Source organism: Geomesophilobacter sediminis (assembly GCF_016458275.1).
GTDB lineage: Bacteria > Desulfobacterota > Desulfuromonadia > Geobacterales > Geobacteraceae > Geomesophilobacter > Geomesophilobacter sediminis.
The window spans coordinates 173,015-228,530 of sequence record NZ_JAEMHM010000009.1 but is presented as its reverse complement, the minus strand read 5'-3'; the positions used below and the strand labels follow the sequence as shown (position 1 = coordinate 228,530).

The following is a 55,516-nucleotide window of genomic DNA, read 5'->3' as shown; positions in this document are numbered from 1 at the left end:
CGATTCGGGCGTCGATGAGGGTTACCTCGTGGCCGTCCAGCTTCGCCCCAGCCCCCAGGTATTCCAACGCCAGGGGTTCGAAGAGGTAGACCTGGTCCATGAGCGGGGAAGAACTGTAGGGTTGGATCAGAAGAATTTTCATCGCGTCCTCCAAATTAGAGTATATGCTCTAAATATCCCTTCTTCTCCCTGATGTCAATGACAAACGGAGTGGGTGTCAACCTTGCACCGTACCCGTCCTTCCGGGTGCCCCCGCCATTCCACAAGTACGATCTCCTTTCACAGGCAGCCCTCACACTGTCAGAGCGGCGTATTCTCTTGTATTTAAGGTGGTTCGACTTCATTCACCGCGTTTATCAAGTAGAATGTGACAGTGCGAAGCTGGCATGACCGTGATTGAAGATTTCGGATCGGAGAACGTATGCCCGTTAAACCGTTCGTGAAGAACCTGGTTGTCGGCGTGGTCCTGCTCAACTTCCTGTTTGCCGGAGGGATGTGCTATGCCCTCTGGAGGAGTTACCAGGCCTATGAGAGAAGGGCTGCCATTTCTACCGAAAACCTGGCCCAGGTGCTGGACGAAAGCATTTCCCGAAGCATCGCCAAGGCGGACCTGGCGCTGCAGGGGGTAGTGGACGAGGCCGAACGGGAACTCGCGGCAGGCGGCATCCAACCGGAGAGCCTGAATGCCTTCATCGTCCGACAGCATGCGCGGCTTCCGGAACTGGTCGCCCTGCGGGCCACCGACTCCGGTGGCAAGGCCATTTACGGCAAACAAAACATGGCGGTCAAAACGACCACGAGCCTGGCGCACCGCGACTATTTCAAGCGCCTCAAGGAACACCGCGCCGCAGAGCTGGTGATTTCCAAGCCAGTGGTCGGCGGCATTTCTGGCAAATGGATGGTGGTGCTCGCGCGACGGATCAATGACCGGGCCGGAGGCTTCGCCGGACTTGCGTACGGCGGGCTGGAAATCGATTTTCTCGTGCGGAGCTTCGCCCGGATCAATACCGGCGACGACGGGGTCATCACGCTGATGGATGGGGATTTCGACCTGGTAGCGCGTTATCCAGACGCAAGGAGCGTGGGCGCGAGCATCGGATCGAAGACCGGTTCGCCGCAACTGCACCGGCTGATCGGAGCGGGACGGGTCTCCGGGACCTACCGGGGGAGGAGCATCCTCGACCAAGTGCAGAGGGTTCTTTCCTTCCGGAAGCTGGCGGTTTCTCAGCCCTTTTATATCGTGGTCGGACGTGCGGAGCAGGCGTTCCTGACCCCCTGGCGTGAGGAGGCAAAAACCTTCGCCTGCCTGATCGCGCTCTTTGTGGTGGTTTCCACCTGGGCGGCCTGGGCGATGCGGAGGGAATGGCTGAGAACGGAGCAGGAGGTTCACAAGCGGCAAAAGGCGCAGAAGCTGCTGGTCGCAAAAAACCATTCGCTGAAACAGACCATCGCCCGGACCCGACGCCTGGAGGGGATCATCTCCATCTGCATGAACTGCAAGAAGATACACAACAAGGAGGATGCCTGGGAGCAGTTGGAAACCTACCTCACCATGAACACCGACGCTCAGTTCAGCCACGGCTTCTGTCCGGACTGCGGCAAGGAGTACCAGAAGCGGATGATGGAAGAGTTAAAGGAGCTGAAGGAGCAGGGAGGGGAGGGGTGATGCCCGCGGGTTATTGACCTGAGGATCGGAAGTGACGGGCGCCGCATGCCGCGCCCCTACGGGTTGAAAGCGGGCACTCCTGCAGGAGGGGGCCCCGTCGCGAAAAAAGAAAGGCCATGTCATGAGACCTGGCCTTTCTTGCCTCGCGGGCAGTGGATGGTTGAGATCACCCCTTGGTGCCGAAGCGCTCCAGGTGCTCCTTGAAGTCGGGGACGTTGCGGACGTATTCGGCTGCCATCAAGGGCGAGGTGATCATGAAGTCGGCGGTGGCCCAGTTGCAGGCTACCGGTATGTTCCACACCGCGGCGATCCGCAAGAGCGCCTTTACGTCGGGATCGTGCGGCTGCGGCTCCAGCGGGTCCCAGAAGAAGACGATGCAGTCGATCGCTCCCTCGGCAATCTTCGCCCCGATCTGCTGGTCTCCGCCAAGCGGGCCGCTTTGAAACCGAGTGACCGGCAGCCCCAAGGCGTCACCCAGAAGGTGGCCGGTGGTCCCGGTTGCATAAAGAACATGCATGGTCAGTGCCTCACGGTTGAGCTTGACCCAATCCAGCAGATCCTTCTTCTTGTTGTCGTGGGCGACCAGGGCGATGTGTTTCTGGGCCGGGTTCTTCAGCTGCATCGTAGCTGCCTCCTTAGCGGTTCGTAGCGTCTCCACCTACCATAGAGCACCCACATCCCCAGACAAAGAGAAAAATGCATCGCCTCCGGCGGACCTGCTTGCGGTTAGGTGTGGGGCTCCGGGGGATATGTCGGATAATCATCTCGAGTTATCGATCCGATAAGATTTATCTATTTCCCTTATGGCTTTGCCGATGATACCGTGGCGGACAGCTTCACCGGAAAGCGATAATTGCGATGAAATGCGCTCTCCGCATAACGGAGGGCCGGCGTTTTTTACTGGGGGAGCGCCTCCGCCCTGAAGAAAGAGCTTTTACTTCCGAGTTTCATACAGGACGTGCCGTAACATGCCTCGCCAATTGATCGATTTCGACATCCGTCTCGCCGCATTGCTGGTCGGCATCACCCTGTCCACCCTGGACGCGAGCGCGCTGCAGCTGGCGCTTCCCTCCATTGCCGCCGGCTTCCATACTAACGCGGCGGCCGTGCAGGGGGCCGCTTCTCTCTATCTCGTCGGCTCCGCGCTGACCTTCATCCCCCTCTCCGCCCTGGCCGGGCGGGTCGGCACGGTTAAGGTGTACCGGGTATCGCTGCTTGCCTTCAGCGTGGTTTCCCTCTGGCTGGCCATGTCCCCCAACCTGGCGACGCTGCTCACCCTGCGCTTTGTGCAGGGGATCGCCGGCGCCGGGGTGATTGGCCTGGTGCCCGGGCTGGCTGCGGCCACCTTCAAGGAGCGAAAAGGGTGGGCGCTCGGCATGGTATCCGCCTCCGTCGCCGCGGGGACCCTGACCGGTCCCCCCATCGGGGGCTTCATGGTGGACGCCTTCGGCTGGCGGAGCATTTTCTACATCAACCTGCCGCTCGGGGTACTGGCGCTCCTTTTGTCGGGAAACCTGGGCGAGCTCCCCGGAGTGGGGCTGCGGGAAAGTCTGCGGCGGGTCTTGGGGGCGCCGGCGTTCCTGCTGGCCCTTTTGGCCACGGTGCTTTTCTACGCGCAGTCCTTCGGCACCAACATCATCTGGCCCTTCTACCTCGAAGCCACCGGGCTTACTCCAAGCAAGGTCGGCCTGTTCATGTCGGTCCCCCCGATTCTGCTCCTCTTTACCGGCCCCTGGGCCGGGAAACTCTCGGACCGGAAAGGGTTCGACCGGGTCAGCTGGCTGGGGAGCGTGACGCTGGCGCTATCTTCCCTGGTGCAGGGGGTGACCGGCCGGGTGGCGCTCGGGCTGGTGGGGGTCGGTTTGGGGCGGGGGCTCTTTCAGGCGGCCAACAACGCCGCCGTCCTCGGGCAGGCTCCCGAGGAGACCGAAGCGATCGCCTCCGGGTTCCTGTCGGTGGCGCGGGTTACCGGCCAGGCGCTCGGGAGCGTCATCGCCGGCGGGATGTGGGGGAGTCTCGAACACCTCGGTGCCAGGCACGCCTTCTTGGTTTCCAACCTGGTGCTGGGCTGTCTCGCGGCCCTGGCCGGGGTGATGATCAAGAGCCGGAAGAAGGTGCCGCCGGTCCCGGTTGATACCGTTCCCGAGGCGGGTTGAGGCAAGCGGCACCCGCCCCCTGACGGTTGCCTGAAGCAGCAAAAGCCCCCGGCGCGCCAGTGCCGGGGGCTTTTGCGTATCCGCTCAGGAGATGAGGGGCGGTCGGGAGGGAGTGACCGGACCCCCGCCAGGGCGGACCAGGTTACTGCCAGTAGTAACGCAGGCTGGTGAACACCATGTTGTCGGTCGCCTTGGGAGCCCCGCCGTTGACCACGCTAAAGTAGTCGTCCTCGGTGTGGGAGAACTGCAGGCCGGCCTGCATCTTGCCCATGCGTCCCTGGTAGAACTTCCACCAGGTTCCCACCGTCTCCTGCGCTACCTTCCTGATGTTCCCCTGAGCCTTCCCGCCGAAGGTGCCGGCGCCGGAGTTGTCGTAGAGCTCGCTGCCGTAACCGTACCCTTTGCCATTCTGGTCGTAGCTTTGACGGTCAACCTGTTCCTGGCCGTAGTAGGCGTAGAAGTTCCACTCCTTGGTCGGGTCGTAGGTGGCGCCGGCCAGAAGTTGCGACCCGGTCAGCGGCATGTTTTCGCCGGCAGCGTTCTGGGTCACGTCCGGAAGCTGGGACGAGCCGTAGCGCCCGATCCCTTTGCCGTAGATGCCGCTGACCTGGAGGCTCAGCTGCTTGGGAATGATCGGCAGGATCATCCCGCCCCCCACGGCGCTGGTGGCGCGGAAGGTGTTGTTAACCTTGCCGTTGCTGCTCAGGCTGGTCTCGAAAACGCGGATCAGGTCGTAGACCTCGAAGTGGCCCCAGCCGGGATCGGCCGCTGCCTTGACGACGAAATCGGGGTAGGGGTTGACCGAAGTGGTCACGTTGGTGAGGGCACCGCCGCCAGCCTGGTTGTCGGCCAAGTTGTTGCCGACGGCGTTGGGCTGGCCACCCTGCACCAAGGTCTGCCCGTTTTCGACGGAAAGACCCAGCCAGTACTTCTTATCCCAATCCTTCACGATGCGGAACTGCGGCTGGCGCGCCCAGGTGAAACCCGGAACGTACTGGGCATCGATCCCTAACGGTGTGATCTCCTTGCGCGGGATGATCCCCTCACCGTTCATGGTGACCAAAGACCAGGTCTGGCCGGCCAAAAGGTGCAGCCCGGCGCGGTCCCAGTCGACGGTGGTGTAGAGATGACGGATGCGCGGGTTGTACGAGTTGCTCTCGTTGGAGTTGGCGGTGCTGGCGGCACCGAGGAAGTCCATTTCGTAGTAGCCGGCGAGGTGGGTGTTTTCGTTGACGTCGCCGGTTGCCAGCAGGGAGAGGCGAGATTGCCGGGCGCTGAATCGGGTCTCATCCTGGTAGTACCCGGCGGAATTGGCCAGGGGAAGCTTTTGAAACGGGGACGGAAGGTCCGAGTTGAGGTTCCGGCTGCGGTACATCCCGGCGGCCTCGATGAACCCTCCCAGGTTCACACTGATCCCCTTCATGTTGAAGTTGATCCCTCCTTCGGTCGCAGTCGGGCTTTTCGTTGCCTGCATCGGCGCGGCACCCGTCTCAACGGCGGTGTCCGCGAAAACCGGCGCCGCGATCAGCAACGAGGTGGTTGCGGCCAATAACATCCTTTTCTTCATCATCATCCTCCATGGGTTTGGGCGGTAACCGATCTACCGCTCTGGATCCGGTCGCCGAGGCGTTCCTCACGACGTCCTTATGTCGACGCGAATGTAGACCGTCTCCGTGACGATCACGTTACAAGCGAGGACCGGTTGCGTTAAAAATGACGGGGCTGAGGTGAAAAAGTTAAATAATAACAGTATATTATGTAAGGCTTATATTCCGGCTAGCACAGCATAGCAAAGGGGGCTTAAGTCAACCTTAAGACGCCCCCGGCCGGGCGCCCTGTCGAAACAGGTTGGTAGGGAGGAGCCTGCGAGGGGATTTTGCAGCGTGCAACATAGAGATAGGGACCAAGGGCAAAGTCACCCGTTCGGTATCAAAAAAAAGGGGGAGCCGCAGTTGCGCTCCCCCTTTTCCTTTTGGGTGTCAGCCTTCAGTTTTGCTCATCAACGGCTCAAAGAAACTCTAGGCCTTCGGAGTGAACCGGGCGAGGTCATGGATGTTCAACTTCGTCTCGATCCCGGCGATTTGTGTCAGTACCCCTTCGAACCCGTTATCACCGAGCTGGGCATGTTCCCGCTCCTCGAACCGGTCCCCCAGACGGTCGTACTCCTTGGCCGGGACTACCTTCTTGAATTCCGGGAATACGACGGTATCCTCCCGGGCCGCATGGGGCCGATACATGGTGACGAACTCGGAGAGCTCCGTTGCCAGCGCCCGAAGTTCGGCCGGGCGATGGAAGTGTGGCGCGCTGCACCGGGCGATGATGCCCGCGGTCAGCTTGCGCCCCGCGCGGTGCTGGGCCAAAAGCGTTGCGACCGTGCCGGTCAGCTTACCGGCTTGGGACAGTTTCGGGAAGACGTACTCTTCCTCGAGTTTCTCGTGGTAGCTTTCGATGAAGTTCCGCACCAGGGTCGCCGCCTGTTTCACCAGGTCCGGTTCGATTACCACCTGGGCCCGGATTCTTCGGATGGCCTCCTCGTAAATCAGCAAGATGCGGTGCAGCGCACCGTGCTCGCGCATCAGGTCTTCCACCGCGGAAACCTCGGGTTCCGGTTGGGACGCTGCGGCCAATGCCGTCGGGGTCAGGCGCGCCACCAACGCCGTCGAGCCGATCACAGCCAGAGAGCCGAGAAATCCCCTGCGGTTACATCCGGTTTTGCTGTTCATGACGAGCCTCCTGTTATGCGTGAGCATCGTGAACCGGCCGGGATGCGGCAACCGGGCGATTATACCACGCTGCCCCGGTCCGCTCCGCCCGGGGTGGAGCTGCAACGACCCGCCGGGTGACGGAGCCTCCGGCGGGTGATGCGGTATCGCGACCGACGGGCCCCGCCGGATCGTTTCCGGTTCGGGTAACCACCTGGTGCGGGAGCTCCAGTGACGGGGAAGTAAATCGCCACTCAGCGGTGCGCCGGAAGGCGCTTTTTTGACCTGGATCAAAGAATTCCTCCCGGGCATGTGGTTTAGATGACCACTCATTTTCACCACATGCACGGGAGGGAAGTAATGATTCATGGTTTGAAGAAGCTGGGGGGGGCATTGGCCCTGGTCCTCCTCATCTCCGGCACCGCGCTGGCGAAGAGCAACTGCATTTCCTGCCACGAGAAGGTAACCCCGAACATCGTCAAGGATTTCCTGGCGGGGGAGATGGGGAAAAGCGGCAGCGTTGACTGCTCCAGCTGCCACGGCACCGCGCACCAGAGCGCGGCCGACGTGGAAAAAGTGGCCATGCCGACGGAGCAGACCTGCAAGCAGTGTCACACCAAGCAGCACGACCAGTACGCCTCCGGCAAGCACGCCGCCGCCTGGGTGGCGATGGACGCCATGCCGACCAACCGGATCCAGCCCCACGCCTACATCCAGGGGATGAAAGGGTGCGGCGGCTGCCACAAAGTCGGGGTCCGCGACGAGAAGTCCCGCGCCGATGCCCAGTACGGCACCCCCTGCAACTCCTGCCACACCCGCCACCGGTTCAGCAAGGCGGAGGCGAAGAAGCCGCAGGCCTGCATGACCTGCCACATGGGCTTTGACCACCCGCAGTGGGAAATGTGGTCCAACTCCAAGCACGGCGCCATCTACCAGATGGAAGGCGACACCGGCCGCGCGCCGACCTGCCAGACCTGCCACATGGGGGACGGCGACCACAATGTGATGACCTCCTGGGGCTTCCTCGCCCTGAGGCTCCCGGAAGACGACGCCCAGTGGATGGGGTACCGCGTGACCATCCTGAAGGGACTCGGGGTTCTCGACCCGGCCGGCAAGCCAACCGCGCGTCTCGACCTGGTCAAGGCGGGCAAGGTGGCGCGTCTTTCCAAGGAAGAGTGGCAGGCTTCGCGCGACAAGATGATCAGCATCTGCGCCAAGTGCCACAGCACCAATTACGCGAAGACCCAGCTGGGCAACGCCGACCAGATGATCAAGGAGGCCGACAAGCTGATGGCCGAGGCGATCACCATCGTGGCCGGCCTCTACGAGAAGGGGATTCTCAAGCCGCAGAAGGGGCAGCCGGCCTATCCGGACCTCCTCACCTTCTACGATTCCCGGACCCCGATCGAGCAGACCCTCTACGTGATGTTCCTGGAGCACCGCATGCGTGCCTTCCAGGGGGCGTTCCACATGAACCCCGACTACGTCACCTGGTACGGCCTGGCCGAGCTGCAGAAGGACCTGGTGGAAATCAGGACCGAAGCCGCCAACCTGACCCGCGAAAGCGGCCACAAGAAGTAGAGGTACCGGGGGTGCCGGCGGTAGGGCACCAACGGGCAGGAAACGAAAGAGCCCCCGGAACGATCCGGGGGCTCTTTTATATTTGGAATTATTCCTGAGAAGAGGGGCCGGCCTTGATCCCCCCCATTAGCAACGGGGGGGCGGGGGGGATTTGCCTTTCCCAAGATCAGGAAGACCCATCCCCTGGGCCGCTACCGCCCCGTTTTCGGGGTGGTTTTTATGATCTGCCGGATCTCTTCCTGCTGACTGCCGGAGAGCTGCTCGAATTCCACGCCGATGCCGGGCACCAGGCGGCTGGTCCCGCCCCATTCCACGGTCCGGCAGACCCGGGCCTGGATCGGCGCCGGATCGGAAAGATCCTTGACCACGAACCAGGCGGCATCGCCCAGGGCGTACCGCTCGATGGTATGGATGAAGGCCCCCGATTCGGAGAGGTTTACCGTGAAGGTTTTGGTCGCCCCGGCTTCGGCGTAGGCGTTTTTTCCGGACAGAAGCACGTTGAGGCAGACCGGAACCCGCTCGTGCCGGCGCATGGACCGCGGGGGGAAGATCGCGCACCGCCCATTGATGAACGACGCCAGTTCCGCTTCGGGATCGCTGGCCGACGCCTGACCGGGGAGCCCGAGGCTCATCTGCCGGTTTCTCTTGTCCCAGGAGAGTTTCAGCGTCGGATAGATCGAGAAGAAGTCGTTGGCAATCAGCTTCTCTTCCTGTCCGCTTCGCAGCAGCGTCAGGATGTCGACGACGATCCCGGTGAACTTCTCTTCCATCGCCCGCCTGAGCCCGTCTTTGAACGAAAAGACCACGTCATAAGGCACACTGAAACGAGATACTGCCAGTCCGTAACCCTCCTTCGCCTCCTCTACGTCCGACACGATAAGTATCCGGGTCTGTGCCACGCTCTCTCCTTCCTGATCAAAAATCCAAAGAAATTTCCGACTTTTCGGTCGTGAAACTGCATTCATTGCTTCCACTATCGGTACGTCGACGGAAACCTTTAGGAAACTTCATCTTTTTTTGGAGGCAGGGGAAAGGGTTGTCGGCCTGCGAGTTGTGGATTCACCGGGTATCGGCCGCCTTAGCCGCCGGAAGAGGGTGAGGGCGCCTGGAGAGGCGGAGGGGCGTAGGCCGCCAGGAAGGCGTCTACGGCGCGTGCCGTGCAGCCGCTGATCTCGGCCGGGGTGATCGCGCCGGGAAGCTGGAAAAGAAAGCGGTCCAAAAGCTCCGACTCCAAAAGCGCGACCAGATGCCGGGTGGCAACGGTCGGGTCGGCCTGCCGGAGCTTTCCTTCCCGCATCGACTCCCCCAAAAACTGGGCGATCAGGCTCTGGCTCCGGAGCACCCCCCGCTCGTACACCAGCCGTCCGATATCCGAATGCCGGGCCTGGGCAATGGCCAGGTGGCGGGCCGCCTGGACTTCCGGCGAATACAGAAGATCGAGAAACCTCTCCCCGAAGTTGCGCAGCATCGCACCCAGGTCCCCGGCCGAGGCGTCGATGAAGCTGAGCACCGCCTCAAATTCCGCCTCCGTCGACTGCAGCATCACTTCGGTGAAAAGCTCCTCCTTCGACGAAAAGTAGTTGTATATGGTCGCCTTGGACCCTCCCACCCGGGCACAGATTTCCGCCATCGAACTCCGCTCGAACCCCACCGAACGGAATACCTGCGCCGCCGTGTCGATGATCGCCTGCCGTTTGGCCTCGGTCTTCAGTTTCATCGCGCGTCTTCTCCCCCCCCTCACCAAGATCGAAATTCCGGTTGCATTCTACATGAAGATGTTGTAGCTTGTCTACATCAAAACCGTACAGTACGGTACAGTTATAAGAAGGAAGGTCGAACTCATGCACCATCCGATTCTCCCGTTGGTTCCCAAGTCCCTGGGCGCCGCCCTTATGGCCGCCTCCCTCGGCTGCACGTGGCGCGTGCCTTCGTCAAGGTGGCGGGCTCGGCGCTATTGCCCCGGGTCGACCTCAATGCCGCGGTCGCTACCAGATCTTAAGTTACGACTACGTGACCTGTGCGCCATGACTACCAGAGTTCATCGGACCAGGGATCACCTCGAATCCGAAACGGATTGAGACCAGGCAGGGGGGGGCGCCATGGCGCGCAGGAAGGAGCCGGAAAAACCGGCCAATCACGAGCGGTGGCTGGTCTCGTACGGCGACCTGCTGACGCTGCTTTTTGCCGTCTTTGTGACGCTGTACGCCATGTCCCAGGCGGATCTGAAAAAGACGGAGGAGGTCTCGGCCTCGATGCGGAGATCCTTCGGTTTGATGGACAGCAAAGGGGCGGCACCCCGGCTGGCGGTAATCGATGTGGGGCGCTCGGGGGTGATCCCGGAAATGACCGTAACGCCGCCCCCGGTGCGGTCACCGTCCCGGATGCCGGCAACGGGGAGGCTCAAGGCAGGACCAGAGGAGTTCCGGGCCATGAAGGCTTCGCTGGACGCCTATCTGATCAGATCCCGGAACCAGGGCAAGGTGGCGGTTGCCTTGTCGGAGCGGGGGCTGGTAATCACCCTGAAAGAGGCGGGAATCTTCGAATCCGGGCGTGCCGAATTGACTCCGGAATCGGCGGAACTGGTCGGGACGGTCGCGGAGCTGTTGAACAAGGTTTCCAACCGGTGCCGCGTCGAGGGGCATACCGACAACCAGCCGATCCACAACAGCCGTTTCAGTTCCAACTGGGACCTTTCCACGGCGCGGGCCACCTGGCTGGTCAAGCTGCTCACCGGCCGCTACGATATCGAAGCGGCCCGGATTTCGGCAACCGGTTACGGGGAGTTTCAACCGGCCGCCAGTAACGACACGGAAGACGGGCGGGCGCGTAACCGGCGGGTGGACGTGGTGCTGCTCTCCTCGGAAAGCGAGGCTGCCGAGGCGCGGTCACAGGTGAGATAGAAGCCGTTCAACGTTCGACGTTGGGTTCGCGGTCGGGTTGGGTAGTTAGGGACGGGGATGCTCTGCATATAGAAAAAGGGACCTGCAGCCATTTTTGCGGCAGTGGTCCCTTTTTTTATTCCGGGGAAGCACTTCTGGGGGAGAAGTTGCCGGCGGGCATCCAGTGGGAGCGCCTTTCCAGGCGGGAAGCTTCTGTTTGATCACTCAGGAAAGGCTTCCACAGGGATACCGTCCGGTTTCCTATCGTTCGTGGCGGCCGTGGCCGTGGTGCTCGCCTCGGTCGTGCCCCCGGTGTTCGCCGCGTTCCCAGCCGTTGTGGCGGTGGCGGCGCGGATGGTGCCTCTCGTCCCTCTCCAGGTATACGCGGCGGCCCCTCTCGACATAGTAGGGACGTCCAGACGACACGTAGATGTGGACTCCCGGAGGGGCGGGGAGATATCCGTTGATGTTGACGTTGACCTCGGCGCGGGAAACGGCCGGTGCAAGGGTGATGGTCGCAGCGGCAATAGCAGCCAGGGTAAGCGTGGAAAAAAGTTTCATCAGAGGGCTCCTTGGGTGTTGGTCTTAAAATGTGGGTTTACGGCCGGTCGGCCTTCTTGGCCTTGGCCCGCGTTTTTGCGTGGCGCACCGCCCGGTCGAAGTTGATCCAGACGTCGGGGGGAGAGCCGGGGGGCGGCGTTAACGGTTCATCGGCCATCAGTGCGGCCAGGCGGGCAGGAAGATCCTGCTTGGAAATGGGTTTGACAGATGACATCGCATACCTCCTTGAAACAAGAAAACGAAACGCAGGCGGATCTGCCCCGGGTGCCTTGGGTGGAGCATTTTCCGCTTCTGACAGAGTAAACGCCTGAGCTGGCAAAAGGTTTACCGGGGGGGAGGGCGGGGCGGTCGTCGGATGGGGAGAGGGCGCAGGGGACTGGCTCCGCCAGCTGCCTGTCCCCCTCCGCCCACCGTCTTTCCGCGTGGGGACGGGAGGGGCACCCTGCGCCGGTTCGATGGACAGGAATATTTTCGACGGCAGACAAAAAAAGCCCCCGGCGCACTGCCGGGGGCTTTTTTTATCCGTTTTACTGCTACTCCCGGTGGTCCCGGGGTCAGGCGAGCCGGAACTTGTGCACCATCGCCTGGAGTTGTTCCGCCTGGACGGCGAGCTGGTCCGCCGCGATTGCGGTCTCGCTCGCCCCCCGTGCCGTTTCGATGGCGACTCCGTTGGCGCGTTGCACGTTGCTGCTGATCTCCCCGGTGGTTGCGGTCTGCTCCGCGGCAGCGGTCGCAATCTGGTTGATCTGCATGGAAAGTTCGTTGATCTGCTGCTGGATCTGCTCCAGTGCCTGCCCCGATTTCTCCGAGCTGGCGGCTCCCTTGCCAACCTCGGTAACGCCCTCTTCCATGGCCACTACCGCGGTACTGGTCTCCTTCTGGATTCCCTGGATCATGGTGGAGATCTCGCGGGTCGCCTTGGTGGTCCGTTCCGCAAGGGCGCGGACCTCGTCGGCAACTACGGCAAACCCTCTCCCCTGTTCGCCCGCCCGCGCCGCCTCGATGGCGGCATTCAAGGCGAGCAGGTTGGTCTGGTCGGCAATGTCCTCGATGGTCGACACGATCTCGCCGATCTGCTCGGAGCGCATGCCGAGCCCTTCCACGGTCTGGGCCGACTGCTGGACCCGGTCGGTGATCCGGGCCATCCCCTCGATGGTCTCCTGGACCACGCTGCTCCCGGTCACCGCGGAGCTGATGGTCCGCTGGGAATTTTCCGCGGCCAGGTGGCAGTTGGAGGCGATGTCGTTACTGGTCGCCGCCATCTCCTCGGTCGCGACCGCAACGGTGCCGAACTCGGAAACCATCTCCTCCGCGCCCCCGGCGATCTGGGCCGCCGTCGCCTGCATCTGCCGCGATGCCGCGGCCACGGAACGGGAGGCGTCCGCGACCTCGGCGAGGATCCCGCGCATGTTGTGCACCACCTTGCGGGACGAGGCCGCCAGGGCGGCCATCTCGTCGTTCCCCTCCAGGGTCGGGTTCACCGTCAGGTCGCCATCGGCGAGGCGCCCGTTGATCTCCACCAACTCGGCAACCGGTCGGGTGATGCTCTTGGTGGCCAGGTATCCGAAGATCGCTCCCATCAGCGCGGCGAGGGCGGAGAAAACGATGCTGAGGTTGCGCGTGGATTTGTAGGCCTGTTCCACATCCTGCCTTTCCTGCTGCAGCCCCTTGCTCTCCAGCTCGATCATCTTCTTGATCGCGCTTATGTATTGCCGCTGGCTGTCCCGGTACGCCCCCATCAGCAACTGCCCGGCCTCTTGCTTTTGGTTCTCCTCGATATGGCCGATGACCTGCTTTTGGAGCGTCTTGTACGGCCCCCGGATCGCGTCGATCTCTTCAAGCAGCTTTTTTTCCTCAAGGCTGGTGGCCGTCTGCTTCAACTTCTCGAAGCACTGGAGCGAGTCCTTGCTGGTCAAGGGGATACGGTCCAATTCCTGGCGGGATTGCGCAGGGTCTTCCAGGATCACCGAATTGCGCAGCGCGCGGGCAATGATGTTGATGTTTTCGTTCACCTCGTTGAGCAGTACGGTCTTGGGGTACTGGTCGTCGGTGATGATTTTCACTTTGCTGTTGATGAGTGCCAGCCGGCTGACGGTGAAGATCGAGAGCAGCATGATGAGACAGATGATTCCGGCGAAACTTGCGCCGAGCCGAGAGCCGATTTTCATGGTGGGTACCTCCGGGTAGATAGGGGACGGTTGCGACGGACGCCGCCAAATCACGGGTCGCGAAGCTATCCTTATCTCTTCGGAGCTATGGGGCGTGAGCTTAAGTCATTTATTTCAAAACGGTATTTCGATGTCTTGCCTGAGGCGTCAGCTTCAATTGGCGGAGTTTCGTCGTGCCTAAGTACGCGAATTAGAGCGACGGGGAAGGCTGTCGGGACCCAGAGAAGGAAGCTACCGAGGCACCATGTCAACCAGCCAGGTATTCGGACCGCGGCGGTTCAAAACGATTTTTACGCGCTCCGCCCAACCCCAAGGACACGACGACCTCAGTGCCTCGATAGCCGGCTCAAACCTTCAACCGAGGTAGCGACCACCGTTGACGTTGACGGTCTGGCCGGTAAGGAAGCCGTTGCCCGCCAGAAGGAGGGCGACTGCGGCGATCTCCTCCGGCGTCCCGAAGCGGCCGACCGGAAGGGACTCCGGCTTCAGCTGGGGGAGCGCCGCGGACATATCGGTCGCAATGGGGCCAGGAGCGATGGCGTTGACGGTGATCCCCTCCTTGGCGAGGTAGGCGGCGTAGTAATGGGTGAGGCCGATGATGCCCGCCTTGGAGGCCGCGTAGTGCGGGCCGACCACCCCTCCCATCTGGGCGGCGACCGAGGAGATGTTGATGATCCTCCCCCACCTTGCCCGGCGCAGGTCCGGGAGCACCGCCTGGGTGACCAGGAACGCCCCCTTCAGGTTCACCGCCAGGGTTGCGTCCCATTCCTGCTCCGAGATCGTGTCGATCGATGCGATGTGCCCGATGCCGGCGTTGTTCACCAGGATGCCGATGGGACCCAAGCCTTGCCTGACTTCCTCCACCATCCGGGTGACCTCGGCGGCGACGGCAACGTCCCCTTTAACCGCAAGGGCACGCCGGCCCCGGTTCCTGATCTCGCCGCAGACCTCCTCCGCCATCCGGTCATTGTTTTGGTAATTCAACGCGACGTCCGCCCCGGCCTCGGCCAGCGCCAGCGCGATTGCTTTCCCGATGCCTCGGCTTCCGCCGGTTACCAGGGCGACCTTTCCTGCCAGTTCCGTTTGCATGTTCTCCTCCTTGATGATCCCCATGAGTGCGGGCGGTTCATGATGTGAGGCACGCATAGGATACCAGATCTGAGGTTTTACCAGCAGGTCCGGTATCGTTCATTTTTTTGCTCAAAAGGGGAGGCAAATCGTGTATGGTGTAGCTCCCCGGGCGGGGCTGGTCGCGGTTCGGGAATAGAGGCTTGCGGAGGCTTGTTTGCTATGAAGAGAAATGCAATGGGGTGGGTGATGCTGTTGACGGCGGGCCTGCTCGCGTTGGTCGCCGGATGCGGCAGCCCGGATAACAGCAGCGACGGTCTGGACCGCCGCTTTATCACATCGGCGACGTATCTCTACGAAAATGTCCCCTCCGATACCGGCAGCGATGCGGTCCGGATGTATTTCATTCCCAGCTACAGCAGCACGATTGCCTCGACCGACATCGACCGGATCAACATATCCAACGACGGGTCGGGTGCGACATGGAACATACCCGCCACGGCGATAGACCCCAGTGCCTTTGGTACTGGAACCGTTAGCTTGCCCCTGATAAACAGTGCCAACCCGCACGCGTTCCCGGTCGGCGGGACCTGGACCGTGCGGATGAGGCTGAAAAACGGAGAGGTTTCGGCACTTTGGGGGCCGTTCCACGAGCCGGGCACGTTGAATGCTGCCACTCATCGCTACCTGTACGCTGCCGAAGACTGGACCCCTCCCACGGCAAACCAATCGGATTACGTCCCCCTGCTGGGGAGATTTCCCACCACCGGGGTTTCTTTCACCTACTCCACCGACACCAGCGGGACCGGGACGATTACCAGCAGCGGTTTTGCGGCAGCCAATGCTGCTTTCCTGGCGGCTCAGCCTACCGCCTACAACTTCTACTGTCTGCTCTACGATGCCAACGGAGCGTACCTGGGGGTGTCGTCCCTCCAGTACAAAAAAGCCGACCACACCAGTACCGGACTCTTGGGAACCGACGGAGAAATCAGCTTTGCCGCTGCCATGACCTCCAATGCCAGCCTGGACCTTTCCACCGTCAAGCTGCTAAGGATCGTCTACCTGGATGGAGCGCAATTCCAGGCAATCAACCCGGGCGCCTACCAGATGGTCTCCTATTCGAACCTGGTGCAGGTGCAATAGCTTTTAAAAGTACCTGCCGAGTCCGACGATGAATTCGAAGGCGCTCCCGTCCAGGTCCCGAAGCTGGGGCCCGACCAGGTTGGTGGGGAGGGCGCTTCCGTTGAGCGTGGCGGAGCTGATCGGGTAGGAGACGTAATAGTATCTGATGCCGAAGACGAAGGACCAGTCTTCGTGGATGGTTTCCCATTCGGCCGAGACGTGGGCGCCGAGCGCGGGTTTGTAGTCGATCACCTCGTGCGGCAGCCCCAGCTTGGTCAGATCCGAGTCGAGCTTGCCGCCGAGAAAGAGCCCCGGGCCGGCGCCCAGTTTGACCTGTCCCACCGAGGCGACCGGTATCTTGTATTTCGCCGCCACCAGCACCGGGTACCTGGTGAAGGTGGCGTTGGCGTTCGAGGACTGCTGGTCGCCGTGGCTTTGCTTGTATTCCGCCCCCACCTCCACGTCCCACTTCGAGGTAAGTCCGTAGCCCAAGGTAAACCGCCCCCCCAAGCCCCCCCCGCCGCTCAGCTTGATCTGGGTTCCGTCCGTGGTCGTGATCAGTCGGGAGTCGTTGATCCCCTCGCCGGCCACCAGCGCACCTTCCACCCGGAACCTTCCGGCCGTGTCGATCGGATCCGCCCAGCAACGCGCCGCGGAACCCACAAGGCCGAACAGGGCCAAACCGAAAATGGCGAGCCTGTGCTTGTTCGCCCTTGAGTACATTCACCCTCCGTTTCTCAACCCGCTGCTCAGATGAAAACAAACCGATAAGACTGCTACTATTTTTCCCGGTGTACTGTCAACAGAAAGTAGTCACCGGGGCGGCTGCAGTCTCCCCTTTTTTGCGCCCTGCGTTACACTAGGGTGGTTCGCGATGCCAACCCGCTACCCAACAAAGGTGGATGCCATGCCGGACCGGAGACCGAGGAAGTGGAGACCGCTCGTTTTCGCGTTGGCCGCCGTCGCCATGTCGGCCGTGGTGCTGGTCCTCGCGCACAACTGCTACAGCACCTTCACCGCCTCCAACGAAATCCCCCCCGAAGCTACCCCCCAATTCGCCTTGATGGCCGAAGCCTGGAACACCATCCGCAGCGTGTACGTGGACCGCAAGGCGCTGAACCCCGAAACCATGGCGCACGGGGCGATCAGCGGCATGGTCGACGCCCTCGGGGACAGCGGCCACAGCACCTTTCTGACCAAGGAGATGATCGAGGAAGAGAAGGAATTCACCACCGGGCAGTACAAGGGAGTGGGGCTGGAGCTGCGCATGGAAAAGGGGCACGCGGTTATCGTGGCTCCCCTGGACGGCTCCCCCGCCCAGAGGGCCGGCATACGTTCCGGCGGGGTCATCACCAAGGTGGACGGGAAGAGCCTGATCGGGCTCAACGTGGTCCAGATCGTCAAGATGATCCTCGGCCCGGAGGGCACCCGGGTCCGGCTCACCGTCTTCGATCCCAAAAGCAACAGCACGCAGGAGTTCACCCTCACCCGCGCCGCGATCCGGATCAACAACGTGCGCTGGCATCAGCTTCCCGGGACCTCCCTGGCGCATCTGCGGATCGCCGCGGTCAGCAACGGCGTCACCAAGGCGCTCGGGGAGGCCCTGGAGCAGATCCGGCAGCAGCAGATGACCGGGATCGTCCTCGACCTGAGGGACGACCCGGGCGGGGTGCTCGACGAGGCGATCGGCTGCACCAGCCTCTTCGTAACCCAGGGCGATGCGCTCCTGGTGAAGGATGCGGCGGGGCAGGTCCGGCGGGTGCCGGTACGCCGGGCACCCCACGCCACCCGGCTGCCGGTGGTGGTCCTGGTGAACGAAGGAACCGGAAGCGCCGCTGAGATCATGGCGGGCGCCATTCAGGATGCCGGCAGAGGAAAGCTCGTGGGGGAAAAGACCTTCGGAACCGGGACGGTGCTGCAGCCTTTCGAACTCTCCGACGGGTCGGCGCTCCTTTTGGCGGTCGAGGAGTGGCTCACCCCGAAAGGGCACTCCATCTGGCACAAGGGGATCGCCCCCGATGTGGAGGTGGTCCTTCCGGAAACGGTCCCCCCGCTGCTCCCCGACGAAGAGGGGGATCTCACGGCGGCCCAGCTTAAGGCCAGTAAAGACACCCAGCTTGTTACCGGCATCCGCCTCCTGGCCGGTGGAAATAGGTAGTTCGGCTTCTTTGGAAACGAAAACGGGTTCCTTAACCGCGAAAGCGAGGCGACGGAGGCAGGCGCAACCGGAGCTTAGCTTTCCCATTTTTCGAGAGGAGGGATTATAATGAATCTGAAACCCAACACAGAGGTGAGCGCTATGGTCTCCATCGAACTCAACAAAGCAGATGCCTCCACGCTTCAAGAAATCCTCGAATCTGCGCTCGACGACCTGAAGACGGAACGGGTGCGGACGGAAAACCGGGAGTTCCATGCCCATCTGGCGGAACGGGAAAGGCTGCTCGGCAATGTCATCAGGAAACTGGAGCTCGTTGAGGAAGTGTGATTTACGCCTAGCAAGCCACACGGCTGATCTGCGGCCAAGCCGCTACCTTCGACCCTTTGGGGAGGTGCGAGCCTGGCCCTTTTTTTATCCGGAGGAAACGATATGAAAGAAAAAACTGCTCAAGACCGGGCGGCCGGGGCCGTAATGGGCGCCTTCATCGGCGATGCCCTCGGGGTGGGGCCGCACTGGTATTACGATCTGGAAGAGATGCGCCGCGACCATGGTCCGTGGATCAGCGGCTATACCGAACCCAAGCCGGGGCGTTATCACGAGGGGCTGAAAGCGGGGGATCTCTCGCAAGCCGGGATCATCCTCCGAATGCTCGTCGAGTCGCTCATCGGCTGCGGCAGGTACGACGAGGAGGATTTCTGCCGCCGGCTCGATGAGGAGCTGCTCCCTTTGCTGGACGGCACCCCGGTGCACGGCCCGGGGGGATACACCAGCCAGTCGATCCGCGAGCTTTGGCGGCAAAGGGTGCAGCAGAAGCTTCCTTGGGAACGGACCGGCGGCTATGCCGATACCACCGAGGCGATCGAGCGCACCCTGGCTCTGGCGGTGCGCTATGCCTTCGATCCCGCGCAGCTGGCGATTTCCGTCACCAACAACACCGTCCTGACCCAGATCGACAACGTCGTCGTGTCGATGACGGTAGCCTACTGCGCGGTGCTCGGGCTGCTGGTGCAGGGGCAACCGCTGGACGACAAGCTCTCGGGAAAACTCATGGAACTCGTCAAAAGCGGTGCGCTCCCGTTTCACGCGGTCACCGCGGCGGATTTGAAGCCCCCGCGCGCCGGGGACCTCGACCCGCCCCGGGCCGGCAAATTTGCCTCGCCCGATGCCCTGCTCACCCCGTCGTACATGGCGGCGGCTGCGGCGGACCCCGAAATCCGGATCGAGCCGGCCTGGAAGGTATCCATCGTCTATGGCATGCCCTGCGCGGTCTACCACATGCTTCCCGCTGCCTACTACCTCGCGGCACGGTTTAGGGACGACTTCGAGTCGGCGGTGCTGCACGCGGTCAACGGCGGCGGGCAGAACCAGGCCCGCGCGATCCTGGTCGGAGCCCTGGTCGGCGCCCAGGTCGGGCTGGCCGGGATTCCGGAGCGTTTCGTGGAGGGGCTGACCGAGGGGGTGGCCTTGCGCCGGCTGGCAACGCAGCTTGCCGCACCGGTGGGAGTGCCCGAGTAGTTTGGGGCGCGAGAGTGGCCGGCCCGACGGACGCTGCACGCTCGCGCCCCACGCGGCGCCCCACGCGGCGCCGGACCGGCTGCCGGATCGGGACGGTGAGGTGTCTGCCTGCCGGGCCCCAACGGGCGGCCGGGTAACGTTCGGAATATTAACGCCGTTCTAACACTTAAATACTTGATGTCCGGCCGAAAAAAGGATAAACACTGGCACATTTATCCTGGTATCGGCCCGGCAGCACCGGGGGCCGCGGCACGCTTGTCTTGTAAGGAGATTTTTTCGTCCATGGCCATCCCGCTGACCATACGGCGTCTGCTCACCATTCAACCGGTGGATCTTCCTGTCTTTCATCCCATCGCCATCAAAATGCAGCATCTGCTGGAAACGGCGGACTATGCCATGCAGGATGTCGTGGATCTGGCCAACGAGGACCAGGCCCTGGCGGGGCAGATCCTCAACATGGCCAACTCCACCATTTACGTCGGCCGGGTGCGCAGCGAGACCATCAAGGACGCCGTGATCCGGCTCGGCTCCCAGCACGTCTGCAACCTCGCCATGGCCGCATCGCAAGCGAGCCTGCACGTTTCCGCGAACCCCATCATCCACGAATTCATGCAGTACCTCTGGATGCACAGCCATGCCTGTGCCGTCGGGGGGCGCTGGCTCGCCCGCTACATCGGGCACGCCCAGTACGCCGACCAGACCTACATGGCGTGCCTGCTGCACGACGTGGGGAAGCTGTATCTGCTCAAGGCGATGGAGCGTTTGAGCAAGGTCGGGGTCGGCCAGGCCTCGTTGGACAAGGAGAGCCTGCTGGAGATCTTCGGGGAGCTGCACGTGGAGATGGGGGTACGGGTGATGGGACACTGGAACATGCCCAGGATCTACCGCAACGTCGTGGAGTGCCACCACGACGAAAAGCTCGACCCGACCGACTCGGTGATGGCGATCACCCGGCTGGTGGACACCGTGAGCAAGGTGAAAGGGTTCGGGCTCGCCTGCGACGGTGAGATCGACCTTTTGGAAGAGGAAGAGGCCAAGATCCTCTCGGTCGGGCAGGCGGAGGTGGATGGCCTGTGCGAGGCGATGGAGCAGGCGATGCACCCCTGAGGATGATCGGCTGGCGGAGACGATCCTGAGGTTTTTCCGGGACCGCGGGTTGGGCCATAAGGTGGGGGCGAGGCTGAAGCAGAGGGGCGAGCAGGAGTATGCCGTGGAGCGGATGTGCCGCAGCACCGTGGAACATTTGGCCGCGCTTTGGGATCGGAACTCCCGCCCCGTGCGGTCCTGAACGGGGGGCGGGAGTTCCCTGCCGTGGCCGGCTATTCTCCTGCCGGAGCACGCTGCAGGATTTCGTTGTAGTGGTCCGGATTATGATAGCCCCCCTTGGTCCCGTCGTAGGTTTCCAGGGGCATCTCGTAGATCCTGCCGGAGGTCGGCGACTTCATCCGCTCATAACCCATGGTCCCCTCGCGCCGCGCCTGCGAAATGCGGTCCTCGGAGAGGTTCTTCTCCTTCCAGCTGTTGATCAGCCCGGAGTTGTCCAGCGGGTTGTTGCGGGGGTGGATGATGGTGTTGTTCCCGGCCACCTCGCGGCTGTTGATGATGGTAACGCTGCGGGCGAGGACCGGGAGCCAGAGCTTGTCGGTCTCCCAGCGGCCGGGAGTGGTGGAAAAGGCCTGCCAGAAGGTGTCGAACTGGCCGTACCCCTGCATGATGGCGACGGTGGCGCCGCCGTGGCGCGGCCCGTATGTGGGATCGACGCCGGTGAATTCCATTTCCCGGGTCACCTCGCCGGACTGGCTGGGCACCTCCTTCACCGAAATGATGCGGAAATCACGCAGTTTCATGCTCTTGCCGAGCCAGCTCAGAAACTGTTCCGGCGTCGACGATCCGGGGGTGCGCAGCAGCAGGTAAAAGCCGGCCTGCTGCTTCTTGTCCGGGGACGTGAGATCCACCCCGTTGGTGGACTCGCTGTGGTGCCACCCCTGCGGTGCCGCCCAGGAAAAATAACGCCCGGTGGCGCGGATGAGCGGCGGCCGGGCGATGGCGCCCCCTTTGGCGCTCCGCGCCGTTTTTTTGCCGGCGGCATCAGCCATTGACGCGAGGCCGACCGATAAAACCGCCGCCAGCAACAGCGAACCTGCCAAGGACAAGAGCTGCTTTGGGATCATGGTCCTCTCCTTCGCCGGCCGGGGCCGGCAGTGCGCGATCAAAGGAAAGTCCAATGTTACCGCAACCGAAGCTGCCGCGCCTCCCTTGCCGATTACGGGGCGGGCGCTTCGAGATCGGTATCGGCGAAAGGAAACGGGGAATGGCAAGGGCGCCGTTCCCCGTTTTTCAATGGTCGCCCTGCGCGCAGCGTCAACGGGCCACCCGACCGGTCACCGCGGCTGGTGGAAAAGGGCACCCGGTCACGGCGAAGTGATCACGGTGCCGTTGGAGCCGACGCCGACCAGTATTCCGTTGCCCCAGGTGACATCGTTCAAAAGCGAGGTGGCGGCAAAGGTCTGGGAACTCCAGGTCACTCCGTCGGGTGAGACGAGGATGACCCAGTTCAGCCAGTTTCCGCCCACCGCAACGAACTGGCTGCCGGTCCAGGTCACGCTGTGGGCCCAGCTCGGATCGGTCTGGGTCCAGGTGATCCCGTCGGACGAGATATAGATCCCATTTCCCACCGCCACGAACTGGGTCCCGGACCATACCACACCGGTAAGGTAGATGGGGATATCGGCGCGCCTGGTCCAGGTGATGCCGTCCGGTGAGGTGACGATCGCGCCGTTGCCCACGGCGACGAAGAGGTTGTTGGAACGGGCCACCGCCGTCAGGATCGCGTTGGGAGCGGCGGAATCCCGGGAAGTCCAGTCCGCTCCGTTTGCGGAGGTGAAAAGGGCTCCGTTGGGTCCGACGGCAACGCAGAGGGTGGGCGAACAGCCGATCCCCATGAGATTGACGGCGAATGCCAGGGTATGGCGCGACCAGGTCAAACCATCCGGAGAAGTGAGGACCGCCGAAGTCAGGTCGGTGCTGTTGATCCCATTAGTTGCCACGAATTGGGTGCCGGTCCAGGCCACGTCGTAGATTTCGGCGCTGCCGGAAACGGCGCTGACGTCGATCGGGGTCCAGGTCAGCCCGTCCAGGGAGGTGCAGACGCCGCCTCCGACCGCCACGAAGCGGCTCCCGGACCAAATCACCGTGTCCAGATAGGAGCAACTCCCCTCACTTCTTGCGCTCCAGTCCGCCACGGTGATGCTCGCGGCGCTGCTGGTAACTGCTCCCAGGCCGGCCGTGATCGCCGCGGTGCCGGTGCTCAAACTGGTTACGAGCCCCTGAGAGCCCGGGGCGTTGCTCACCGTTAACACCGAAGGGGGGGACGAGCTCCAAAAGACCGTCCCGGTCGCGAGTTCCTGGTGGTCCGAATAGGTCGCCGTGGCTGAAAGCTGCTGGGTGGCGCCCTTTATCATGGCAGGGTTCGCAACCGAGACATCGAGCTTCATCAGGATCGGATCCGTTACCGTCACCACGGTGGCGCCGGTGATGTCCCCCGACGTCGCCGTAACCGTTGCCGAGCCGATATTTACCCCGCCGGCCAGGCCGGTGCCGCTTAGCTGGACGTTGGCCGTGGAACTCGCCCAGGTCGCGGTGGCGGTGAGGTCCTGGGTGGTGTCGTCGGAGAAGGTGCCGGTTGCGGTGAGTTGCCGGGTGAGCCCCTTGGGAAGGGTCGGGTTGGCCGGGGTGATGGTGATGCCGGTGAGTATCTTCACCGAAGCGCCGGAAAGGTCGTTCCAGGGATAGCCCCCCTTGGCTTCGTAGCTTCCGTCGCCATTGGTGTCGACGGCCACGGTCACGTGGTTGTGAGAGATGGGAGTAATTGTGGCCCGGGTGCCGCCGGCGCCGCTCAGCTCGATGGGGCCCCCGCCGCCGGGTGAGGAGGCCGAGGGACTGTCGTAGCTGCAAGGGGATGCGGTGCTGATATCCACGTATCCGTAGGCTGCGGCGTAGAACCTCCCCGCGAAGCTCTCGGTGACCGAGGTGGGACTGTACAGGTTGTCGTAGACCCGGGTCTCGATGCAGTTTTGGTAGCGGATCGTCTTCCGGCTCAGGTTGTCCCGGCCGTCCATGTTGACGGTCAACATCTCCAGTCTGCTGAGCGGTTCCCCCTGGATTCGGATGCTGCCGCTGGTCGAAAAATCGCTGCTCGCGGTGCGGACCGAGAACCGATCGGTCGTTACCGTTGCATCGGTTACCATGCCGGCACTGAGGTCGTAGCTGGCGACCCGCATGCTGGCGGCCCCGTCATAGGTGTACCCGGTGCCGTCGTTGTAATTGCTGTACGTTATGACGATGTTGCCGGTCATGGTGTTGGTATTGATGTCGCCGGAGATAGTGAGGGTTCCGCTTACCGACCCGTAGCGGGTGGTATTAACTCCAACCCCAGTGACGTTGGTTGCGCCACTGGAGCCGGCCTGGATCGCGGAAAAGGAATGGGTGAGCGTCTTGATCAGGGCGGAAAACTGTCCCGAACTCCGGGAGGCAGCGCGGGCGGCAACTTTGGGTTGCTGGGAGGCAATCTCGGTCGAACTCCCCCCGTTCCAGAACTGGGAAAAGATCTCGTTGGCGTTGGCCGCGGTGAGCCGGGCCTGGGTAGTCGCTCCGCTGTAGGTCACGAAGGGGCGGCTCCCCCCGCCCGAGCCGCCACCGCCGTCGCAGGCGGTGAGACAGAGAACCGTAACCAGTATCCACGCCGAACCCGTCAATCTCCGTCTCATCTCGCACCTCCCTTTGAGGCTGAAAAGCGGAACCGGAACGGGAAGACCAGCAAACGGCAGCACCGTGGTCAGAAACGGCCGCGGAGCTCCGTCATGTTGTTGTGGTACGAGCTTGGGTCAACTATTCCCAATCTTCCAGGTTTACCGTCACCAGGATATTCCCCGCACCTAGTTGGTAAGACAGGGCCAGCACCTCTTCGGGATGGGGCGTCCGCAGGTGCTCATTGCAGGCGATGACGGTGGGCGGGGTAATGCGCAGTTCATGGCCGTCCATGATGATGTGATGCTTGAACGATCCCGCCACCATGTTGGCAATCTCTCCAACCGCGTCGGTCACATCGTTGTCGACCGACGAGACGTCCATGCCGAGCATCATCGAGGTGACTTCCATGGCTACGGCGGGGGGAAGATGTACCCCGACGGTTCCGATGCAGGCCCCACTCAGGCAGATCAAGCCGCTGACGCAGCAGTGAAATTGCCCGGCAGCCAGCCCCTCGACCGGGACCGGTGCGACCTCCACCCCCACCATCGTCGAAAATATCTCCTGTACGTCGGTGTCGAGGTGTGCCAGAAGCTGCTCTTCCGACGTATTGAGTTGGCTCAGGATGTGGGAATTTACAGCCATTGTCCCTCCGTTACATTGCAATCACAGTCACAGGAACATGTTACCACTGGCAGAAGAATAGGACAGGAGCAGGTAACACAATAAAGTGTATCGGCATAGTGATGCGTTGACTTGAAGGGGAGTCGGGTGGCATGCCTCAATGTGAGTAACGCAAAAAGGGGACAGAACCTGGAGTCGGGACTGATAAGTCCTCATGCCAGTTCTGCCCCCTGTGTGAGGTGCGTTGATCCTGTATTTCTATTTCGGGTATTGCGCCAGTTCCAGCAAGATGTCGTCGGGCCCATGGAAGTAAACCAGCTTCTTCCCGGTTTTCTCCCACACCTGGATGTCGCTGATGAAGCGGACGCCGCGCTTCTTGAGTTTGTCCACCTCGGCCTCGATATCGGTAACCGCGAAGGCGAGGTGGCGCAGACCGACGCGGTTCGCACGGCCGATCCCCTCCTCCGGGCCGCTTCCGGCATCAAACTGCAAAAGCTCCAGCGCGACCCCGGAGCCTGGGTGATGCAGCGCGGTGAACCGTCCGCTGGCCCCCTTGATCCCGGTCACCTTCGCGAGAAAGGCCGCATCCAACTCGGAACTGATCCCCTCGGTAAAGCCAAGCAGCTTGAAAAAGCTCGTGGCCTCGGCAAGATCGGTGACCACGGCGTTTAGATGGTCCATGCGCTCAATCATTTCGCACCTCGACGGTCAGTAATATCCTCAGGGGTTTCCGGCGGTGAGTCGGACAACGGCTCGGCCCGCGCGGAGCGTGCGGGCGGCGCCCTGAGGCGAAGGCCAACATGCCCCAGGAGGGATGCGAGGTCAAGCAGAAACGGGCGCTTCCCAAGGGGCGGTACCAAGAACAAACCGGAACCGGCTGGCATTTCCGGGGGGGACGCAGCGGTCAGTCAACCAAGGTACGCACCGCCGCGAAGACCACGTCGAGCAGATCGGGAGTCCGGCTCTGGCCGAAGCCCCAGCCGTCGAACAGCCCGTCCGAGGTGCCGGAACCCTGGCTGGGAAAGGTCGTCTCCCCTTCCTTTTTCCGCTTTTCCTCATCCCGGAGCGCTTCTTTCTTCCGTTCGTCCTGGCGTTGACGTTCCAGGACCATGCCCCCCGCCTTGGACCATTCCATCAGTCTCCTGAGGTCGCCGCCGTCCAGCCAGAGCCCGTGATCGCGGCAGGAGTTCACCACGACGCCGCTGCGCGCGCCGAAGTTCACCCGGTTCATCAAGGTGCCGCAGATCGGGCACTTGACGTAGGCCGCGCCGTGCGAGACCGGGCCGGATGCGTTGATGCGGTCGAGTTCGGCGGTGTTCACGGTAAAGGCGCTGGTTACCGACTGGTCCAGGACCGTTTCCAGTTCATTGGGGTCGAAGAAAAGGCCGAGGCATTCCCCGCAGCGCTCGATCAGGAAGGTGCCCTGCAGCTGCAGATCGATCGTCTGCAGCGGGACGGCGCACCGGGGGCAGATCCGGTCGGACTGGGCGGCGTGGGTCGTATAGTAATGGACCCCTTTGAGGTCGATGTCGTTTCGGCTGCCGCAATACTCGCAGGTGATGGAATTGGCGGGAAGCGGCGCGGAGCAGTTCGTGCAGTTGGCCATGGTAGATTCCTTCGCTACGGTCCCGAGGTTACTGCTTCGGCAGCGGGGGCGGAGCTGCTCCGAATTCCAGGGTGAACTCCGTGAAGCTCGCCGCGTTTTGCCACTCGGCCATCCCGTGCTTCCACATCAAGGTCTCCCGGGTGATCGCCCCCTTCCGGATGTAGCCGAGCACCGCCTCAAGATCGAAGGGGCCCGCCTTCTTGCCGTCTTTGCCGACAAAGTACCGGACCGCCCGTTCCGGAAGCTCGGGTGGATCGGCAGGAGCCGCAGCCGGCGCGGGCTCGGCCAGTTTCCCCAGCTGGCTGGCCATGGCGAATCCCATTCCCATGCCGATCCCGGCGGCGGCTGCGCCTCCGGGATTCTTGGCGGCGGCCTCCACGGCATTGGCGCTTTGGAACTTCAGGAAGTTGTCGAGGTTCCCGATGATCCCCATGCTGGTTTTCTTGTCCAGGGCCGCTTCGACTTCCTGGGGGAGGGCGATGTTTTCCACCAGGATCTTGGTGACCTCGATGCCGTACTCGAGAAACTCCGGGGCGATCTTGGCGGTGAGGAAGGCGGAGAGGTCGTTATAGTTGGCGGCCAGATCGAGCAGGGGGATCTTGCTTTCCCCGAGCATGTCGGAAAAACGGGTGACGATGAGATTTTTCAGCTGCTCCGAGACCTCTTCGACGCGGAAATGCGGGTTGGTGCCGGCGATTTCCCTGATGAATGTGGCGGGATCGGCGATGCGGACCACGTAGGTGCCGAAGGACCGGAGCCGGACCGGTCCGAACTCGGGATCGCGCACCATCACCGGGTTTTTGGTCCCCCACTTGAGGTTGGTGAAGTTCCGGGTGCTGACGAAGTAGACTTCCGCCTTGAACGGGCTCTGGAAGCCGTATTTCCAGCCCTGCAGGGTCGTCAGGACCGGGAGGTTCGCGGTGGAAAGGGTGTGCTGGCCCGGGGCGAAAACGTCGGCGATGGTGCCGCGGTTGACGAAGACCGCCGCCTGCGCCGGACGTACGATCAGCTGGGCGCCGTACTTGATCTCGTCGGCGTAGCGGGGGAACTTCCAGACCAGGGTGTCGCTGCTATCGTCGGTCCATTCGATGACGTCGACCAGCTCGGCAACTGCCTTTTCCCAAAGACTCATGTAGGACTCCTGTGCATAAGGACGTTGACCCGCTCCTTATCGTCACTTCTGGTCGCCGAGTTGAGGGAATTCGATGGCGTGGCGGCGCCCGGCTCCCGCAGAAATTGCCGCTTATGAATGAAAGAAGCCCCCGGACCGCCGGGGGCTTCTTTGGTAATGCGGGGTTGCTTCCGCTGATCTAGCCGTTGGGGTTTACCAGGTGGCGCAGCGAGCAGTAGTTCACGATCTTGGTGGCCACCGGTTTGCCGCCCACCACCCCTTCGGGGAAGATCCGGACTTCGGCGGCGCAGGAGCCGATCGGCGCGCTGGACATCGAAACCGGGTGGACCTTGTCGCTGTAGATGAGCACCGTATCCATGCTTTTCACCATCGAGGCATCGATCAGGACGGCCCGCTCGAAATCGGCATCCCCCATCGGCTCCTGAGCCCGTTCGGACATCGCGGCGATTTTGTCGCCCGCCACCACGTAACGGGTCACGTTCTTATCACTCAGCCACCCTTCGTCTTGAGTCTTTTCCACCAGGTAAACGTACCGGAAAGCGCGGTCCTTCATGATGAAGACGATCTCTTCCTTGCCCAAATCCTTGGTCTGGCTGCTCTGTGCCACCTCCACCACGGCTTCTTCCACCGGAGTCCTCGGCTCGCGGGGCTCCTGGTACACCTTCCACCCCCGGTCGCCACCGTCCGCTCTCCAGTGGTAATTCGGCCCGTAACCGATGAGCTGGAAGTTGCCGGCGCAGCCGCTCAACAGGGCCATGCTCAACGCGATCAACAAGGTTCGGGAAGTCAGTTTGGAAAGGGTGCTCTTTATTTCTATGGCTAAAGTTCTCATGGCGGAACTCCGGTGGTGATGAAATACGAACTGTTTGTGAAAGTAGTTATCAATAGCCGTGCCAGCCGAAGAAGTGGTGTCGCGAGCCGATAAGTGCCCTAAATTGCGAGATATATTCGCCAACCGAGGCGGCGGGTGAAACGGGGGCAATTGTTCAGAACCTAAACAGGAAAACGGCTCAAGGGATAAAAAGGACCATTTTTATGCTATTTAGGCGCATTCAGATGTTGAACAGGGCGGTTGGTACTGCACAGACACCGGTTTTCCGGTCCGGCCGTGGCGGTGCCCGACTCGGTGGGAGCGCCTTTCCCGGCGCGATTAAGGAGCGGGTTGCGACCGCAAGGTCGCTCCTTAGTGGCAGTGCGCTCAAGTTGGGGTGTGAGCGGGAAGGTGGCCGGTCCGCAGCGATCCGCGGCATTTTTCCGGGAAAAATCCGGCCATTTGTGTTACACAGGAGCGTTGGTCCAAATGCACATTGAGGAAGGAGTCTGCTGTCGTGCCTGAATTTACCATCCCACGCACCGCATCCGCGTATGACTATCCGCTGCTGATCAAAAACCTCTTTTTCTGCCCCGTGGTCGACAACCCGGAGCAGGAAATCGTCTACCGACAGCTTCGCTACAGCTACCGGGAACTGCGCCAGCGCGTCCATCGGCTGGCCAACGTGCTGACGGACCTCGGCGTGAAACCGGGGGACACCGTCGCCGTCATGGATTGGGACTCCCACCGTTACCTGGAATGCTTCTTCGCGGTCCCGATGATCGGGGCGGTGCTGCACACGGTGAACGTCCGGCTCTCCCCGGAGCAGATCCTCTATACCATCGACCATGCCGAGGACGATGTCCTGCTGGTCAACCGGGAGTTCCTCCCGATCCTGGAACAGATCCGCGGCCGTATCGATACGGTGCGCAACTACGTGTTGCTGAACGACGAGCCGTCGCTTCCGGCCACCACCATCCCCTTCGACGGCGAATACGAAAGCCTGATGGCCGCTGCCTCCTGCGAGTTCGACTTCCCCGATTTCGACGAAAACACCCGGGCCACCACTTTTTACAGCACCGGTACCACGGGGATGCCCAAGGGGGTCTACTTCAGCCACCGGCAGCTGGTGCTGCACACCATGAGCACCATGACCGGGCTGGCGGTCTCCTCGCGGCAGGGGCGCTTCCATACCGAAGACGTCTACATGCCGATCACCCCGATGTTCCACGTCCATGCCTGGGGAATCCCGTACATCGCCACGATGCTCGGGGTGAAACAGGTCTACCCGGGGCGCTACGTCCCGGAGGTGCTGCTGGAGCTGTTCGATCGGGAAAAGGTCACCTTCTCCCACTGCGTCCCGACCATCCTGCACATGCTCTTGAAGCACCCCCTGGCCCAGAAGATCGACTTCACCGGGTGGAAGCTGATCATCGGCGGCGCCGCCTTCCCGCGCTCCCTTTGCATCGAGGCGCTCCAGCGCGGCATCGACGCCTTCACCGGGTACGGCATGTCCGAGACCTGCCCCATCGTCACCCTTTCCCACCTCACGCCCGAGATGCTCGACCTCCCTCTCGACGAGCAGGCCGCGGTACGCTGCAAGACCGGGCGCACCACGCCGCTGGTGAACCTCAAGGTGGTCGACTCCGAACTCAACGAGCGGCCGCGCGACAACGCCAGCGCCGGCGAGATCGTGGTGCGCGCCCCGTGGCTGACCCAGGGATATCTGAAGGATCACAAGTTCTCGGAGCGGCTCTGGGAAGGGGGGTGGCTGCATACCGGGGACGTGGCGGTACGCGACGAGCTCGGCTACGTGCGGATCACCGACCGGAGCAAGGACGTCATCAAGGTCGCCGGCGAGTGGGTCTCCTCGCTGGAGCTCGAAGACATCATCGCCCACCATCCGGGCGTTGCCGAGGTCGCGGTGATCGGGACCCCCGACGACAAATGGGGAGAGCGCCCGCTGGCGCTGGTGGTACCCAAGGCGGGAAGCGGCCTGACCAAGAAGGACGTGAGCCACCACATCAAGGAATACGCGGACAAAGGGTTGGTGAACAAGCAGATCGTTCTTTTGAAGGTGCTCTTCGTCGAAGAGCTCGACAAGACGAGCGTCGGCAAAATCAGCAAGGTGACCCTGCGCGAGAAGTATGCCGGCGGCATCGCCGGGGATAAGGCCCGCTGACCCGCCGCCTACAAGCACACCGGCAAAAACGAAAAAAGACCGGCACCTTGGCAAAAGGGCCGGTCTTTTTTTATCGTCGCAGGCATCCATCCAGCTAGGACAGAAAATTCCAGCGTCCCCTCTCCTTCAAGGGTCGTGCGCAACAGCGCGGCTTGAAACGGACCGGGTGCGGATGGGGGGGCTTGCGCGAGCCGCCGGAGGTGTTGACAAGGGTTGTGGTCATTCGCGCCTGGAAAGGCGCTCCCACAGCAATACCTTCCTCCCCCGCGCCGGGCCTGCCCCGGCATCACGTCTCTTTCACTCCCGCACCAGGCGCAGCCCCGGCTTCTCCCTCGGAAAGAGCCCTGCCAACTCCGGCGGGGGGAGCTCCAGCGACTCGAACAGGCACTCGGCGAAGTCGGCCAGTGCCGCATTGGGAAGGGCCACATCGCTGATGATCAGGCTCCGCTTCCTCCGGTGGTTGAACCCCTCCACCCGGTATACCCCGAGCTCCCCGGCTTCCACGTGCTTTCGCACCAGGTCCCTCGACATCAGGGCGATCCCCTCCCCCTCGATCAGCGAATCGATGATGACGTGCAGGTCGTCGTAGATCACCGTCTGGGTGAATTCCCCCGCGTCCCTGCCGATCATCTCCAGGTTCAGCGCCAGGTATTTCCAGGAACAGCAATCCTCCTTGCGCCGGAAGAGCTTTTGGCGCACCAGCTCGTCAATCGGGACGTGTGGCTCGGAGAGGCCGAGCCGCGGCGATGCCACGAATACCATCTCGTCTTCGGGAAGCGGCAGCGTGAGATACCGGGAAAGATCGAGCATTTCCAGGTGCTCGATCACGATCAGGTCGAACAGCCCCTCCTGCAACCCCTGCAGCGCCTTGAACGGCGAGTGGAACGAGATCTTGAAGCCGCTCAAGTCGCGGTATTTCTGCATGTACCGCTTGAAAACCTCCGGAAGGAGCGCGATCCCGAAGGGATGGGTGCACGCGAAGTTCAGGCGCGGCTTGTCCGCGGCGGCTTCCAATTGGCTGACCAGAGTCTCCTCGATGGCCAGGATCTCCCGCGCCTTGGCGAGCACCAACTTTCCCGCCCGGGTCGGTTTCACGACCGTTCCCGACCGATCCAGCAGGGGATGCCCGCATCCCTCCTCAAGATTCTTGATCCGGCGCGACACCGCGGACTGAGTGACGAACAGGTTGTCCGCCGCCTTGGAAAAGCTCCCCGTCTGCACCACTTCGACCAGCGTCTTCAGATTCAGTGATTCCATTTTCCGCCCTCGGTCCCCGGTATGCGCATCGCGCATCAGGTCATGAAAAAAATTCGATTTACATTCAGAAACTCATATATCTATATATGAACCACGGGTGCGGTGTCAAGGAGAACCACGCCGAGGTTTTTTCGTCATGCACCGCAGGCATCGCTGGCAGGGAAGGGCCGAAATCGGCGGGAAAAGGAGGTGGCGCGGGAAAGAGGATCAACAGGAACCATGCGGAAAATGGCAACCAACATCAACGAGGTACCACCACGAAAGGGGATTAGACATGCAACTGGCGAACATTAAGTTTGGGCTCTTACTGGCTGGCGGCGCACTGGCGACGATTTTCCTCTGCTTTGTCATCTACTACACGCTGTATGAGATTTCGTCGAACCGCTCCCTCAAAGGGGTCCACAAGTTCAAATGGTCTGCTCTTGCCATCCTTCTTCCGGGCATCGGCTCGTTTTCCTACTTCCTGCTCGCCCAAAAGCCCGAGTATGCCCATCCGGTCAAAAAGTAGCTGCTGGGAAAGCTGCCCTTGACGTTCCATTTCCTTCAAGGTCCCCTCTCCCTCGAGGCCGCGCGTGACCCGCGCGGCTGGCGACGGACAGGGTGAGGATGGGGTTAGACAATTTCACAAGCGAAGGCACTGCCTTCGCGGGAGATGAAGTGTGCGTTGTTTTCATTTGCTAGGATTTTTTCTCATCATTACGGTTTTATCCGTAGCTGCATCCCCCTCCCGCGCCGAACAGGGGCTGGCGATCGACCCGACCACCTGTCTTGGGTGCCACAGCAACAAAATCCATGCCTCCGCTTTCTCGGCCTCGGTGCACGGTCGGATCGCCTGCACCGGCTGCCACGTCGAGGTGGTCGAATTGGCCCGGCACATGACCGGGCAGACCAAGGTGGCCAAGGTCTCCTGCGTGCGCTGCCACAAAAAGGAGGCCGCCGAGCACTATGCCAGCGTGCACATGCTGCATGACATCAAATGCGCCAACTGCCACGAAGACATCCATGCCATAACCTACTGGAAAAAGGACAAGCGGCGGGTGGTGGCAAAATGCATCCAGTGTCACGACAAGGAATCGGTGTACCGAAACTCCATCCACGGCAGGGCGGTTGCCGCCGGCAACCAGGACTCCGCCGCCTGCAACGACTGCCATCAGCTCCATGCGATCAGGCCGGTGGGGAACCAGGCCACCCACGAAAACCGCGAGTTCCACACCAAGGTCTGCATGAAGTGCCACAGCGACGAGAAGATGATGCAGCGCAACGGGGTCTTCAACGTCGCGGTCAAGACCTACATGGAGAGCTACCACGGCAAGAACTTCCGCCTGGGGTACCCGGAGAAGGTGGCCGGCTGCGCGGACTGCCATACCGCCCACGCGGTGCTTCCCGCGAGCGATCCGGCCTCCAGCGTCAACCCGAAAAACCTGGTGGCAACCTGCGGCCAGTGCCACAAAAAGGCGACCGAGCCGTTCACCAAGTACTACCCGCATGGCGAGCATACCGACCGGAAAAACTACCCGATCCTCTACTGGACCTTCGTGGCCATGACCGGTCTTCTCATATCCACCTTTGCGGTCTTCTGGGTGCACACCTTCCTCTGGATGTTCCGGGGCTTCGTCGACAACCGGAAGCAGCAGGAGGCGATCGCGGCCGGGGCTGAGGTGCACCGGATCCCGGACGGCAACCGGCAGTACCGCCGCTTCAACAGACGCCACGTCCTCATGCACTTGCTGGTGATCACGAGCTTCCTCGGCCTGGCCCTGACCGGCCTGCCGCTCAAGTTCAGCGACCAGGAGTGGGCGAAGCTCCTCATGTACATCTACGGCGGGGCCACCAACGCGGGGATCATCCACCGCATCTGCGCCGGGATCACCTTCGTTTACTTCTCCGGCGCTATCGGCATGAGCATCCACTTCCTCTTCATCAGGAAGGACATCCCGGGGAACTTCCTGCAGCGGCTGTTCGGTCCGGATTCGCTCTGCCCCAACCTGCGTGACATATCCGACGTGGCGGGGATGGTGCGCTGGTTCATCTTCCGCGGGCCGAAGCCGACCTTCGAGCGCTGGACCTACTGGGAGAAGTTCGACTTCATCGCCGTCTTCTGGGGTATGTTCGCCATCGGCGGCTCGGGGCTCATGCTCTGGTTCCCGCAGTTCTTCGGGAGCTTCCTCCCCGGGTGGGCCTTCAACGTGGCGACCATCATCCACTCCGACGAGGCGCTTTTGGCGACCGGTTTCATATTCACCGTCCACTTCTTCAACACCCACGGACGGCCGGAAAAGTTCCCCATGGACTTCGTCATCTTCAACGGTCAGCTCTCCAAGCACGAATTCATCGAGGAGCGCGGGGACCAGTGGCGGCGCTATGAGCAGCTGGGGATTACCGAGCAGTTCCGGGCGAAGAAAACCAGCGGCGTGGTGTACGACTTTTTCTTCAAGGGGTTCGGCTTCCTGGCGCTTTTCACCGGGATCACCCTGCTCCTGCTGATGATCTACGCCTTCATCGCGCAGTCATGAGGTTGAAATAAGGACGCCCCTCCCGGATGAGGAGGGGCGGGTTTCCCTGGTGGGAGTAACATTTCCGGCGCGAACCAAAGCCTGATGATTAGGGGGAGGGAACCTGCTCTGGTAGGAGCGACAGTCCTGTCGCGATCAGCAGCCGGAATCGCGACCCGAATTTCGCTCCACCAGGAAAGGCCACATGCCAGGTTGAGATAAAAAAGAGGCTGCCTGCGGTTTTCCGCCGGCAGCCTCTCTTATTTGGGAATGTGCCCCGGAGGCGTTTCAGCACGACTCCGCTTCGACCTGCTCCAGAAGCTCCAGGGCTTCCTGGTCATCCTGGGCCTCGAACAGCTCCCGGATGTTATTGATGTAGGAATGCACCAGGAAAAGCTCATCCAGGCGCCTCCCGCCGTTTCGATCCGGATCGGCACCGGCGGCAAGCTTATCCTTGAACCGCTCCCAGAAGAGGTTGGTGTGCTCCGGATCGTCGATGTAGCGCCGCAGCATCCCGACCAGTTTCTGTGCATTGCCGTCGCCGTCGATTCCTTTGAAGGTTACGTAGCGGTCGGTGACCTTTTCTCTCATCCCACTTCCTCCGTTTCCGGCATGTCTTTTTTCTTGGCACTGCTGCCCGCCTTGTCAGCAGCAGCGCGCTCTCCGCTCAGAAGGTCTGACCGATAAACCGCCTGATGATTGGTTGTTTCCAAAATAATGATTTTTTATGCTAAGGTGCTGCAACATTTTTGCCGAAATCTTTCCATGGGAGAGCTCTCCTGGAACTCGCGATGTCGGCTGTCTGCGCATCCGGGTCTTCTTTTGAGGTGATAACGTGTTTCCACTCCGCCCCAACCTGCAAAGCATCGTTACCCGTATCACCCTCTTCTGGATCGGACTCCTCCTGGTCAGTACCGTCGCCCTGGTACTGCTGCTCAACCATTTCCTGCGCAAAGACCTGATCAGGACCCACTCCGACGAGCTGCTGGCACTTGCCAATTACGCTGCCCAGGACATCGACCGGCACGTCGTGGAACGGCGGGAAATGCTGCAGGAACTGGCGCGGCAGGTGCCTCCGGGTTTGTTGAATAACCCGGAGCGCCTGTACACCTGGCTGGTGGACCGCCACGACCTCCATCCCGTTTTCACCTGTGGATTGGTGGTCATCGATCTCTCCGGCCGCGTGGTCGCCAGCTGCCCCACCAGCTCCAAGGCCGGGGATTCCTACCTGAACCGCGACGTCTTCCACCTGGCCCTGAAAGAAGAATTCGCCATCGGCAGGCCCTATCTCGATGCGGTCCTCAAAAGGCCGGTCCTTTCGATGGGGACGGCCATCCTGGACTGGCAAGGTAAACCGGTCGGCGTTGTGGTCGGGACCAGTCTGCTTGATTCCACGAGCTTTCTCAACGCCCTCTCCTCGACCCGAATCGGCAGGAAGGGGGGCCTGGTGCTGGTGTCGCCCAGAGACCAGCTATTCCTCGGCGATTCCCGCGGGTTCCCGGCGCTTACCCCGACCCCCAAAAAAGGAATGCACCGGCAGCACGACTCGGCCATGGAAGGGTTCCGCGGCGTCGGGGTGGACCGGAACAGCTTTGGCGAGGAGGAACTGGCGGCGGTGGTTTCCATTCCGAGCAGTGGCTGGTTTCTGGTGGCGCGCCTGCCGACCTCGGAGGTGTTCAGTCCCATGAACAGCCTGCGCCAGATTTTCATGAGCGCCTTCGTCGTGTTGGTGCTGGTGATCATCCTGGTCATGATCGTCGGGCTGCGCTATCTCATGGGGCCGCTCAAGTACGCGGCGGAGCACGCGGACAAGATGAGCCAGGAGGAGATCCCCCTCAAACCGCTCCCGGTGGTACGCCAAGACGAGGTCGGCGAGCTGACCGAGGCCTTCAACCGGATTCTGGATAAGCTCCTGGCGAGCCAGGCGCAGCTGGAGCATCTCGCCCACCACGACTCGCTGACCGGGCTCCCCAACCGGAAGCTCTTGAACGACCGGATGCAACAGGCATTGGGACGCGCCCGGCGCAGCGGCACTCGGGTCGCGCTGTTGATGCTGGACCTGGACGGATTCAAGAACGTCAACGACGAGATGGGGCATTCGGCGGGAGACGAGGCGCTGCGCCAGGTTGCTGCGCGGCTTGGCGGACATACCCGTTGCGAGGACACGGTGGCGCGGATCGGCGGGGACGAGTTCGTCATCTTGCTGACCGACCAGCAGGAACAGGTAAGCAGAATGGCGGAGCGGGTGGCCTACAAGTGCCTGGAAAGCCTGGCGGAGCCGTTCGAGATCTTTGGTATCGAGCGGCAGCTGGGGACTTCCATCGGCATCGCGATCGGAGACGGCAGCCTCCGTACCGACGAGCTGCTGGCCGCGGCGGACCATGCCATGTACCGCGCCAAGGAAAGCGGGGGCGGGGGGATCGCCTGGGCCGAGCTTGAAGAGGGGGATGATTTGGGTGTGGTGGCGGGCGCCGTCACCTGAGACTTATGCCCAGAAATCCCTGGGGAGCTGGGCGCCGCAGAGCAGCAGCTCGCGGCATTCCGGCCGGTCCAGGAACCCCACCACCCCCAGACCGAGGTCGATGCTGCGGTCGTCGAGACGGTGGTGGCGCAGGGCACGGGCCAGGGCGGTGAAGGCCTCGTTGTAGAGCGCCTTGCGCAGCAGATCGGCAACCACCAGTGGCGCCTCGTCGGTGATGATGGGGCGGAAGGCCTCGTGGCAGCTTGCCGCGTCGAGCGAGGCAACGCCCCGGCAAGACAACGGACGCACCGGGTGAATCGCGCAGCGCCCCGTCTCGTCGAGCATGGGGCATTGCATCCGTTTGGCGATCCGCTCCTCGTCGTCCATCCAGCGCGACCAGCTGAGATGAAAGTTGAGCCGCTCGCGCAGCGCACCGAACACCGTGGGCGAGAACTGTGCCTGTATCCACGACGCGATGATCATCGCCTCCGGCAAAAGGACGGCGACGTTGAGGACGCAGCAGTGGGGACATCCGGCGGCACAGGCCAGCGGACGTTCCCGGCAGAAATCTTCGGCGGCCTCGGCCGATCTCTGTACCGCCCTGGTCAGTGCCGGCTCCCGGGACTGCGAGAGCACGGCAACCAGCTGGTCGGTCAGATCCGAGGCGAACCGGTCGAGATTCAAGGGAGCCTGTGTCATCGTCGTCACCTGCCTTTACCGATGGATCGGTTCTTGGGATGGCGGATGGCGCGACTTTAAAATATTTTGAGGAAACGGACAAGGCAAAAGAAACGGTTCCCGCGTGGATAGCGGGGCCGCTTCTCGTTCCCGGGGTGGCCCTGGGGCGGTGGCTCTACCGAAAAGAAAAGGGGACCCGGCAGCAGCGCCAGGTCCCCTTTTCCTGTTTCGGTCTTTTCGCGCTACTTGAAGAAATAGCGGATCCCGACGGTGCCGGCAAAGCTGCTCGGGTCGAAATTGCCGGTGTGGCCGCCGAACCGGTCGCTGACGCTGGCGTTGGGCGCGAGCAGCACCTTGGCCTCGGCGGTCAGGGCAACCTGGCGCTGGATGAAGTAGTCGACCCCGCCGGAGACGTGGGCGCCCACGGTGGTGTCGACGTCGCGGAGGGCGCCGCCGTACGGGGAGTAGTCGTTGATCAGGATGTCGAGCCCGGCGCCGAGGTAGGGGACCAGCCGGGCGCGGGGCTGAAACCGGTACTGCCCCCCCAGCGCGAGATCGGTGATGCCGAAATCGCCGGTATCGGAGCCGAAGCTGGTCCGGGTGACTTCGAATTCGGCGGCGAGGTGGTCGTCGAGGCCGTAGATGAAACCGCCTCCTCCGACGAAGCCGCTGTCGGTGTTGTTGTGGAACCCCTCCGCCCGGTTATCGGCGGGAACCAGGAAACCTATCCGGCCGGTGAGGCCGAGTCGCCCGCTGATGCTGTCCGCGTAGGCGCTGGTGCCGGCGAGGGAGGCGGCGAAAATGGCGAGAAAGAACAGTATGCGAAGTTTCATGGTTGAGCATCTCCTTTGTGGGTGGCGCGGATTTGATGGTGCCACAGTCTTACCTGCAACAACGTCTGTGACTGCGTGCCGTTGACAAAGCCGGCAGGTTCCATTGTATCTCACAGCAAAATGCTTGCTGCTGCGATTTTGCGGAGGTACTGACATAGGGGAGACACGGTCTCTGACAGAACCGTCCCCGTGTCATGCCTGGGAACAGGAACATCCAGGGAACTCTTTCCTTTCCAGGCGCGATCCGCCGTAGGCGGTAACCGCCATTGTGGACGCTGGGATCTAGAGGGATTACCCCTAAGGATGAGGCTTACGAGAGTTGGAACCAAGAACCTCTAACCAGATCCCCCTGTCCCCCTTTGCCAAAATGGGGATCAAAGGACGGACCTTCTTTTGGGGGGTAGGTCCAAAAGGGGACCGGCTGCATCTTTTCCGCAATCATCGGGAAAGGCGGCCGGTCCCCTTTTGTTCAGGCGACGCGATCAGGGACTAACGGCCCGCTACTGCATGCTTTTTTTGCGCGGGTCGTCCTTCGGGTTGAGGTAGATGATGTCGAAGGGGCCGTTGCCGTGGAGCTGGACCACTGCCGGTTCCTTGCTGAAAGCGTAATGGTGGCTTCGGGCCGGCAGGTAGTGGTACCCTCCTGCCTTGAGTGCGTGTGCCTTGGCTTCATTGACGACATCGCCATCGCCGATGTAGAGGGTTCCGGACAGCACGGTAAGGTTTTCCGGCATCGAATGATAATGGGGCGGTATTACGTACCCCGCGGTTGTTTCCATCCTGATGACGAACGGCCCCCTATGGAAGGGATTGCCGTAGAGGATGGTGACCTTCGCACCCGGAGGAAGTGCAGGGGGCGCCTGCTGCCAGATCAGGTCCTCGACATTCAGGAAGCGTTGCTCATGCTGCACCGCGGCGGCTACCGCGAGCGAAGAACCTGCCACTACCGCAAGGGTCAGGACTACCGATGCGGTGAGACTCTTGATCCCTTTCATGCTGAATTTCTCCTTGCTTTGGTCCTGCTGTGGCAAAGCACTTCTCGCCCCGGCAGCGACCGACGAACCAGTTGCGACAGCTCGTATTCATGGTGAACCTCGCTGCCGGGAATGTAAATACGGCGCCGGCGGCGCGATTACTCCGAATGATCCAGGTCCCACCGGTGCTTTTTCTGCCCGGGCACCCCCCGGTGGAAAACGACCGTGATCAGGAGCCCCACGAGGCAGCCGGAGGTCACCGAAAGGACCCGCTCCAGCGGCTTGTTCCACAGGTGCTGGTCCGCGGTCGGCGCAAAGCCGATGATGGTTACCGCAACCAGGGCCGAGCGGCTGACCGGCATGAGGTCCAGCAGGAAACAGACTGCAATGGCAAGGACGTACGCCATGCCGACGATCAGCAGCGGGGGAAGGCCGCGCGCCAGCAGGCACAACAGGATGCAGACGCTGCCGACGATGTTTGCCTCGATCCGCGACTCCGCCAGCGGAACCGCTTCGTTGGCGTTGGGGGAGAGGACCAGGACGGCGGAGATCAGACACCAGATGACGTCCGTATAGTGAAAAAAACGGACGAAGGAATAGACAATCCCCGCCGCCGCCAGGCATTTGAGCATGTAGCCGAGAACGCTTTGGTAATTGCGGAATCGAGCCTTCATCGTCGCTCCGAAACGGCATCCGGCCGCGGTTGATTCCATTGACGTTATGAAAAAGGCCCATCCTCTTCCGAGTGATGAGCCTCTTTTTCGCGTATTTCCTCATCTCCTCCTGGTGCCGCTCAGTCGTGAGCCCAAGCCACCCAGGTTTCCGGCAGCTGCGTTTCCAACTCGGGGAGCTTTTTCCCGCATTGCTCGGTCACGATGTCGGCGATCCTTCTCATGTCGCTGCAGTTGTTGCTCAGCACTGCCTCAATGAGCTCGCCGTGGATATCGTCGGGAATTTCATGATCGTCCAGAAAGACGTCGATCGCACCCTCCTTTTTGATCCGCAACGGACCGCAGTAACTCACCTTTAACCCATCGTTGAAACTGCACATCATAAGCGCCACCTCCTCAACTGCCCGGACGCCGCCGAAAGCCGCCCGGGCTTGCCTCCGGCTCTCCTGCGATTCATTTGACGCCGGTGCTACTGGCCCGCCGGAACTTCCTGCCATCCGGTTGGGCAATCTCTCACGTATGGGTAATACCCGGGCGGATTGGGGCAATAGTACCAATAGCCCGGAGTTCCCGGAGCCGGTTCTTCGTAAATCTGGGGCTGGGCGGGGACTTCGTAGTAGGGATACGGATACGGGTAATAGTAGGGAGCCCACGGGTCGAAGACCGGTCCCACGAAGATGCCACCCTCGAAGTGCCCTTCGTGGTGTTCGCGCCCTTCGTGACCCCGGAAATCGCCGCGGCCATGCTCGCCGCGCCACCCTCCGTCACCATGCCAGGTGCCGCTCGGACCACCCGGCGCGCCCCCCCGGCCGCCGTGGATCGCGCCTCCAGCTGGGGCGCCGGCTCGAGAACCGCCGCCGCTGCCGTGGAACCCGCCACCGCCACCGTGGAATCCACCGCCGCCTCCCCCATGGAAGCCGCCACCGCCGCCCCCATGGGAGCCCGCGGCTACCGTGCTGATATCCGACGTCGCAGCCGCTGCGGCGGTGCCGTACCCCAGCGCCCCGGCAGCGAAAGCCACGACCATTGCCAACAGGTGCAGGCGTTTCATTTTCTGCCTCCTAACTTGCTAGTATTATTTTAAAACTTCCCGAGAAAAGCTGCTAGGGGCTGAGCTTTTAACCCTTGGGACAGGGCGATGGGCCACGATTTCGGTTGTGCCGGGACCGGGAGGAATCTATACTGCCAGCGGCCGTGCCCGCGCGGCAATTGGTGGTCATTCACGGAAATCTCGTACCCGGGAGGGAGTCATGGTCATCAGTTTGTTAACGGTTTTGCGAGCGGTCCCCTGGGCTGAAGTGATCGAGAATGCGCCCAAGGTCGTGGATGGGGCCAAGAAACTCTGGAAGACGGCGATGAAGAGCAATGCGCCGGATGCGGCGCCCGGCCCGGCGGCTGGGCCTTCCCCGAGCGATTCGGTCGCCGCTTTGGAGGCGCGGGTGGAAAGCCTGGAAACGGCCGTGTTGGAATTGAAAAAAGAGATGCGGGAGTCTGCGGGGCTGATCAAGGCCCTGGCCGACCAAAACGCCCAGCTCATCGGTCGCATCGAAGCAAACCGGGTGCGCATGATCTGGTGGGGATGGCTCACCGCGAGCAGTGCTTTGGTCGCGCTGATCGCCCTGGGGGTGGCCCTCTACAAGTAGGATTACTGACGCTGCACAAGCAGCGATTGGTGCATGGATAGCAAAGGGCGGCTCTTTCCCGGTTCGGGAGGAGCCCCCTTTTTTTTGTGCCGTGAATCTGCGCTGGGAGCGGCATTGCTGCCGCGATCAGGGAGAGTACGTCGAGGAAAGAAGCTTGCTCCTCCCGGGGGCATTCGTACAACTTGCCACTTGCGGTTGGAAAATATTAATTACCCTGCATACTCTCCTGATGTTTTTCCACCCCCCGGCACTTCCTCAGGCCGATACCCACTGTTACGGAGGTCCCCATGTACGAACGCCGCAAAGACATGATCCTCTCACCTGGTTGGCTGGTGACTGCCATCGTCACCTTCGTGTTCGGATTTACCGTCCTTGGCTACCTCGCCTTCCGGGACAAGACCGACAAGGCCCCGGTACCCGTGCAGGTCCTGGCGTCCGATGGTTCCCGGCTCTACACCGGTAACGACATCATCGCCGGGCAAAACCTCTTCCAGAAATACGGCCTGATGCAGTACGGCACCATCTTCGGCCACGGCGCCTACCTGGGCCCCGATTTCACGGCCCAGTACCTGCACCTGGCGGGCGATCAGGCACGTCTTTTCTATGCGGCACAGAAGATGTCTCCCGCCGATGCCGAGCAGCGGGTCCGTGCCGAGCAGAAAATGAACAACTATCAGGCCGGAAGCGGGATCCTCACCTTCTCCCCGGGGCAGACCGCGGGGTACCGGAGCATGATCGGCTACTACCAGCAGTGGTTCGGTCCCCCAAACACCCAGCAGGGGCTGCAACGCCCCTATCTGCGTGACCCTGAGGACATCCGCAAGCTCACCTCCTATTTTTCCTGGGCGGCATGGTTGTGCGCTGCCCAACGGCCGGGAACCAGCCACTCCTACACCAACAACTGGCCTCCCGACGACCTTGCTGACAATAAGCCGACCCCCGGCGTGGTGATGTGGAGCGTGCTCAGCCTGGTGGCGCTTTTGTGCGGGGCCGGGATCATCTTTTTCCTCTTCGGCCGCTACGAGTGGCTTGGCTGGCATGCCGCCGAGGAGTACCAGGCGGAGGCGATCCGCCCTCCCGAGGACCTGCCGCTCACTCCGTCCCAGCGCACCGTTGCCTGGTACTTCCTGGTGGTCTCCGGCCTGTTCCTGGTCCTCGGCCTCCTCGGTGGCGTGAACGCGCATTACCACGTCGAGCGCGCCGGCTTTTACGGCGTTTCGATCGCGAGCCTGCTGCCCTACAACCTGTCTAGGATGTGGCACGTGCAGGTGTCCCTTTTCTTCGTTGCCTCGAGCTTTCTGGCGATGGGGATCTTCCTCGCCCCGATGATCGCCGGCAAGGAGCCGCGCCACCAGGACAAACTCTCCCTGGTGCTCCTGGCTGCCCTGGTCGTCGTGGTGGTGGGGAGCCTTTCCGGCGAGGCGGCGAGCCTCAGCGGCAAGCTCCCCGAAGGCGCGCCCTGGTTCTGGATCGGTTCCCAAGGTTGGGAGTACCTGGACCTGGGCCGGCTCTGGCAGATTCTCCTGACCGCAGGGATGCTGATCTGGCTCTTCATCCTGGTCCGGGGGATGCGGGAGCGGCTGAAAGGGGAGCATCCGGGGAACATGCCCTGGCTCTTCATCTACAGCGCGGTTTCCATCCCGCTGTTTTATGCCGCGGGGATGTTGTACGGGGAGACGACCCACTTCACGCAGGTCGAGTTCTGGCGGTTCTGGGTGGTTCACCTCTGGGTGGAGGATTTCCTGGAGCTTTTCACCACGATCATGGTCGCCTTTGTCTTCGTGCTGCTCGGCGTGGTCCGGGTGCGGGTCGCCACGACCATCATCTACCTGGACATCATCCTCTACTCGGTGGGGGGCGTGATCGGGACCATGCACCATCTCTACTTCTCGGGGACGCCGGAGATGCACATGGCGTGGGGGGCTTTCTTCTCGGCAATGGAGGTGATCCCGCTGCTGCTGCTCACCTATGAAGCGTGGCGCTTCATGAGGCTCGGCGCCCCGGCGGGGAACTCCATGCTCAGTACCGCCGGGACCGTTTTCCCGCACAAGTGGGCGGTGATGTTCCTGATCGCGGTGGGGTTCTGGAACTTCCTGGGTGCGGGGGTATTCGGGTTCCTGATCAACCTCCCCATCGTCAGCTACTACGAGATCGGGACCCAGTGGACCGCAAACCACGGCCACGCAGCCCTCATGGGGGTGTACGGGATGCTGTCCCTCGGCTTTTTCATGTTCGTCACCCGGTATTTCGTCCCGCTGGACCGGGCCAGCAACCGCGCCATGGCGATCGCCTTTTGGTGCACCAATCTGGGGCTGGCCTGGATGCTGTTCATTAACCTGTTTCCGGTGGGGCTGCTCCAGATGAACCAGATCCTCGCGACCGCGTATTGGCACGGGCGGGAGCCGGATTTCTTCAGCCTCCCGCTGGTCCGGCTTTTCGAGTGGCTGCGCTTCCCGGGCGATGCGCTCTTCATTGTGGGCATCCTGCCGGTGGTCTACCTTGCGGTGCGCATGTTCCTGAATCGCAAGCGCGAAGGCGTTCCGGCGCGCTGACGCAAGCGAATGCCGGACCCGGTGACGGAACGCCAAGGGAGGGGGCATCGGTACCGGCAGCTCCGGTGTGATCCCGGAAACCCGTTTCTCGGGAAGTTGCGGTATCCAAACCGGCACGTGGCCGAATAAGATCAGGGGGCCCAGCAAAAAGCTGGCGCCCCCTTTTTCTTGCTCGGTTGCCGGACCGTCGCGCTCGTACGACCCGCACGGCAAAGATTGAAAATATTTAATGCGATGTGCTACCCTCGCAGTTGAGGCATGAGGAAATTTTCAGTATCTGCGCTGGGTTAGAAAGGAGAAGGCAATGAAACGGTTGATCTTGATAGCTGCCCTTGCCGCCTCGGCAGGACTTACGGCGGGCTGCGAACATCCGGGCAGTGCGGCGGGTGGCGCGGTCGGTGGTGCCGCACTCGGGGTGGGAGCCTACGAGTACAACGCCCACCGCCAGATGCAGCAGCTCGACGCCGATTACCGGGCGGGCAAAATGAACCGGAAAGAGTACGAGATCCGCAAGGACCAGATCGAGAAGGGATCGCTTTTCCAAAGATAGGCCGGCTTGGGTGGGAATGGAAAGGGGGGGTGGCCATCGACCGCTCCCCCTTTCATTTCGGTGGCTTATTTTACGTGGCAGGAAAGGCAGATGGCGGAGCCCTCCTCGGGCGCATAGAGGAAATAGTTGTACGTTCCTTTTCCCGTGGAGGCGGTGTTGACGCTGTTGTGAACATCGTGGCAGCTCGCGCAGGTCAGATAACCTCCGTAGAGGGTATCTTTGATCTTCTTGCTGCTTTCCGTGAGGGAGCCGCGCTGTTGGGTATTCCAGGTGTTGGGATCGATGACCGCGGTAATGAATCCGTGAGTGGAGTCGACCAGCTCCGTCGTGCCGCGGCGCTGCATGGCATCGTCGTACAGAAAGCCGATCGGGTGGGTGACCGTGAGGTCGGTGATGTACCGTTTCGCCGTGGCGTTGAGGCCGTCGGTGTACGCGGCCGTCATGACGGTGGTACCGGGGCTGTTGGAGAGTGCCGCGCCGTGAGAATCGACGGCTGTCGAGCCGTCGTGGCAGGCCATGCAGAGCCGGCTCGGACCGATCAACGGATCCTTGGCAATGGCAATGTCCCTGTTGGTCGGTGCGCTCCAGGCGTAGGGAGTCATGACGGCGAGCGACGTCTCGGCGTGGTTCCAGAGCGGAACGAGACTGTCGGTCTTGCGCGCGTTGTGGGGGGTGTGGCAGAAAACGCAGGTGCGCCCGACCTGGTCTCCCCGGTACCCTGTGAGGACGTTGAGGTCGTGCCAGGAACCGTTGATACCGGTTCCCGGCGCCATGCTGGCTGCGGCCAAGGCCGCACATCCGACTACTGCGGTGAATGCAAGAGCTGCGCTGACGTTTCGTTTCATGGTTCTCCTCCTTTTCTCGCGAAGAAAGAGCTCCAACCGAAGGCATCACAAGCGCTCTACTGCATAAAACTGCAACGGCGGCCACGGGCCGCTTCCAGAATGCACACCTCCAGTTGTTGATGGTCTAATTAGCCGAAGTAGCGTGTTTTTCTTTTATATCGCGATGCGGCTAAGTCAATGCTCCGATATCCCTCGTGGTACCGCGGAATCGGCTGAGGAAGGAATCGGAAAAAGGATGAGGAAACAGCGGTAGCCTGTTCCTCCCGCCAGGATCGGCGGGACTGGAGCGATGCGAACGCATTGGCAGCTGGTACGGACAAGGAGGGGGCGCGGGGGTAGAATTGGTCAATTCTAATCAAATTTTCGAGGGAGCCATGCGCTACGACCTTACCAACCTCGAGCAGGTCCTCCGGCGGATCGAGGAATCGACCGCTACTGCCGACCGGGTTTCCCTCGGCATCATCGTCGAGGAGGTGGGGGGGCGCTCCTTCGGAACCCTGCTGGTTATCGCCGGGGTCCTCATGACCTCCCCCTTCAGCGGCATTCCCGGAATGCCCACCATGCTCGGCACGCTGGTGCTGCTGATCGCGCTGCAGCTCCTGCTGCGCCGGGACCACTTCTGGCTGCCTCAGTTCATCCTGAAACGCTCCGTATCCGCCTCGATGCTGCTCAAGGCGGTCGCCTGGCTCCACCGACCGGCCCGCCTGATCGACCGCTGGCTGCGGCCGCGCCTGCTGGTGTTCACCCGGCACACCAGCCGGTGTACCATCGCCATCCTCTGCCTGGTCATTGCCGCGACCATGCCGATGATGGAACTGGTCCCGTTCTCGGTGCATGGGGCGGGGATTGCCCTCACCGCGTTCGGCTTGTCGCTGATCGCCCGAGACGGCTTGCTGGCCTTGCTTGCCTTCATCATCACCGCCGCGACCCTGCTCGGCATTGGATACAGCCTGCTTGGCTAGCGCCGGCAAGATCTCACATCCAAGCCGAATTCGGAGGGCAACCCCGATGTGGAGAAAAGCGCTCCGCGAGGCGTCACTGGTCGGCCTCCTGCTCACCATCCCCGCCCTGATCGCCTGGGTCACCGGCCGCCCCTTCCTCTTTCCCAGTCTGGGCCCCTCGGCATACTCGCTGGTGACGGCCCCGAGGCAGGAGACCCCGTGGCGGGTGATTGGCGGACACTTCACCGGAGTTGTGGCGGGCCTCGCTGCCTACCACGTGCTTTCCGCCAGCCTCACTCTTACCGCGGTTACCTCACCCCTCTCCATCTCCTTTTTGCGGGTCGGTCTCAGCGGAGTCCTATCCGTGGTCCTCACCACCGCCGGGATGGGGCTTTTCCGCTGCGAACATCCCCCCGCCTGTGCGACGACCCTGATCGTATCGCTGGGGCTCCTTTCCACCTGGTGGGACGCACTTTTCATCATGGCGGCGGTCACCCTCATGTACGGATGCTTCCGGCTGCTATCCTCGTTGGGCATCGAGCCTTAGACCGGTTTTTCTTCAAAAAAAGCGATGACGATGGTAGGTAGAAGGCATGGAAAATTTTGTCATCATCGGTGCCTTCGTCTTGTTGGGAATGCTGTTCCGGCGCCTGAAGGGGTTTCCCAGGGAGACCCCGCAGGTGCTCAACATGTTCGCCCTCTACGTCTCCCTGCCGGCCCTCGTGCTCCTCAAGGCACCCCAGATCGTCTTCTCCCGGGCCGCCATCCTGCCGGTAATCGTTCCCTGGGGGATGCTTCTGCTCTCGGTCGCGCTGCTGCTCCTGGGGGGACGGCTCTTCCGATGGCCGCGACACATCCTTGGCGTGTTGCTGCTGGTGGTCCCGGTCGGCAATACCTCCTTCCTCGGGATTCCGATGGTGCAGGCATTCTTCGGCCCGGCCGGGCTGCCGCACCTCATCGTGTACGACCAGATCGGGACCATGACCATCTTTTCCAGCTACGGCTCCTACATCCTCGCCACCTATGGGAAGGAGAGCCGGACCGATTTCGCTGCCATCGCCCGCAAAATGCTCCTGTTTCCCCCCACGGTGGCCCTGATCGCAGGCCTTGCCCTCCGCTCGTTCCCGTATCCGGAAAAGCTCGCGTTGGCGCTCCACAACCTGTCCCTGTCGCTGGTGCCGCTGGTCATGACCGCGGTGGGGTTCCAGCTCAGGCTCCGCCTGCCGCGCCCGGTGCTCGGCCCCCTCGGGTACGGCCTCGCCGTGAAGCTGGTCGTCGCTCCGCTGCTCGCGTTGGCCATCTGCCGGCTTCTGGGCGAGCAGGGGCTTGCCGTTGAGGTTTCGGTGCTGGAGGCCGGGATGCCGCCGATGGTGACCGCTGCGGCCCTGGCGGTCATCGCCGGCATGGATGCGGAGCTTTCCGCGGCTCTGGTCAGCGTGGGGATCCTGCTCTGCTTCGGTACCCTGCCGCTTTTGTATTACGCCTTGCAGCTCACCCGCTGATCCGGCCCCCCGATAGGGACTTGCAATGCTGGGGAGTTCCGGTACGTTTGGCCGGTGCTTTTCGAGCGGGTGCCGAAAGCAGAAAAAGGCATCCAGCAAAGTTGCGAAGGAGGACGTGATGAAGGACCTGATCCGGGTAGTGATCTTGGCTTCGTTGCTCGCTTGCTGCGGCACCGGCTGTATCGTCGCCACCGGGCCTCCGGAGTACGAGACCGATGTGGTTCAGCCGTTGCCGGCGGTGGTGGAATTGGGGCCGGAGCCGTACTACTACCACCGCGGCTACCATTACTACTACCATGACAACCGTTGGGACTACTCGAGGGACCGGCGGGGCCCGTGGCGGGAGCTCCCCCGGAGCCATTGGCCCCGGGAGACCCGGTTCAAGGGGGCGCCCGGCGGTGAGATGCGCGGCCACGAACGGCGGTAGGGGGAGGGTGTCCGCTGCTTGGAAGGTCGAGGAAAAAAGAAGGGCTGACAGCGAAGCTGCCAGCCCTTCGTGCGTCAGGGATGGTGCGGATGGTTATGCCGCCTGGGCCAGAAGGTAGCGGCCGACCCAGTTCTTGGAAAACTGGAAGGCGGTCCGGCCGCAGCGCTTGCTCTTGTCGTGGGACCACTGGATCGCGTCCAGCTCCAGGTCCTTGGACCAGGGGATCTCGACCCCGCGCTTTTTCGCCTCCCGCTCCACGCAAAGCCGCACTGCATCCAGGTAGCGGTCCTGGCTGAAGACATGGAACGCGACCCACAGGCCGAAACGGTCGGAGAGGGAGACCTTCTCCTCCATCGCCTCGCTCTGCTGCAACTCACCGTTCACGAACTTGCCGCCGATCTTGTCCGACTCGTACTCCGGAAGGAGGTGGCGCCGGTTCGACGTGACGTAGATCAGCACGTTTTCCGGTGCGGAGTAGACCGAACCGTCCAGGGCGCTCTTGAGCATCTTGTAGCTCAGTTCCCCGATCTCGAAGGTGAGGTCGTCGCACAGGAGGATGAACCGGTATGGTTGATCCTCGACGGAGCTGAAGATCTCGGAGAGATAGATGAGATCCTCTTTTTCGACCTGGATCACGCGCAGCCCCTCGCAGGCGAACTTGTTCAAAAGCGCCTTGACCAGGGAGGATTTTCCGGTGCCGCGGGAGCCCCACAGCAGCGCGTTGTTCGCCGGCAGCCCCTTCAGGAACTGTCGGGTGTTGCTCACCATGATCTCCTTTTGCTTCTCAACCCCCAGGAGTTCTTCGAGCCGCGTATTGTCGGTGACCTTGACCGGCTCGAGGTAGCCGGAAAACGAATGCCGGCGCCAGTTCGCGGCATGGCAGGTGGACCAGTCGATCGGCTTGATCGCCCGGGGGAGGAGCATTTCGACGGAACCCAGCACGCGCTCGAGCTGGGCGACAACTTCGGGTTTAAGATTGATCATCGCACTCTCTTAGGGATTGGATTGCCCCGCAGCGGGGCTCATTCGGGCAGCAGGGGAGGCCAGGACAGAGGACCAATGAACCGGGGTGGGGATCAACGTTGACAGACCAACCGGGAAATTCAGAGGGACCGACCGGAAATGAGGCTGATGCGGGTGACTTTGTATACGGTATCGGCACGGGGGATGTCAAATCAAAAAGCGTTTATGGTTTCAACGCCCCGCGCGGTTGCCATTTTTCGCACCAAGGCCCGGGCAATCAGGAACCGGTGCCAAAATGGGTTCTAGGTTGCGCGGCGGTGATAAAAAAGGCTTTCGGAGTTCCGAAAGCCTTTTTCGTTGCCGGTGTCGGAAAACTTTACTGCCGTTTGCGCCGCCACAAGGCGACACCGGCCAGGCCGGCGCCAAACAGGAGGAAGGTGGCAGGCTCCGGTACCGTCGCCGGGGTGAAGACGACCATGGCCTGCGAGGTCCCGGCGGGGTTCAGATAAAGATAGGTGAGATCGAAGTTGCCGGTCAGGGCGGCGCTGTTGAGATCCTGCAGCCACTGGTTGGCCTCGCCGTACCCGGAGTTGTCGGAAGCGGCCCAAAAACCGGTGCTCTGGAGGGTGTAGGCTCCCGACGCCTTGGTGCCGAACATGATCGCCCACACCGCCTGCTGGAAAGCCGCGGAATCCTGCTGCGAGTGCAGGGTGGCGTACCGTTCATTCGCCAGGGCAAGGAGATCGTGGACCCGGTCCTGGGAAAAGACGTTTACCAGGTCGTTCTTGTCGCCGACCACGAAGTTGCTGTCGGTGGCCAGCCAGTGGTGGATGTCGACGCACCATCCATCGAAATTCCCGTTCTTGTCGGCAAAGGGGACGCTGCTCGCGGTGTAAAACTGGTCACCGCCCAAACCGACCCATCCCGGGCCGCCATTGGGGGTGGGGTTGATCTGACCATTGGCATAGCCGTAGCGATGACCGTCCGACAAAACGGCGCCACCCCATCCGGTCCACGTGGCGCTGATAGTGGTGGCGAAGGCACCCTGCGTGGTGCAGATCACTGCCGTGATGACGAGAACTGCCGTCCAAAGCCTGCTACTCATCCGGTTTGCGTTCATCGGGTGCCCCTTTTCGGTTCTGGCCCTATGGGCGTAACCGGGCTAATTTGGTGGTCGACGGATCTCTCCTGGCATCGCTGCCGGGCAAAGATGGCGTCGGTACCCATCTAGCACTTTGCGTACCAAACATCGTAGTGTCGGAGTTTCGCACGGTTATGAGACTGGTGCGGGGGCGGCGAGCCCAGGTCTGTAAAGTTCTCCGACGCTGGCGGCGGCAGCAGAGGGTTTCTTGGTATTTCGGTGATTTCACCGAGCGCCCCGCTGCCGCGGTTGGAGCGCTGCAGATGCCCCAGGGTTAAAGCTTCATGATGCTAGATGGTTAAAGTTGCTCGGTTCGAAGCAGTTCAAAAAGGGTGTAAAGGATTTCGACATCACCGCGGTGATATGACGGTTTCGCCGGCTTCCGGACCCGACGCGGTCCGCCGGAGCACTCAAAAGCGCACCACCTTGCCCCAGGCCGTCTCCGGCCTGGAAAACATTTCTTCAATGGGGGTGCGTCTAATGTGCTGAAACTCCAGATAAAAACCTTCCCTTGGGCCCCCCCCGGCACTATAATGCGCACGCTTTTCGGGGCCGGATCGGCCGGCCGCCCGTCGGTTACCCATCACAGAGGAAAAAATCGATATGAAGCTCAAATATCTGCTTGCCCTTGCCACGCCTTTTTCTTTGGTCCTTCCCACCGCTGCCTTTGCCTTCCCACCGGCAGGGGGAGCCTACGTCTCGTTTTTTGCCGGCACCAGCGCCCCCAACGATGCCACGGTCTCCATCACCGAGTTCAACCCGGTTGCGGCGAAAAGCGCCCAGGTGCAGTTCGATCCGGGGGAAAACATCGGCGGTACCCTCGGCTATGATTTCGGGACTTTCCGGCTGGAAGGGGAGATGTCTTACAAGGAGGGGGGAATCACCTCCGTCACCGACAGCAGCTACGGGACCAGGTACGTGAACACGGACGGGCGGGTCGGCGCCTTCGCCATGCTGATCAACGGCTTTTACGACCTGCACACCAACAGCCCCATCACTCCGTACCTCGGCGGCGGGCTCGGCTTCGCGAACGTGAGCCTGGGGACCACCAGGGGGGTGGACGCCACGCAGGGGGTCATTAACAACCACATCTTCAGCGAAGATGACGACAACGTCATCGCCTACCAGCTGGGAACCGGAATCGAAGTCGCCCTCAACCGGCTCCTCTCGGTTGACCTCGGCTATCGTTACTTTGCCACCACCCGCGCCAGCATGCGCAAGGACTGGCCCAACTCGACCGAATTCCGCCTGGCGAGCCACAACGCGACCGTCGGCCTTCGGTTGCGGTTTTGATCCGGCAGCATACCGGTGGAGGAGAGCTACCCATGAAGAGGAACAGGCGTTTTGCCTTGGTTTTGCTGGCGCTGGTCGCGCTGGCGGGAGCCGGCTGCGGCAATCGGAGGGACGGATATGACTACGGCGGAGGGACCGATCCGGGTTCCAGCAGCGCGGTGTCGGTCAAAAGCGGCGTCGTGGCGACCGACTCCTGGGGGTACACCGCGTCGACCCCGGTGCCGGTTGCCGCTCCGGCTCAGGCGGTGATCACGCTCGCCAGCCGGTCCCTGCTGGTGGACGGCTCGCGTACGGCACTGTCCGGAGAGCTCCCGAGCACCGTCAGCTTTTCGGTCGACCCGACTACCTTGCCGACCGCGGCCCAGAGCTCGGTACCGTCCGGCTTCGTCTGCTATCTGGATCTTTCGGTTGCGACCGCGCAAACCGCGATTCCCGCGGCGTCGGTCACGGTCGACGTGGGGAGCGCCCTGGCCGGCACGACGGTGACCGCCTCCCGCTACGACGCCGGCAGCCGCACGTGGCTCGCCGGCCCGAGCGCCGTGGTCGGCGCCAGCGGGACCGCGAGCTTTGCGTTGGCCGATCTCGCAGTGTGGGGGATCTTCAAGGCGGGTACCTCCTAGGGAGGTGCTGAGTGCCTAAAAAAGAAAAGAGCCGGTTGCCTCTGGGGCAACCGGCTCTTTTTCGGTGGGGACGCCGTCAGATCAGTTGTGTCCTTGAACCGATATTCTGAGCGCCGGAAGCGGGTGCCGTTCCGGGGATCGCGGCAGCTGCCGGCCCACCACCGTTGCCTGCTGGTACACGTCGCGAATCGCCTGCACCACCTGCAGGGCGTTCTCCCGCTCCCCGATCAGGTTCAGGTGCGTTGCGCCCCGGATCAGGCGCAGCCCGCCCCGCGAGGAAAGCCGGGTCAGATCCGCCTCGAGGTCGAGGAAGCCGGGGGGGAGCCCCTGATCGCCGGTCACGACGAGAAGCGGCTTGTCCCCGAGGCCGCGGGTATTACGGACGTAGGCGCAGAGATCGTCCCACATCGACGCCTCGCTGTTGGTCCATTTGACGTGGCGGTACAGGGAAAGCACGGTCCGCGCCTGCTCCAGCCCCTGCCTGGGCATCCCCTTCGCATTTTGGTCGAAATAATCACCGAATCCGCGCTCGTAGCCGATGTAGGTCAGGATCTGCCGGATCTTGAGCCCCTTCATGTGCGCCTCGGTCGCCTGCCGGACGAAAGGGTTGCACTGGGACTGCTCCGGGTGGCACGGCTCGATGAGGACCATTCCGGCCACCTCGTTGGGATAGAGATCGTTGAAAACCCGCACCAGCAGCCCCCCCATCGAGTGCCCTACCAGGAGGTAGGGGCCGGGGATTCCTGCCGCGGCAAGCGCGGTGTGCAGGTTGACGGCATAATGTGCCGGGGTGAAGGGGGCGCCGTCGGGATCGCTCCAACCGAGCCCGGGGCGGTCGTACGAAACCACCCGGGCGAACTTGGCCACCTCGGGTTGGATCCAGGACCAGCACCAGGCGATCCCACCGAGCCCCGTTTCCAGGACCACGGTCGGCCCGCTCCCCTTTCCGGCCGGCCCGGTGACAAGCAGGTGCAGCCGGTGGCCGTTCACCTCGACCAGGCGTCCCGGTGGGGTGTACCGGTACAAGTCACGCGCGGTCAGGACGTACTGATAGAGGGCTCCCACGGCAACGGGGAACAGGATCAGGGCGGCTAAAAGGATCAAGGGCTTGATCATCCAGCGAGCGCGCCGCGTTTGCGGCGCCGTGTTCACTGGCCGGGGATGGCTTGCTTCCAGGGCTTTCATGGGTGGCTCCGGGGCGGATGAGGGATCCGACGAAAAGAGGTGTATTTGAAAAAATTTATTAAATCATAGGCCGGACTGACCGCATTTCAACGGGAAGTGCGGGAGCCGGAAGGCTCGGCAAGGGGAGTGAAGGTGCGGGGGGATCGCCGTCGTCAGCTGCCATGGCGATGGAGTTGGCAGGGAGCGGCTGCCGGAGCGGCGCGCTGTCAATCGTGGCCAAGCCTGTTGACACTGGCAGCGCACGGGCGTAGTAAAAAGAGAAGAGCGTAAGGCTCGATTATCACAAAGGGGGCATTTCATTGGTGCCCGATATTGGAATAACTGGAGCCAACCATGCACACGGAGTTGCGGGAAGACCTCGAGACCGGCATCGAAGAGATCGACAACCAGCATCGGGATCTGTTACGCAAGATCGACGACCTGCTCCAGGCGAGCAAAGAGTTGCGAGGGCAGGAGGAGATAGCGCGGTTGCTCTGGTTTCTCAAGCGCTATGTCAGAAAACATTTCCGGGATGAGGAAAAACTGCAGCGCGAACGCGGCTATCCCGGCTACCCGCAGCACAAGATGCAGCATGACTGGTTTTATCGCGAGGTACAGCGTCTGGAAGGGCGCTACGCGGCGGAGGGCGCGAGCATTATGATGGTGGTTCAGTCGATTCGGATGATGAGCGACTGGTTGAAGAACCACTTCATGAAGATGGACAAGGCCCTCGCGGCGTATCTGCGCCGCGACACGGCATCGAGCGGGCCGCTGTGATCGCTGCCCGGTGCCTGCGGCACCTGCCGGCCACCGCGTGGTGAAAACTCCCGCTCCGGACGCAACGCTCTTTCCCATTAAGCGAAAGAGAGCGTTGCCACCATGAGAGCCGGCGGCTGCGAGCCGCTGCTCCAAATGGAAGAGGAGGCACTTCATGCCCAAGATTACGACTCACGCGCCCGGCACGTTTTGCTGGACCGATCTGGCCACAACCGACCCGCAGGGGGCAAAACAGTTCTATGCGGCCGTTTTCGGGTGGAAATTCGTGGATAACGAAGTCGGGCCGGGGATGACCTACACCATGGCCCAACTGCAGGGGGAGGATGTGGCAGCCCTGTACGGGATGCCGGAGGAGGAACTCAACGGGGGCGGACGCCCGCGCTGGCAAAGCTACGTAGCGGTTGCCGATGCGGACCTTGTGACCGGCAAGGCGCAGGAGTTGGGGGGGACCATCCTCGCCCCGCCCTTCGATGTCTTCAGCCACGGCCGCATGGCCATCATCCGCGACCCCCAGGGGGCGGTCTTCCACCTCTGGCAACCCCGGGATCACGTCGGCGCCACCCTGGTCGGGGAGGAGGGGACCCGCTGCTGGAGCGAGTTGATGGTCCGCGACCCCGAGGACGCGGCGCGCTTCTACGCCGGGCTCTTCGGATGGACCACCCAGCGGCTGGAAGGAGGCCCCATCCCCTACACCATCTTCGGCCAAGAAGGGGTGGAGGGGGTCGGTGGCCTGATGGGATTTCCCCCGGACTGCCCGGAACCGTCACCGGCGTGGCTGGTTTACTATCTGACCTGGGACTGTGACGCCGCCGCCAGGAAGGTGATCGACGCGCAGGGAAAAGTGCTCAAGGCGCCGGCCGACATCCCGGGGATCGGGCGTTTCGCCATCATCGAGGACCCGCAGGGGGCGATCTTGGCGCTTTTCACCCCGCAGGAGCGGTAGCGACACGGCAGAGCGATGAGGAGCCGGCGCGGGAAGGACGGGGCGTGGTTTGCCGCCCCCCGGACTTCCCGGCGCTAGGGCGATTCTTGCGGCGCGTACGGCTTTGCATGGC

55 protein-coding genes (2 of these 55 cut by a window edge) are annotated in these 55,516 nt (G+C 62.2%); 24 read left to right on the top strand and 31 right to left on the bottom strand.

Annotated elements, in window-relative coordinates:
- Positions 1–142, bottom strand: partial view of a B12-binding domain-containing radical SAM protein gene (locus JFN93_RS12620; protein ID WP_199384444.1) — the start only. 1,220 nt of this gene lie to the left of the window's left edge; 142 of the gene's 1,362 nt are visible here — the first part of the coding sequence; its start codon is at positions 140–142; its stop codon lies beyond the left edge, outside the window.
- A gap of 279 nt (positions 143–421) precedes the next feature.
- Between JFN93_RS12620 and JFN93_RS12615 the strand changes: the two genes are divergently transcribed.
- Positions 422–1,666: a PDC sensor domain-containing protein gene (locus JFN93_RS12615; protein WP_199384443.1), complete on the top strand. Its 1,245-nt coding sequence runs from the start codon at positions 422–424 to the stop codon at positions 1,664–1,666.
- Between the two features lie 166 nt (positions 1,667–1,832).
- Here JFN93_RS12615 and JFN93_RS12610 read toward each other — a convergent pair whose 3' ends face one another.
- Positions 1,833–2,288, bottom strand: coding sequence for a methylglyoxal synthase (locus JFN93_RS12610; RefSeq protein ID WP_199384442.1), 456 nt, complete (start codon positions 2,286–2,288; stop codon positions 1,833–1,835).
- Between the two features lie 346 nt (positions 2,289–2,634).
- Between JFN93_RS12610 and JFN93_RS12605 the strand changes: the two genes are divergently transcribed.
- Positions 2,635–3,822, top strand: a complete 1,188-nt coding sequence (locus JFN93_RS12605; protein ID WP_199384441.1) for an MFS transporter — start codon at positions 2,635–2,637, stop codon at positions 3,820–3,822.
- A gap of 142 nt (positions 3,823–3,964) precedes the next feature.
- On the opposite strand, the gene JFN93_RS12600 is transcribed toward JFN93_RS12605, so the two are convergent.
- The gene (locus JFN93_RS12600; RefSeq protein ID WP_199384440.1) at positions 3,965–5,389 is read right to left on the bottom strand and encodes a hypothetical protein; all 1,425 of its coding nucleotides are present in this window, start codon (positions 5,387–5,389) and stop codon (positions 3,965–3,967) included.
- Between the two features lie 451 nt (positions 5,390–5,840).
- Positions 5,841–6,545: a hemerythrin domain-containing protein gene (locus tag JFN93_RS12595; RefSeq protein WP_199384439.1), complete on the bottom strand. Its 705-nt coding sequence runs from the start codon at positions 6,543–6,545 to the stop codon at positions 5,841–5,843.
- 339 nt (positions 6,546–6,884) lie between these two features.
- Between JFN93_RS12595 and JFN93_RS12590 the strand changes: the two genes are divergently transcribed.
- Entirely contained in the window at positions 6,885–8,105 is a 1,221-nt protein-coding gene (locus JFN93_RS12590) for a multiheme c-type cytochrome (protein WP_199384438.1), read from the top strand.
- Between the two features lie 191 nt (positions 8,106–8,296).
- On the opposite strand, the gene JFN93_RS25940 is transcribed toward JFN93_RS12590, so the two are convergent.
- Positions 8,297–9,004, bottom strand: coding sequence for a PilZ domain-containing protein (locus JFN93_RS25940; RefSeq protein WP_199384437.1), 708 nt, complete (start codon positions 9,002–9,004; stop codon positions 8,297–8,299).
- Positions 9,005–9,183: 179 nt separating this feature from the next.
- The gene (locus JFN93_RS12580; RefSeq protein ID WP_199384436.1) at positions 9,184–9,822 is read right to left on the bottom strand and encodes a TetR/AcrR family transcriptional regulator; all 639 of its coding nucleotides are present in this window, start codon (positions 9,820–9,822) and stop codon (positions 9,184–9,186) included.
- A gap of 382 nt (positions 9,823–10,204) precedes the next feature.
- Between JFN93_RS12580 and JFN93_RS12575 the strand changes: the two genes are divergently transcribed.
- Complete coding sequence (locus JFN93_RS12575) at positions 10,205–11,005, top strand: flagellar motor protein MotB (RefSeq protein WP_199384435.1); 801 nt, start codon at positions 10,205–10,207, stop codon at positions 11,003–11,005.
- A 240-nt stretch (positions 11,006–11,245) separates the two neighbouring features.
- On the opposite strand, the gene JFN93_RS12570 is transcribed toward JFN93_RS12575, so the two are convergent.
- The 4 genes from JFN93_RS12570 to JFN93_RS12555 form a co-directional block, all read right to left on the bottom strand.
- On the bottom strand, positions 11,246–11,545 hold the full coding sequence (locus JFN93_RS12570; protein ID WP_199384434.1) for a hypothetical protein: 300 nt from the start codon (positions 11,543–11,545) through the stop codon (positions 11,246–11,248).
- 37 nt (positions 11,546–11,582) lie between these two features.
- Positions 11,583–11,759 (bottom strand): hypothetical protein, encoded by a 177-nt coding sequence (locus tag JFN93_RS12565; protein WP_199384433.1) that lies wholly within the window; start codon positions 11,757–11,759, stop codon positions 11,583–11,585.
- Positions 11,760–12,099: 340 nt separating this feature from the next.
- Positions 12,100–13,713, bottom strand: coding sequence for a methyl-accepting chemotaxis protein (locus tag JFN93_RS12560; RefSeq protein ID WP_199384432.1), 1,614 nt, complete (start codon positions 13,711–13,713; stop codon positions 12,100–12,102).
- Between the two features lie 354 nt (positions 13,714–14,067).
- Positions 14,068–14,802, bottom strand: coding sequence for a 3-oxoacyl-ACP reductase family protein (locus JFN93_RS12555; protein WP_199384431.1), 735 nt, complete (start codon positions 14,800–14,802; stop codon positions 14,068–14,070).
- Between the two features lie 201 nt (positions 14,803–15,003).
- Here JFN93_RS12555 and JFN93_RS12550 point away from each other — a divergent pair, with 201 nt between their 5' ends.
- Complete coding sequence (locus JFN93_RS12550; RefSeq protein WP_199384430.1) at positions 15,004–15,924, top strand: hypothetical protein; 921 nt, start codon at positions 15,004–15,006, stop codon at positions 15,922–15,924.
- 3 nt (positions 15,925–15,927) lie between these two features.
- On the opposite strand, the gene JFN93_RS12545 is transcribed toward JFN93_RS12550, so the two are convergent.
- Complete coding sequence (locus JFN93_RS12545) at positions 15,928–16,626, bottom strand: outer membrane beta-barrel protein (protein WP_199384429.1); 699 nt, start codon at positions 16,624–16,626, stop codon at positions 15,928–15,930.
- A 184-nt stretch (positions 16,627–16,810) separates the two neighbouring features.
- Between JFN93_RS12545 and JFN93_RS12540 the strand changes: the two genes are divergently transcribed.
- The 4 genes from JFN93_RS12540 (at position 16,811) to JFN93_RS12525 (ending at position 20,683) form a co-directional block, all read left to right on the top strand.
- The gene (locus JFN93_RS12540; protein WP_199384428.1) at positions 16,811–18,061 is read left to right on the top strand and encodes a S41 family peptidase; all 1,251 of its coding nucleotides are present in this window, start codon (positions 16,811–16,813) and stop codon (positions 18,059–18,061) included.
- A gap of 108 nt (positions 18,062–18,169) precedes the next feature.
- Complete coding sequence (locus JFN93_RS12535; protein ID WP_199384427.1) at positions 18,170–18,388, top strand: hypothetical protein; 219 nt, start codon at positions 18,170–18,172, stop codon at positions 18,386–18,388.
- 102 nt (positions 18,389–18,490) lie between these two features.
- A complete protein-coding gene (locus JFN93_RS12530) occupies positions 18,491–19,576 on the top strand; it encodes an ADP-ribosylglycohydrolase family protein (RefSeq protein ID WP_199384426.1) in 1,086 nt (361 codons plus the stop codon).
- A gap of 282 nt (positions 19,577–19,858) precedes the next feature.
- Positions 19,859–20,683, top strand: a complete 825-nt coding sequence (locus JFN93_RS12525; RefSeq protein WP_199384425.1) for an HDOD domain-containing protein — start codon at positions 19,859–19,861, stop codon at positions 20,681–20,683.
- Between the two features lie 212 nt (positions 20,684–20,895).
- Here the strand turns inward: JFN93_RS12525 and JFN93_RS12520 are convergent, their stop codons facing one another.
- The 7 genes from JFN93_RS12520 to JFN93_RS12490 form a co-directional block, all read right to left on the bottom strand.
- Complete coding sequence (locus tag JFN93_RS12520) at positions 20,896–21,747, bottom strand: hypothetical protein (RefSeq protein WP_199384424.1); 852 nt, start codon at positions 21,745–21,747, stop codon at positions 20,896–20,898.
- Positions 21,748–21,987: 240 nt separating this feature from the next.
- Positions 21,988–24,342, bottom strand: a complete 2,355-nt coding sequence (locus JFN93_RS12515; protein WP_199384423.1) for an Ig-like domain-containing protein — start codon at positions 24,340–24,342, stop codon at positions 21,988–21,990.
- 121 nt (positions 24,343–24,463) lie between these two features.
- Positions 24,464–24,967, bottom strand: a complete 504-nt coding sequence (locus tag JFN93_RS12510) for a chemotaxis protein CheX (RefSeq protein WP_199384422.1) — start codon at positions 24,965–24,967, stop codon at positions 24,464–24,466.
- 237 nt (positions 24,968–25,204) lie between these two features.
- Entirely contained in the window at positions 25,205–25,639 is a 435-nt protein-coding gene (locus tag JFN93_RS12505; protein ID WP_199384421.1) for a VOC family protein, read from the bottom strand.
- Between the two features lie 211 nt (positions 25,640–25,850).
- The gene (locus tag JFN93_RS12500; protein WP_199384420.1) at positions 25,851–26,552 is read right to left on the bottom strand and encodes a zf-TFIIB domain-containing protein; all 702 of its coding nucleotides are present in this window, start codon (positions 26,550–26,552) and stop codon (positions 25,851–25,853) included.
- A gap of 28 nt (positions 26,553–26,580) precedes the next feature.
- A complete protein-coding gene (locus tag JFN93_RS12495) occupies positions 26,581–27,684 on the bottom strand; it encodes an SPFH domain-containing protein (protein WP_199384419.1) in 1,104 nt (367 codons plus the stop codon).
- Between the two features lie 178 nt (positions 27,685–27,862).
- Positions 27,863–28,516: a hypothetical protein gene (locus JFN93_RS12490; protein WP_199384418.1), complete on the bottom strand. Its 654-nt coding sequence runs from the start codon at positions 28,514–28,516 to the stop codon at positions 27,863–27,865.
- A gap of 496 nt (positions 28,517–29,012) precedes the next feature.
- Here JFN93_RS12490 and JFN93_RS12485 point away from each other — a divergent pair, with 496 nt between their 5' ends.
- Positions 29,013–30,677 carry a fatty acid--CoA ligase gene (locus tag JFN93_RS12485; RefSeq protein ID WP_199384417.1) on the top strand — a complete coding sequence of 555 codons (1,665 nt, stop codon included), beginning with the start codon at positions 29,013–29,015 and terminating at the stop codon, positions 30,675–30,677.
- A gap of 297 nt (positions 30,678–30,974) precedes the next feature.
- On the opposite strand, the gene JFN93_RS12480 is transcribed toward JFN93_RS12485, so the two are convergent.
- Positions 30,975–31,934 (bottom strand): LysR family transcriptional regulator, encoded by a 960-nt coding sequence (locus JFN93_RS12480; RefSeq protein WP_199384416.1) that lies wholly within the window; start codon positions 31,932–31,934, stop codon positions 30,975–30,977.
- 274 nt (positions 31,935–32,208) lie between these two features.
- Between JFN93_RS12480 and JFN93_RS12475 the strand changes: the two genes are divergently transcribed.
- Both JFN93_RS12475 and JFN93_RS12470 read left to right on the top strand, forming a co-directional pair.
- Positions 32,209–32,442, top strand: coding sequence for a hypothetical protein (locus JFN93_RS12475; RefSeq protein WP_199384415.1), 234 nt, complete (start codon positions 32,209–32,211; stop codon positions 32,440–32,442).
- Positions 32,443–32,626: 184 nt separating this feature from the next.
- Positions 32,627–34,447, top strand: coding sequence for a cytochrome c3 family protein (locus tag JFN93_RS12470; protein WP_456237432.1), 1,821 nt, complete (start codon positions 32,627–32,629; stop codon positions 34,445–34,447).
- Between the two features lie 267 nt (positions 34,448–34,714).
- Here the strand turns inward: JFN93_RS12470 and cowN are convergent, their stop codons facing one another.
- Positions 34,715–35,017 (bottom strand): N(2)-fixation sustaining protein CowN, encoded by a 303-nt coding sequence (cowN, locus tag JFN93_RS12465; protein ID WP_199384414.1) that lies wholly within the window; start codon positions 35,015–35,017, stop codon positions 34,715–34,717.
- A 244-nt stretch (positions 35,018–35,261) separates the two neighbouring features.
- Here cowN and JFN93_RS25935 point away from each other — a divergent pair, with 244 nt between their 5' ends.
- Positions 35,262–36,908, top strand: a complete 1,647-nt coding sequence (locus JFN93_RS25935; protein WP_199384413.1) for a diguanylate cyclase domain-containing protein — start codon at positions 35,262–35,264, stop codon at positions 36,906–36,908.
- A 3-nt stretch (positions 36,909–36,911) separates the two neighbouring features.
- On the opposite strand, the gene JFN93_RS12455 is transcribed toward JFN93_RS25935, so the two are convergent.
- The 6 genes from JFN93_RS12455 to JFN93_RS12430 all read right to left on the bottom strand — a co-directional run bounded on the left by JFN93_RS12455 (position 36,912) and on the right by JFN93_RS12430 (position 41,094).
- Complete coding sequence (locus JFN93_RS12455) at positions 36,912–37,586, bottom strand: YkgJ family cysteine cluster protein (protein WP_199384412.1); 675 nt, start codon at positions 37,584–37,586, stop codon at positions 36,912–36,914.
- A gap of 221 nt (positions 37,587–37,807) precedes the next feature.
- Positions 37,808–38,398 (bottom strand): outer membrane beta-barrel protein, encoded by a 591-nt coding sequence (locus tag JFN93_RS12450; protein WP_199384411.1) that lies wholly within the window; start codon positions 38,396–38,398, stop codon positions 37,808–37,810.
- Between the two features lie 500 nt (positions 38,399–38,898).
- Positions 38,899–39,393, bottom strand: a complete 495-nt coding sequence (locus tag JFN93_RS12445) for a cupin domain-containing protein (RefSeq protein WP_199384410.1) — start codon at positions 39,391–39,393, stop codon at positions 38,899–38,901.
- A 137-nt stretch (positions 39,394–39,530) separates the two neighbouring features.
- Positions 39,531–40,046 carry an FUSC family protein gene (locus JFN93_RS12440; protein ID WP_199384409.1) on the bottom strand — a complete coding sequence of 172 codons (516 nt, stop codon included), beginning with the start codon at positions 40,044–40,046 and terminating at the stop codon, positions 39,531–39,533.
- A gap of 119 nt (positions 40,047–40,165) precedes the next feature.
- Positions 40,166–40,426: a hypothetical protein gene (locus tag JFN93_RS12435; RefSeq protein WP_199384408.1), complete on the bottom strand. Its 261-nt coding sequence runs from the start codon at positions 40,424–40,426 to the stop codon at positions 40,166–40,168.
- An 86-nt stretch (positions 40,427–40,512) separates the two neighbouring features.
- On the bottom strand, positions 40,513–41,094 hold the full coding sequence (locus JFN93_RS12430; protein WP_199384407.1) for a hypothetical protein: 582 nt from the start codon (positions 41,092–41,094) through the stop codon (positions 40,513–40,515).
- 199 nt (positions 41,095–41,293) lie between these two features.
- On the opposite strand from JFN93_RS12430, the gene JFN93_RS12425 reads away from it, so the two are divergent.
- The 3 genes from JFN93_RS12425 (at position 41,294) to JFN93_RS12415 (ending at position 44,788) form a co-directional block, all read left to right on the top strand.
- A complete protein-coding gene (locus JFN93_RS12425) occupies positions 41,294–41,686 on the top strand; it encodes a hypothetical protein (RefSeq protein WP_199384406.1) in 393 nt (130 codons plus the stop codon).
- Between the two features lie 287 nt (positions 41,687–41,973).
- Entirely contained in the window at positions 41,974–44,238 is a 2,265-nt protein-coding gene (locus tag JFN93_RS12420; protein WP_199384405.1) for a nitric-oxide reductase large subunit, read from the top strand.
- Positions 44,239–44,542: 304 nt separating this feature from the next.
- The gene (locus JFN93_RS12415; RefSeq protein ID WP_199384404.1) at positions 44,543–44,788 is read left to right on the top strand and encodes a hypothetical protein; all 246 of its coding nucleotides are present in this window, start codon (positions 44,543–44,545) and stop codon (positions 44,786–44,788) included.
- Between the two features lie 65 nt (positions 44,789–44,853).
- Here JFN93_RS12415 and JFN93_RS12410 read toward each other — a convergent pair whose 3' ends face one another.
- A complete protein-coding gene (locus tag JFN93_RS12410; RefSeq protein WP_199384403.1) occupies positions 44,854–45,633 on the bottom strand; it encodes a cytochrome c3 family protein in 780 nt (259 codons plus the stop codon).
- Between the two features lie 374 nt (positions 45,634–46,007).
- Between JFN93_RS12410 and JFN93_RS12405 the strand changes: the two genes are divergently transcribed.
- The 4 genes from JFN93_RS12405 to JFN93_RS12390 all read left to right on the top strand — a co-directional run bounded on the left by JFN93_RS12405 (position 46,008) and on the right by JFN93_RS12390 (position 48,503).
- The gene (locus JFN93_RS12405; RefSeq protein ID WP_199384402.1) at positions 46,008–46,595 is read left to right on the top strand and encodes an exopolysaccharide biosynthesis protein; all 588 of its coding nucleotides are present in this window, start codon (positions 46,008–46,010) and stop codon (positions 46,593–46,595) included.
- 46 nt (positions 46,596–46,641) lie between these two features.
- Positions 46,642–47,121 (top strand): HPP family protein, encoded by a 480-nt coding sequence (locus tag JFN93_RS12400; RefSeq protein ID WP_199384401.1) that lies wholly within the window; start codon positions 46,642–46,644, stop codon positions 47,119–47,121.
- Positions 47,122–47,167: 46 nt separating this feature from the next.
- On the top strand, positions 47,168–48,076 hold the full coding sequence (locus tag JFN93_RS12395; protein ID WP_199384400.1) for an AEC family transporter: 909 nt from the start codon (positions 47,168–47,170) through the stop codon (positions 48,074–48,076).
- Between the two features lie 118 nt (positions 48,077–48,194).
- Complete coding sequence (locus JFN93_RS12390; protein ID WP_199384399.1) at positions 48,195–48,503, top strand: hypothetical protein; 309 nt, start codon at positions 48,195–48,197, stop codon at positions 48,501–48,503.
- A 93-nt stretch (positions 48,504–48,596) separates the two neighbouring features.
- Here JFN93_RS12390 and JFN93_RS12385 read toward each other — a convergent pair whose 3' ends face one another.
- Both JFN93_RS12385 and JFN93_RS12380 read right to left on the bottom strand, forming a co-directional pair.
- Positions 48,597–49,487 carry an ATP-binding protein gene (locus JFN93_RS12385; RefSeq protein WP_199384398.1) on the bottom strand — a complete coding sequence of 297 codons (891 nt, stop codon included), beginning with the start codon at positions 49,485–49,487 and terminating at the stop codon, positions 48,597–48,599.
- Between the two features lie 355 nt (positions 49,488–49,842).
- Positions 49,843–50,586, bottom strand: coding sequence for a PEP-CTERM sorting domain-containing protein (locus JFN93_RS12380; protein ID WP_199384397.1), 744 nt, complete (start codon positions 50,584–50,586; stop codon positions 49,843–49,845).
- Positions 50,587–51,210: 624 nt separating this feature from the next.
- On the opposite strand from JFN93_RS12380, the gene JFN93_RS12375 reads away from it, so the two are divergent.
- Positions 51,211–51,900 (top strand): outer membrane protein, encoded by a 690-nt coding sequence (locus tag JFN93_RS12375; RefSeq protein WP_199384396.1) that lies wholly within the window; start codon positions 51,211–51,213, stop codon positions 51,898–51,900.
- 32 nt (positions 51,901–51,932) lie between these two features.
- A complete protein-coding gene (locus JFN93_RS12370) occupies positions 51,933–52,520 on the top strand; it encodes a hypothetical protein (RefSeq protein WP_199384395.1) in 588 nt (195 codons plus the stop codon).
- An 81-nt stretch (positions 52,521–52,601) separates the two neighbouring features.
- On the opposite strand, the gene JFN93_RS12365 is transcribed toward JFN93_RS12370, so the two are convergent.
- On the bottom strand, positions 52,602–53,705 hold the full coding sequence (locus tag JFN93_RS12365; protein WP_199384394.1) for an alpha/beta hydrolase: 1,104 nt from the start codon (positions 53,703–53,705) through the stop codon (positions 52,602–52,604).
- A 333-nt stretch (positions 53,706–54,038) separates the two neighbouring features.
- On the opposite strand from JFN93_RS12365, the gene JFN93_RS12360 reads away from it, so the two are divergent.
- Both JFN93_RS12360 and JFN93_RS12355 read left to right on the top strand, forming a co-directional pair.
- Positions 54,039–54,461, top strand: coding sequence for a bacteriohemerythrin (locus JFN93_RS12360; RefSeq protein WP_199384393.1), 423 nt, complete (start codon positions 54,039–54,041; stop codon positions 54,459–54,461).
- Positions 54,462–54,615: 154 nt separating this feature from the next.
- A complete protein-coding gene (locus JFN93_RS12355; RefSeq protein ID WP_199384392.1) occupies positions 54,616–55,404 on the top strand; it encodes a VOC family protein in 789 nt (262 codons plus the stop codon).
- A gap of 74 nt (positions 55,405–55,478) precedes the next feature.
- Here JFN93_RS12355 and JFN93_RS12350 read toward each other — a convergent pair whose 3' ends face one another.
- Positions 55,479–55,516 carry the final stretch of a flavodoxin family protein gene (locus JFN93_RS12350; protein ID WP_199384391.1) on the bottom strand. Its footprint extends 628 nt past the window's final position, so the window shows 38 of its 666 coding nt (coding positions 629–666); its start codon lies off the right edge, out of view; it ends in the stop codon at positions 55,479–55,481.

Coding starts and splice junctions, on each gene's coding strand:
- JFN93_RS12615 (WP_199384443.1), top strand. CDS start 422: ATGCCCGTTAAACCGTTCGTGAAGAACCTGGTTGTCGGCGTGGTCCTG.
- JFN93_RS12610 (WP_199384442.1), bottom strand. CDS start 2,288: ATGCAGCTGAAGAACCCGGCCCAGAAACACATCGCCCTGGTCGCCCAC.
- JFN93_RS12605 (WP_199384441.1), top strand. CDS start 2,635: ATGCCTCGCCAATTGATCGATTTCGACATCCGTCTCGCCGCATTGCTG.
- JFN93_RS12600 (WP_199384440.1), bottom strand. CDS start 5,389: ATGAAGAAAAGGATGTTATTGGCCGCAACCACCTCGTTGCTGATCGCG.
- JFN93_RS12595 (WP_199384439.1), bottom strand. CDS start 6,545: ATGAACAGCAAAACCGGATGTAACCGCAGGGGATTTCTCGGCTCTCTG.
- JFN93_RS12590 (WP_199384438.1), top strand. CDS start 6,885: ATGATTCATGGTTTGAAGAAGCTGGGGGGGGCATTGGCCCTGGTCCTC.
- JFN93_RS12580 (WP_199384436.1), bottom strand. CDS start 9,822: ATGAAACTGAAGACCGAGGCCAAACGGCAGGCGATCATCGACACGGCG.
- JFN93_RS12575 (WP_199384435.1), top strand. CDS start 10,205: ATGGCGCGCAGGAAGGAGCCGGAAAAACCGGCCAATCACGAGCGGTGG.
- JFN93_RS12570 (WP_199384434.1), bottom strand. CDS start 11,545: ATGAAACTTTTTTCCACGCTTACCCTGGCTGCTATTGCCGCTGCGACC.
- JFN93_RS12565 (WP_199384433.1), bottom strand. CDS start 11,759: ATGTCATCTGTCAAACCCATTTCCAAGCAGGATCTTCCTGCCCGCCTG.
- JFN93_RS12560 (WP_199384432.1), bottom strand. CDS start 13,713: ATGAAAATCGGCTCTCGGCTCGGCGCAAGTTTCGCCGGAATCATCTGT.
- JFN93_RS12555 (WP_199384431.1), bottom strand. CDS start 14,802: ATGCAAACGGAACTGGCAGGAAAGGTCGCCCTGGTAACCGGCGGAAGC.
- JFN93_RS12550 (WP_199384430.1), top strand. CDS start 15,004: ATGAAGAGAAATGCAATGGGGTGGGTGATGCTGTTGACGGCGGGCCTG.
- JFN93_RS12545 (WP_199384429.1), bottom strand. CDS start 16,626: ATGTACTCAAGGGCGAACAAGCACAGGCTCGCCATTTTCGGTTTGGCC.
- JFN93_RS12540 (WP_199384428.1), top strand. CDS start 16,811: ATGCCGGACCGGAGACCGAGGAAGTGGAGACCGCTCGTTTTCGCGTTG.
- JFN93_RS12535 (WP_199384427.1), top strand. CDS start 18,170: ATGAATCTGAAACCCAACACAGAGGTGAGCGCTATGGTCTCCATCGAA.
- JFN93_RS12530 (WP_199384426.1), top strand. CDS start 18,491: ATGAAAGAAAAAACTGCTCAAGACCGGGCGGCCGGGGCCGTAATGGGC.
- JFN93_RS12525 (WP_199384425.1), top strand. CDS start 19,859: ATGGCCATCCCGCTGACCATACGGCGTCTGCTCACCATTCAACCGGTG.
- JFN93_RS12520 (WP_199384424.1), bottom strand. CDS start 21,747: ATGATCCCAAAGCAGCTCTTGTCCTTGGCAGGTTCGCTGTTGCTGGCG.
- JFN93_RS12515 (WP_199384423.1), bottom strand. CDS start 24,342: ATGAGACGGAGATTGACGGGTTCGGCGTGGATACTGGTTACGGTTCTC.
- JFN93_RS12510 (WP_199384422.1), bottom strand. CDS start 24,967: ATGGCTGTAAATTCCCACATCCTGAGCCAACTCAATACGTCGGAAGAG.
- JFN93_RS12505 (WP_199384421.1), bottom strand. CDS start 25,639: ATGATTGAGCGCATGGACCATCTAAACGCCGTGGTCACCGATCTTGCC.
- JFN93_RS12500 (WP_199384420.1), bottom strand. CDS start 26,552: ATGGCCAACTGCACGAACTGCTCCGCGCCGCTTCCCGCCAATTCCATC.
- JFN93_RS12495 (WP_199384419.1), bottom strand. CDS start 27,684: ATGAGTCTTTGGGAAAAGGCAGTTGCCGAGCTGGTCGACGTCATCGAA.
- JFN93_RS12490 (WP_199384418.1), bottom strand. CDS start 28,516: ATGAGAACTTTAGCCATAGAAATAAAGAGCACCCTTTCCAAACTGACT.
- JFN93_RS12480 (WP_199384416.1), bottom strand. CDS start 31,934: ATGGAATCACTGAATCTGAAGACGCTGGTCGAAGTGGTGCAGACGGGG.
- JFN93_RS12475 (WP_199384415.1), top strand. CDS start 32,209: ATGCAACTGGCGAACATTAAGTTTGGGCTCTTACTGGCTGGCGGCGCA.
- cowN (WP_199384414.1), bottom strand. CDS start 35,017: ATGAGAGAAAAGGTCACCGACCGCTACGTAACCTTCAAAGGAATCGAC.
- JFN93_RS12455 (WP_199384412.1), bottom strand. CDS start 37,586: ATGACACAGGCTCCCTTGAATCTCGACCGGTTCGCCTCGGATCTGACC.
- JFN93_RS12450 (WP_199384411.1), bottom strand. CDS start 38,398: ATGAAACTTCGCATACTGTTCTTTCTCGCCATTTTCGCCGCCTCCCTC.
- JFN93_RS12445 (WP_199384410.1), bottom strand. CDS start 39,393: ATGAAAGGGATCAAGAGTCTCACCGCATCGGTAGTCCTGACCCTTGCG.
- JFN93_RS12440 (WP_199384409.1), bottom strand. CDS start 40,046: ATGAAGGCTCGATTCCGCAATTACCAAAGCGTTCTCGGCTACATGCTC.
- JFN93_RS12435 (WP_199384408.1), bottom strand. CDS start 40,426: ATGATGTGCAGTTTCAACGATGGGTTAAAGGTGAGTTACTGCGGTCCG.
- JFN93_RS12430 (WP_199384407.1), bottom strand. CDS start 41,094: ATGAAACGCCTGCACCTGTTGGCAATGGTCGTGGCTTTCGCTGCCGGG.
- JFN93_RS12425 (WP_199384406.1), top strand. CDS start 41,294: ATGGTCATCAGTTTGTTAACGGTTTTGCGAGCGGTCCCCTGGGCTGAA.
- JFN93_RS12420 (WP_199384405.1), top strand. CDS start 41,974: ATGTACGAACGCCGCAAAGACATGATCCTCTCACCTGGTTGGCTGGTG.
- JFN93_RS12415 (WP_199384404.1), top strand. CDS start 44,543: ATGAAACGGTTGATCTTGATAGCTGCCCTTGCCGCCTCGGCAGGACTT.
- JFN93_RS12410 (WP_199384403.1), bottom strand. CDS start 45,633: ATGAAACGAAACGTCAGCGCAGCTCTTGCATTCACCGCAGTAGTCGGA.
- JFN93_RS12405 (WP_199384402.1), top strand. CDS start 46,008: ATGCGCTACGACCTTACCAACCTCGAGCAGGTCCTCCGGCGGATCGAG.
- JFN93_RS12400 (WP_199384401.1), top strand. CDS start 46,642: ATGTGGAGAAAAGCGCTCCGCGAGGCGTCACTGGTCGGCCTCCTGCTC.
- JFN93_RS12395 (WP_199384400.1), top strand. CDS start 47,168: ATGGAAAATTTTGTCATCATCGGTGCCTTCGTCTTGTTGGGAATGCTG.
- JFN93_RS12390 (WP_199384399.1), top strand. CDS start 48,195: ATGAAGGACCTGATCCGGGTAGTGATCTTGGCTTCGTTGCTCGCTTGC.
- JFN93_RS12385 (WP_199384398.1), bottom strand. CDS start 49,487: ATGATCAATCTTAAACCCGAAGTTGTCGCCCAGCTCGAGCGCGTGCTG.
- JFN93_RS12380 (WP_199384397.1), bottom strand. CDS start 50,586: ATGAACGCAAACCGGATGAGTAGCAGGCTTTGGACGGCAGTTCTCGTC.
- JFN93_RS12375 (WP_199384396.1), top strand. CDS start 51,211: ATGAAGCTCAAATATCTGCTTGCCCTTGCCACGCCTTTTTCTTTGGTC.
- JFN93_RS12370 (WP_199384395.1), top strand. CDS start 51,933: ATGAAGAGGAACAGGCGTTTTGCCTTGGTTTTGCTGGCGCTGGTCGCG.
- JFN93_RS12365 (WP_199384394.1), bottom strand. CDS start 53,705: ATGAAAGCCCTGGAAGCAAGCCATCCCCGGCCAGTGAACACGGCGCCG.
- JFN93_RS12360 (WP_199384393.1), top strand. CDS start 54,039: ATGCACACGGAGTTGCGGGAAGACCTCGAGACCGGCATCGAAGAGATC.
- JFN93_RS12355 (WP_199384392.1), top strand. CDS start 54,616: ATGCCCAAGATTACGACTCACGCGCCCGGCACGTTTTGCTGGACCGAT.